We start from the raw sequence: 55,156 nt of genomic DNA, 5'->3' as shown, positions 1-55,156 counted from the left end.
GGGTGGCGGAGGGCCCCGGTGCCGCATCAAAAATGCCCCACCGGCACTTTTCAAACGGACTCTGAGGATTGATCCGTGCCGGGACTACCCGTTGCGGAACGGATAGCCTATCTGGCGGGCATGGCGCGAACACCTGCCGGAACTCCCGAACACCCCAAGGGCACCGCACGCTTCAACGAGGAGCAGGCGACCTCGGCCCTGCGCGGTTCAGACCAGCCCGACCTGATGAAAGGCGTGGAGGCGATCCGCGAGGTCGTGCGCACGCTGCCCGCCAAACCCGGCGTCTACCGCATGCAGGACGCGCGCGGCGACGTGCTCTATGTCGGTAAGGCCCGTGTGCTGCGCAACCGCGTGACCAATTACACGCAGTGGGAACGCCTGCCGATCCGCCTGCAGCGCATGGTCAGCCAGACGCGCAGCATGACCATCGTCACCACCAATTCCGAGGCCGAGGCGCTGCTGCTGGAAGCGCAGCTGATCAAGCGCTTCCGCCCCGCCTACAACGTGCTGCTGCGCGACGATAAATCGTTCCCCTTCATCCTGCTGCGCGCCGAGCATGCGTTTCCGCGCATCATGAAGCACCGCGGCGCGCGCAAGATGAAGGGCAATTACTATGGCCCCTTCGCCAGCGCCGGATCGGTCAACACCACGATCAACGCGCTGCAAAAATTGTTCCTGCTGCGCTCCTGCACCGACAGCTTCTTTGCGCGGCGCGACCGGCCCTGCCTGCTGTACCAGATCAAGCGCTGCTCGGCGCCCTGTGTCGGCCGCATCGACGAGGCGGGCTACGGCGAACTCGTCAAGGAGGCCAAGGACTTCCTCGGCGGCAAGTCGAGCGCGGTGCAGAAGAAGATCGAGAGCCAGATGGCCGAAGCCGCCGAAGCGCTGGACTTCGAGCGCGCGGCGATGCTGCGCGACCGCCTGCGCGCGGCGACTTTCATCCAGGGCAGCCAGGCAATCAATGCCGAGGGCATGGACAGCGCCGACATCTTCGCGATGGCGGCGAAGAACGGCCAGATCGGCGTGCAGGCTTTCTTCATTCGCGGCGGCCAGAACTGGGGGCACCGCGCGTTCTTCCCGAGCCATACCGAGGGACTGTCGGAAGAAGAGGTGTTCCAGAGCTTTCTCGCCCAGTTCTACGAGGAAGTGCCGCCCGCGCGCACGATCCTGGTCGACCGCGAACTGCCCGAGGCCGAACTCATGGCCGAGGCGTTCCGCGAACTGGCGGGCGGCAAGGTCGAGATCTCGGTCCCTCAGCGCGGCAACCGCCGCCGGCTGATGGATCAGGCCCTGCGCAATGCGGTCGAGGCGCTCGACCGGCGCATGGCAGAACGCGGATCGCAGGCGAAGATCTGGCGCGAGATGGCCGAATTCCTCGAACTGCCGGACCTGCCGCAGCGCGTGGAAGTCTACGACAACTCGCACATTCAGGGCAGCAAGGCGGTCGGCGCCATGGTGGTGGCGGGGCCGGAGGGCTTCCTCACCAGCCAGTACCGCAAGTTCAACATCCGCGAGGCGCAGTCGAACGACGACTTTGCGATGATGCGCGAAGTCATGACCCGCCGCTTCGGCCGGGTGCAGGAGGAAGACCCGGAGCGTGAAAGCGGCACCTGGCCCGACCTCGTGCTGATCGACGGCGGCAAGGGGCAGATGAGCGCGGTGAAGGACGCGCTGGAGGAACTCGGCATCGAGGACGTCAACCTCATCGCCATCGCCAAGGGCCCCAACCACGGGCGCGAGGGGCGCGAGGTGTTCCACTTCCCCGACGGGCGCGAGAAGATGCTGCCGGTCAATTCGCCGCTCTTGTTCCATCTCCAGCGCCTGCGCGACGAGGTTCACCGCTTCGTCATCGGCGCCCACCGGGCCAAGCGCAGCCGCGCGATCACGGCCAGTCCGCTGGACGAGATCCCCGGCATCGGCCCGGCGCGCAAGCGCGCGCTGCTGCTGCACTTCGGCACGGCGGGCAAGGTGAGGGCGGCCAGTCTGGAAGACCTCCAGCGCGCGCCCGGCGTCAGCGCGGCGGTGGCGCAGACGATCTACGATTTCTACCATCCGGGCGGGTGATCGGGCGCCTGCCGCGGCCATGGACGGGGCGGTGCAATGACGAACCGCCGATTCCAATCGACGAACGACATGGGGCGTGGTTGGCTCGCTCCGTGCCTTCGCGCTACCACGCGCGCATGACTGGCGCGGCGTCCTGCCTGCGCAAACAGTACCCGATTTCTCGGAGCATCCCTCTTCATGCGTTCTTCCCTGCGTAGTCTTGCCACGGCCGGTGCCGTGATTGCCTTTGCCGTTTCCGCCCACGCTTTTGCCGCCAATGCGCCCGCCGCGGCAACGCTTGCCCCGCTGCCCGAAACCGTGCCGAGCGACCTGCCGCGCAATGCCCGTCCGACGCATTACCGCATCGAAGTGACGCCCGACGCGCAGGCGCTGACCTTCACCGGCAAGGTCTCGATCGACGTCACTGTCTTTTCCGCCACCGACGCGCTGACGCTGCACGGCAACGGCCTTGCGGTGTCGGGCGCTGCGCTCGTCGGCGCCGACGGCAAGCCGGTCGCCCTGACCACCACGGCAGACGAGGCCGCGCAGACCCTGCGCTTTGCCGCCCCCAAAGCCATCGCGCCGGGACAGTACCGCCTTGACGTTGCCTATGCGGGCAAGATCGGCACGCAGCCCTCGGGGCTCTTCGCGCTCGACTATCCCGACAAGCGCACCGGCAAGGAAGTGCGCGGCCTGTTCACCCAGTTCGAGGCACCCGACGCCCGCCGCTTCGTGCCGAGCTTCGACGAGCCCAGCTACAAGGCGACCTTCGACCTTTCGGCCATCGTTCCGGCTGACCGCATGGCGCTCGGCAACATGCCGGTGAAGGGGCAGGAAATGCTCGCCGGCGGCCTCAAGCGCGTGACCTTCGCGACGACGCCGAAGATGAGTTCCTACCTGCTGTTCTTCGGCATGGGCGATTTCGAACGCTCGTCGCAAAAGGCGGCGGACGGCGTCGACGTCGGCATCGTCGCGCCTGCGGGCAGCGGCGCGCAGGCCGATTATGCGCGCGAGGGTCTCGCCCAGATCCTGCCGTGGTTCGATGACTACTTCGGCGTCAAGTTCCCGCTGCCCAAGCTGGACAACATCGCCGCCCCCGGCACCTCGCAATTCTTCGGTGCGATGGAGAACTGGGGCGCGATCATGACCTTCGAGCGCATCCTGCTGCTCGATCCCAAGACCACCAGCCCCGCGGGCAAGCAGAGCATCTACAGCGTGCAGGCCCACGAAACCGCGCACCAGTGGTTCGGCGATCTGGTGACGATGGCCTGGTGGGACGACATCTGGCTGAACGAGGGTTTCGCCAGCTGGTTTGCCGCCAAGGCGACCGATCACTTCAATCCGGACTGGAACTGGAAGCTGGGCGCCGTCGACGGCCGCGAAGGCGCGATGGCGCTCGACGCGCTGCCGACCACGCACCCGGTGGTGCAGAAGGTCCGCACCGTTTCGGAAATGGAGCAGGCCTTCGATTCGATCACCTACCAGAAGGGGCAGGCGGTCATCTCGATGCTGGAGGACTACGTCGGGCCCGACACCTGGCGTGACGGCATGCGCCTCTACATGAAGCGCCACGCCTACTCGAACACCTCCAGCCGCGATCTCTGGGCGGCGATGGAAGATGCCGGTGGCAAGGACGTGGACCGCATTGCCGAGGCCTTCACCCACACGCCGGGCGTGCCGCTGCTGCGCGTCAACGCGGTGTCGTGCCAGAACGGCCAGACCCGCCTCGACCTCACGCAGGATGCCTTCTCGCTCGACCCCGCCGCGCGCGGCACGACCGCGCCGGTCTGGCCGATGCCGCTGCTGGTGCGCGTGGGTGAGGCAACCCCGGCCCGCCACCTGATGGCGGAACGCAGCGAAAGCATGACGCTGGCCGGTTGCGGCCCGGTTCTCGTCAACGCAGGCCAGCTCGGCTACTATCGCACGCTCTATCCGGCCCCGGCGATCAAGGCGCTGGTCGCCTCGTTCGGCAAGCTGGCCCCGATCGACCAGTACGGCCTTGCCCGCGACAACCTCTCGCTGGCGCTGGCGGGGTATCAGGACATGGCGGTCGGTCTCGACTTCCTCTCGGCGTTCTCGCCCGGTGCCGACGCGGTGCTGTCCGCCAACGTCGCGGAGCGCTGGCAGGCGGTCTACGGTCTGCTCGACGGCGATTCTGCGAAGCCGGCCCGCACGGCGCTGGGCGCACGCATCTCGAAGATCTGGGCGCCGCGTCTCGGCAAGCTGGGCTTCGACGGCACCGCCGGCGAGCCGCTGGTCGACACCGAACTGCGCGCGCAGCTGATCGAGACGCTGGGCGCGGTGGGCGAGGCCAAGGTCGTGGCCGAAGCGCGTCGCCGCCTTCAGGGCCTGACGACGAACCCGCAGTCGCTCGACGGTCCGCTCAAGGGCACCTGGCTCTCGGTCGCCGCCGCCAACGCCAACCGCGCCGACTGGGAACTGCTGCGCAAGCAGGCCGCCGGCGCCACCAGCTTTGTCGAGCGCCAGATGTACTACTCGAACCTCGGCCTCGCCAAGGACGACGCGCTGGCCAGGGAATCGCTGGCCTTCGCGATCTCCGGCACGCCGGACGCCACCAGCGCCTCGCAGATCATCACCTCGGTCGCCCGCGGGCACCCGGAAATGGCCTTCGACTTCGTGCGCGCCAATCAGGCCAAGGTCGACGCGCTGATCGAACACTCGGGCCGTGCGCGCTTCTTCGCACGCATCGTGGCGTCGAGCACCGATGCGGCGATGGTCGGCAAGATCGAAGCCTATGCCGCCACGCTTCCGGCCGACGAGGCCAAGCCGGTGGTGCAGGCGCTGACCGCGCTCAAGGAGCGTCTCGCCAACCGTCCGCGTCAGCGGGAGCAGGTGGCTCAGTGGGTCAAGTCTGCGAAGTAAGTAAGGGGGAAGGTTAGAGCGTTTTTCGAACGGAGTGGAACACGCAGTGACTCGGAAAAACGCGGAAACCAAAGAATCTGGAGAGCCCGATCTGATTCAATCAGATCGGAAAGCGCTCTAGAAGCAGGGGGAGCATAGCCCCCCTGCACCCCCAATACCGTCTTCGTCGTGCCCAGCCTATCCGTCTTGCGCTGACGGAGAGCCGGGAGACAAAATGGCCTGCGGCAGCAACGAGCGCGCAACCGATAGGCGAGACGCAGCGAAGACATTGCGCGGGTCTGGGGGATCATTCCCCCGGACTTTCTCTTATTTCTTGAACTTGCGAAGCACCCGCCAAGCCAGTGCCTTGGCGCGATTGCGCGCCGGCCAGCGCCCCGGGGCCTTCGGCTTGAGCCCCAACTTGCGCAGCACACCGTTGAACGCCCGCGCGTCCGCCTCGGCAAAGCTCCATTCCGAGCGCCACGTGATCGAGAGCGAAACCGAAGGTTCGGTGCCGTTCCTCACGAAATGCGGCGCCATCACCGGCACGAACACGGCCTCGCCCGAACTCAGGGCGAATTCGCGGCCGCCCTCCAGCAGGTCGTCCCGCCATTTCAGCTCGCGGCCGCCGCCGGTGTGGTAGGTCTCGTGCACTTCGTCCGGTGCGAAGCGGGCGTTTCCGGCGGGAAACTGGGTCATGACCTTATGGCCGCGCACTTGCAGCAGGATGTTGTGCTCGGGGTCGAAGTGGTAGGGCGTGACGCCGCCGGCCGAGGTGATGAAGAGGAAGCCTTGCAGCTTCATCATGGCGCCGGTCTTTTCCTCGATCATCGGGCGCAGTTCGGCGAGCAGGTCCTCGAGCAGGCGGGCATAGTCCGGGTGCTGCTCGATATTCTTGATGACGGCCCAGGAATTGGTCGTCTCGATCTCGCGGATGGTGCGGCCGATGGGGATGCCGGTGGGCGCGGGCTTGCCGTCGATGCCGAGGGGCTGGTTGCCGAAGTTGTACTCGACCGAAGTGGCGGGCACGGTTTCCGCCAGCGCGGCGAGCGCTTCGAGTTCCAGCAAGGGGTGGCTGGTCAACGCATGCGGCAGCTTGTGCGGCACCTCGGGATAGTTCGCGGCCAGCAGCGCGCGTGCGGGCGGGCCGAAGACGGGATGGGCGGGGGCGTTCATGCAGAGTGTCCTGCGGGGTTTCGCGCGAGTTCGGCAGACAGGAACCGGCGGAAGAGGGCGCGGCGCACCGGCCCGCCGATGGCGATGGAGATGCGGCCAAGCGCGCGGCGCTCGCGCCAGATGTGGTCGATCATCGGGTGATCCTCGGCCGCGCAGCTGTCGGTCCAGGCGATCTCGGGGCGGGTGAGCATGTCGAGGTATTCGCGCTGGAGCAGGACGCCGGGCGAGAAACGGGCGAAGTCCTCGTCGAACGCGGTCTTGAAGGAGAAGGCGCCGGGCAGGGTGAGGAAAGTCGCCAGCATGGCGATGGGCTTGCCGTCGAGCCTGAGGGCGAGCCGTTCCAGTCGCCCGCGCGCAGCGGCGCCGGACAGCGCTTCGCGGAAGATGGCGCGGGTTGCGTTCTGGCTGGCCAGCGCCGAACCCGCGCTGCCTTTCCAGCCCGCTGCTTCGAGGGCGAGGAATTCGCCGGTCCAGTCTTCGAGACGGTCACTGCCGCGCAGACGCTCCACCGCAATTTCGCCGCATTCGGCAAGGCGGTTCCATTGGCGGCGGATTTCCTTGCGCTTTTTGCCCGATAGCGAGGCTTCCAGATAGGCGTCCGGCGAAAGGGGGGAGCGGAGCAGAGCGCGTTCCTCGCGGTGGACGATGGCTGACGTGCGATCGCCCAGTGCGGCAGTAAGGCCGCGATGAACCGGGCCGTCGAGCGACACCGCGCGCAAGTGCAGGAACATCTCGGTGCGTGCCGAACCATCCGCCCATTCGAGCAGGGCGCGCCAGAAAGGCCGTTCCGCCCCGCGCTCGATCAGCGGCGTGCCGAGAAAGGCGTTGGCGTGAAGCCAGCCGGCGAGGTTGGGTACCGGCCAGCGGTAATAGCGGCGGCTGCGGACGATCGGAAGCAGGCCGGCGAGACGCCCGTGGCGCTCGAAACGCAGCATCTCCACGCATTCCGCGCTGCCGAGATGGTGCAGGGACGGCAGCAGATACCAGCTTTCGTAGAACGGATTGGGCTCGCTGGCACGCTGGGCGAGGGCGTCCCACGCGCCGACCTCCGCGTCCATCGTTCGCCATGGCAGGCAGGCTATCGCACCTCCGTCATCCGGAACAACGCCGGGCTCGTCCTCGTGAAGCGGGGGGGAGGTCGTGAGCATGAGCGACCTTCTAACGCCTCGGTTTCAAGGAAACGCTAACGCGCTGGCCCGAAAAGCAGAAACCCCGGCGGATCGCTCCGCCGGGGTCTTGATGTGACTGATCGATCAACCCGCCGCCAGTGCAGCCAGTAGCAGCAGCGCGACGATGTTGGTGATCTTGATCATCGGGTTAACGGCCGGGCCGGCGGTGTCCTTGTACGGATCGCCCACGGTATCGCCGGTGACCGCGGCCTTGTGGGCCTCGGAACCCTTGCCGCCGTGATGGCCGTCTTCGATGAACTTCTTGGCATTGTCCCAGGCGCCGCCGCCCGATGTCATCGAAAGCGCCACGAACAACCCGCCGACAATCACCCCCAGCAGCAGTGCACCGAGGGCGGCAAAGCCGTTCTCCACCCCTGCCACGAACGAGATCGCGAAATAGACCGCGATCGGCGTCAGCACCGGCAGCAGCGAGGGCACGATCATCTCCTTGATCGCCGCCTTGGTCACCAGGTCCACGGTGCGGGCGTAATCCGGCTTGGACTCGTACGTCATGATGCCGGGATTGGCCTTGAACTGCTCGCGCACGTCCTTGACCACGTCGCCCGCCGCGCGGCCCACCGCCGTCATGCCCATGGCCCCGAATAGGTAAGGCAGGAGCGCGCCGAGCAGCAGCCCGACGATGACGTAGGGGTTCTCAAGGCTGAAATCGACGTCGAGATCGGGGAAGAACTCGCGCAGGTCCGTGGTGTAGGCCGCGAACAGCACCAGCGCGGCGAGCCCCGCCGAGCCAATGGCATAGCCTTTGGTCACGGCCTTGGTGGTGTTGCCCACGGCGTCCAGCGCGTCGGTCTTCTCGCGCACGCTGTCGTCGAGCCCGGCCATTTCGGCAATGCCGCCGGCATTGTCGGTGACGGGGCCGTAGGCGTCCAGCGCCACCACCATGCCCGCCAGTGCCAGCATGGACGTCGCCGCATAGGCGATGCCGAGCAGGCCGGCCATCTGATAGGCGATGATGATGCCGGCCACGATCACCACGGTGGGCAGCGCGGTCGCCTCGAGGCTGATGGCGAGGCCCTGGATGACATTGGTGCCGTGCCCGGTCTCCGATGCCTTGGCGATCGAGCGCACCGGGCGATAGCCGGTGCCGGTGTAGTATTCGGTGATCCAGATGATCAGCCCGGTGATGATGAGGCCGACCAGCGCGCAGTGGAACAGCGACTTGCCGGAGAACCCGGTGGTGCCGATCTCGGCGCCGATATCGCCCAGCGCGTAATCGATCGCCCACCAGATCGCCGGGATCGACAGGACCGCGGTGACCAGGAAGCCCTTGTACATGGCCCCCATGATGTTCTGCGATCCGCCCAGCCGCACGAAGTAGGTGCCGATGATCGAGGTGACGATGCACACGCCGCCGATCAGCAGCGGCAGCGCCATCAGGCCTTCGAAATTGGCGATGCCCTTCATCAGCAGCGCGGTCAGGATCATCGTGGCGCCCACGGTGACGACGTAAGTCTCGAACAGGTCGGCAGCCATGCCGGCGCAGTCGCCCACATTGTCGCCCACGTTGTCGGCGATGACGGCGGGGTTACGCGGATCGTCCTCGGGAATGCCGGCTTCCACTTTGCCGACAAGGTCGGCGCCCACATCGGCGGCCTTGGTGAAGATGCCGCCGCCAAGGCGCGCGAAGATCGAGATGAGCGAGGCGCCGAAGGCGAGGGCGGTCAGCGCCTGCACCACGGTGCGATCCTCACCGCCGACGGTGTGGCCGCTGGGGCCGGTCAGATACCAGTAGAACACCGCGATCGCGAGCAGCGCGAGGCCGGCGACGAGCATTCCGGTGATGGCGCCCGCGCGGAAGGCCAGCGTCAGGCCCGCTTGCAGCCCGGTCTGGGCGGCGGCGGCAGTGCGCACGTTCGAGCGGACCGAGATGTTCATGCCGATGAACCCGGCCACGCCCGAAAGGATCGCGCCGATGACGAAGCCGATGGCCGAGATGTGCCCCAGCGTCAGCGAAATGATGATGGCGACGACGACGCCGACGATGGCGATGGTCGAATATTGCCGCTTCAGATAAGCCTGCGCGCCTTCCTGAATGGCGGCGGCGATCTCCTGCATCTTGTCGGACCCGGCCGGAGCGCCGAGAACTTGTCTGCTGGTAATGAAGCCATAGAGAATGGCCAGAAGCCCCAGGATAATTGCGATCGTGACTGGATTCACAAAACGCCCCCTTTTCCCACGCGAACATTCGCTATTTTCGACGGTTTTTCCCGTTCTGGACGTAAAGGGCTATAGACAAGGAGGATTACTGGCAAGCGCCTTCATCCGAAGTCGATTTTGTCGGTGAGAGACTTTTTCGGAGGCGGCAAGCGAGGTGCTGAGCGAGCGTCCACTTTTCGGCGTTTCAGGCCTCGATGTTTATGAGCGGAATGTCGGGGAAAGCGGACGTCGCCCCGCCCACTCCGCTCATCCTGAGCTTGTCGAAGGATGGGGACCTTGCGCCCCGGCTTGGGGGCTTCGACAGGCTCAGCCTGAGCGGGTTGGAGAGGTCAGCTTGGTCGGGGAGTGTGGCCATTGCTCCACCCACCCCGCTCATGCTGAGCTTGTCGGAAGCATGGGAAGCCCAGCGCCCCGCCTCGGGGGCTTCGACAGGCTCAGCCTGAGCGGGTGGGGAGGTCTGATTTGGGTGGGAAGATGTCTTTTCGGCCCCCATGAACAACCGGCGGCTATCGGGTCGGTTGCCAGCGGCACGCTACGACTGCAATGTCGGGGGAAGCAGACATCATAATGGCGAGAGCTGTCATAAACTTTGCGAGCCGCTGCGAATGTCGTTCAATCTGTTCTTAATGGCGAGCCACCCCAGCGTCAGTAGGATCGCGAAGAGATAACGAACAGCGGCGGGAAGGCTGCAGCGATCACAAACCAGAAACGCAAGATAGAGGCAAGCAACGTACGAGACCCAAATTCCTACGACTAACAGTACATAAGTTGTCTTCGTCATTCGCTCCAACCCGAAAACATCAAGGCAGCCCGAAGCATTATCAGTCGGCACAACGTCTGCAAAGTTGGCGAGTACCGCCAGGCGGCTACGAGGTATCTCCGGACTTATGGTCAGCGGCAGGGCTCGAACCTACACCTCGGTTTCACGAGGACCGTTGTGACGATACGTCTACCAATTCCGTCACGCGGACCGATCCGATATGCCCATCGCCTTGCGCTTCGGCAATGACTGCTTTGTTGGCGTGACCGAAACGGCAGCTTACTTGTGCAAATCCCGGATAACCGTCATCGTAATCGCCGCCGCGCAAATCCGCAGGGACGCCTAATGCTGATAGCCGAGCCGGTCCGGCAGCGAAATCGGCGCGCCTTTCCATTCCAGAACGATGCCGCTGCCCTCGGAAACCGTGCCGATGGCGTGGATCTGCGTATCGAGCCCCTTGGCGGCCGCGCGCAAGTAGGCGCTGTGTACGGTGGGGGCGGTGAACAGCAGGACGTAGTCGTCGCCTGCCGTCATTGCGGCGATGCGTTGTTCGACGTCTTCCCCCGCCACAGCCCGATAGGCGTCTGAAAGCGGCACTTCGGATGCGTCGAAATGGATGGCGACGCCGCTGGCCTCGGCCATGCGGCGGGCGTCGATCAGCAGGCCGTCCGATACGTCCATCATCGCGCTGGTCAGCGGGGCCAGCGCGGCGCCCAGCGCCGGTTCGGGCATCGGACGGCGATAGCGGTCGATCAGCCTGGCATGGTCGGGGCTGACGTCCCTGACCTGGTCGGACAGCAGGGCGAGCCCAAGACCGGAATCGCCCAGCGTGCCGCTGCACCACACCACGTCGCCCGCCTGCGCGCCGCTGCGGGTGGGCACGGGCACGTCCTCGAGCCCCCGGCCGATGGCGGTGAGCGAGAAGCTGCGCGCCGAGCCGCGCGGCATGCGCACGGTGTCGCCGCCGAGCAAGGGCAGGCCGAAATGGCGGCAGGCTTGCTCCATCCCGCCAAGGAAGGCGCGGTCCCACTCGTCTTCGCCCAGCGCATGGGACTTGAGGCAGCCGAGCGGCTCGGCGCCCTTGGCGGCAAGGTCGGAGGCATTCACTGCCACCAGCTTCCAGGCGATGCTTTCGGGCGGATCGTCGGGCAGGAAGTGGATGCCCTCGACCAGCGTGTCCATCGTCAGGACCAGCTTTTCGCCGCCGATCTCGAGTACGGCGGCATCGTCGGCAAGGCCGCGCGCGGCCGGGCTGACGGCAATCGCGCGCAGGGCTTCGATGAAGGCGAATTCGCGGGTCATGGAAATGACAATGGGCCCGGCAGGGCCCATTGTCGAGATCGGGAGTGGGCGCCGATGCTGCGCAAAAAGCTCAGCGGACGGCCTTGGCGACGGCATCGAGCACGCCGTTGACGAACTTCGCCTCGCGCGCATCGAAGAAGGCGTGGGCAACGTCGAGATATTCGCCGATTGCCGCGCCGGTCGGCACGTCGGGGCGGGCCAGAAGCTCGTAGGCGCCGGCGCGCAGGATCTGCAGCATGGTCTTGTCGAGACGGGCGAGCGACCAGCCTTCGGCCAGCTTGCCGGAGAGCAGTTCGTCGATCTCGTCGCGGCGGGCGATCACGCCCTTCACCACGTCGTCGAAGAAGGCGACTTCGGCCTTGGCGTACTGATCCTCGTCGATTTCCGCGCCAAGCCGGTGGCGGTGGAATTCGTCGAGCAGGATGGCCTGCGCGGTGCCTTCCATCTCGAACTGGTAGAGGGCCTGGACGGCGGCAAGGCGGGCGGCCGAGCGGGCCTGCTTGGAATTGGGCTGGGAATTGCTCATTGGGAAAGTCTCACGGAAATGGAGCGCGCGTGCGCGGGAAGCCCTTCGGCATCGGCAAGGGCAACGGCGGCGGGGCCGATGGCCTCAAGCGCCGCAGAATCGAGCTGGATGAAGCTGGTGCGCTTCATGAAATCGAGGACCGACAGGCCCGAGGCGAACCGCGCGCGGCGCCCGGTGGGCAGCACGTGGTTGGGGCCGGCGACGTAATCGCCCACCGCTTCGGGGGTCATGCGGCCCAGGAACACCGATCCGGCGTGGCGGATCTGGCGGAACAGTGTTTCGGGATCGTCGGTGGCGATCTCGACATGTTCGGCGGCGAGGGCATCGGCCAGCGCCGGCGCCTCGTCGAAGCTGCCGACGACGACGATCACGCCGTAGTCGTTCCACGACTGGCGCGCGGTCGCCTCGGTGGCGAGGGCGGAGAGTTCGATCTCCACCGCCTCGGCCACGGCGTCGGCATAGGCGGCATCGTCGGTGATGAGGATCGACTGCGAGGTCGGATCGTGCTCGGCCTGGCTCAGGAGGTCGGCGGCGATGCGGCGCGGTTCGTTCTTGGCGTCCGCGATGACGAGGATTTCGCTGGGCCCCGCCACCATGTCGATGCCGACGACGCCGTAGAGCTGGCGCTTGGCCTCGGCCACCCAGGCATTGCCAGGGCCGGTGATGACGTCGACGGGCGCGATCCGCTCGGTGCCGTAGGCAAGCGCGCCGACGGCATGGGCACCGCCCACGCGCCAGACTTCGTCGACCCCGGCAAGATGCGCGGCGGCCAGGACAAGCGCATTGACTTCGCCCCCGGGGGTCGGCGTGACGACGACAAGACGCTCGACGCCCGCGACCTTGGCGGGGATCGCGTTCATCAGCATCGAGGAGGGATAGGCGGCGCGGCCGCCCGGCACGTAGAGCCCGGCGGCATCGACCGCGCGCCACACCGCACCAAGGCGTACACCGGCGGCATCGGTATAGTCGCGGTTCTCGGGAAGCTGGGCGGCGTGATAGGCGCGGATACGCGTCGCGGCGAGTTCGAGCGCCTCGCGCAGTTCGGGCTTGAGGGCCTCGAACGCGGCGCGGCAGGTTTCGGCGTCGATGCGCCAGCCGGTCTGATCGAGATCGTGGCCGTCGAACCGCGCGGTGTAATCGGCCAGCGCCGCGTCACCGCGTTCCCGCACGGCGGCGAGGATATCGGCGACGTCACGGGCAACATCGGTCGCGCTCTCGCGGCGGTCGGCAACGACGCGCCGGAAGGCCTCGGCGAACCCGGCATCGCTGGTGAAAAGACGCTGCATCAGGCGGCGGCCTTGTGCTTGGCGACCAGCGCCCGGAAGGCATCTACCAGCGCGGCGACACGCTCGTCGGTCTTCAGGGCCGCGCGGTTGACGATCAGGCGCGCGGAAATGTCGAGGATGCGGCTCGTCTCGACGAGGCCGTTCTCCTTGAGGGTGCGCCCCGTGGAGACGAGATCGACGATGCGGCTCGACAGGCCGAGCGAAGGCGCCAGTTCCATCGCGCCGTTCAGCTTCACCACTTCGGCCTGGACGCCGAGTTTCTCGTAGTGCTTGCGGGTGAGGTTCGGATACTTGCTGGCAACCCGCAAGTGCGAGGGCAGGGCGCCGCCCTGTTCGCCTTCCCGCTCGGCGACCGAGAGGCGGCAGTGGCCGATGTCGAGGTCAACCGGGGCGTAGAGGTCGGGGTAGGCGAACTCTTCCACCACGTCGGAACCGACGATGCCGACTTGCGCCGCACCATGCGCCACGAACGTCGCGACGTCGAACGCGCGCACGCGGATCAGGCGCATGTCGCTGTTCTCGCACGCAAAAGAGAGCGCGCGCGACTTCTTGTCGTGGAACTCGGCCTCGGGCACCACGCCGGCGTGCGCCATCAGCGGCAGCGCTTCGTCGAGGATTCGGCCCTTAGGCACGGCAAAGATCAAGGGTGTCGGCATGGTGCGCGCATGTAGGCTGGGAGCGCGAAAAGGGCAACCGGCGATAAAACCGGTGCGAGTTGGTTTGGAAAATCCGCTTGCGGCGGATTTTCCAAACCGAATGCTTACTCGCCCGGCGCGCGGGCCTTGATGGCGAGGGCGTGGACGCGGTTGCCGGGAATGTCGCCGAGCGCGGCGTTGACGAGGCGCTGGCGCTGGAGACGCGAGACGCCGGCAAAGGCGGGGCTTTCGATCGCAATCGTGAAGTGCGATTCGCCGCTGCCGTCATCGCCCGAATGGCCGCGATGGGTCGCGGAATCGTTGATCACGTCAAGCTGGGTGGGGGCGAAGGCGGCGACCAGCAGTTGCCGCATTTCCTGTTCGAGTGGTCCGTTCATGGCTTCCATTTAGGCGCTTGATCCCCCATCTGGAAGCCGGTGAGACATTCTAGATTTCATGGAAGGGTCGAATCCGGCGGACGCGTGTGCAGTTGGCCGGGGTGCGACGAGGCGGGCGAGTTCCGCGCGCCGGGCGGGCGCACGCCCAGTTTCGACGGGCCGGGCGACTATCGCTGGTTCTGCCTCGACCATGTGCGCGAGTTCAATTCGGGATACGACTATTTCGACGGCATGAGCGCGGAAGAGATCTTCCGGGCCCAGTCGCCGCTGCATGGCTGGGAGACGCAGACCCGCGCGTTCCGGCCCGATGCGGGGGTGGACGGGGCGCCGAAATGGGCTGACTTCGCCGATCCGCTGGATGCGATCAGCGGCAGGGCGAGGGCGCATATGCGCCAGCGTCAGGCCGACATGAAGGCGGACATGCACCCGCAGAACGCCCGTTTCACGCCGGACGAGCGCCGCGCGCTGGGGGTGCTGGGGCTGGATGGCAACATCGATCGCAAGACCCTGCGCCTGCGCTACACGCGGCTGCTGCGCCAGTATCACCCGGACCACAACGGCGGCGATCACGGGCATGCGAGCAGGTTGCAATCGGTGGTCGAGGCCTATCAGCTGCTCAACAAGGCCAGCGCTTTCGCCTGATCAGCCGCTGCGCAGGACTTTCCAGCGCGCCGCCGCATTGGCGCCGTAGATCCGCACCACGTCCTTGCCGGAATAGAACACTTCGTACTGTTCGGCCCGTTCGGGCAGCGCGACCCATGGTTGCTTGCTGCTTGTGAAGATATGCACGTTGGGCGGGAAGGCATCGGGATTGTCCAGCGTGCCGACGCGGAGGTAATCGGCCTTGTCGCCTGCGCCGCTGTAGTGGCTCCAGAGCGCGACCTTGCAGGTCGGGCAGCGCAGGATCGCCTGCCCCTTGCCGCTGAGCGAGGGCGTCTCGATGCGTTCCGGTACGGTTTCGCCGATCAGTTCCACCCGGTCCGCCTCGATCACGGCATTGAGCGCGAAGGCACTGCCGGTTTCACGCTGGCACCAGCGGCAATGGCAGCAGTGGACGACGATGGGGGCGTCCAGCAGCCGGTAGCGGACCTGGCCACAAGTGCAGCCGCCTTCGCTGCCCTCGCTCACGGGGCTTTGCCTTCGCAGATTTCGGCCAGCTGATCGGCGCAGGCGGACCAGCCCTGTTCGAAGCCCATGTCCGCGTGCTGCTGCATGGTTTCGGCGTTCCAGTGGCGGGCGCGGGCGGTGTAGCGGGTGCCGCTGCCTTCGGGTTCGACTTCCCAGATGCCGATCATGAAGGGGCCGGATGGCTGGAAATCGCCGGTCACGGCGTCGGTCGTGATGAAACGGCGGCCTTCGTCGTAGGCGAGATAGATACCGTTCTGCGGCGCGACTTCGCCTTCCGGGCCGTACATCGTCATGCGGCAGACGCCGCCGGGGCGCTTGTCCTGCTCGTCCACTTCGACGCGCCAGGGGCGGGGGCACCACCATTCCTCCTGCCGGTTGGCGAGAACGTCCCACACGTCGCTGACAGGCGCGTCGATATGGCGGGTGATCGACAGTTCGTGGCTGGTCGCGCTCACGGGCATCTCTCCGAAAGTGGTGTCAGTCGCGGTCGGGCGCTCCGAGCGGGAAGTAGGAGCGGTACGGGCGGGCCTCGTCCACGCAGCGCGCAACTGGCGGCAAGGCCAGCAGACGGGCGCGCCATTGCCGCAGGCGGGGCAGTTCTTCGGGGATCGGGTGAACCCAGTCGGCATAGAACAGCGAAGGCGCTGCCGCGCATTCGATCAGCGTGACCTGGTCCATCGCCGGATAGAACTGCAGCCAGCCTTCCAGCCAGGCGTAGCTGCGTTCGAGCCGGCCACGCGCTTCGGCGCAGCGGGCCAGGTCCGGCGCAGCGGGCGAGCGGATATGTTCGTCCACCACCACCTGCATCACGTTCATCACGTAATTGTCGAAGACCCGGTCCAGCATGCGGATCGCGGTGGCGGCATCGGGGTCTTCCGGGATCAGCGTGCCCGCGCCGATATGATGGCGGTCAAGGTATTCGAGGATCGAGGTGGTCTCGAACAGCAGGTTCTCGCCGTCCCGCAGCACCGGGAACTTGCCCTGCGGCCCGGCGGTCTGGACCACTTCGACGTTTTCCGGATGGTCGGCGCCGACCATGCGGAACGTGAATGGCACCTCGTAGGCGTAGAGCGCGATCAGCACCTTCCACGTGTAGGACGAGAAGGGATGACCAAAGAGTTCGAGGCTGGGGCCGGGATTCATGCCGCCGTCCCTGCCAGTGCGGCCTCGATGGCGGCTATGTCGATCTTGCGCATCGTCATCATCGCTTCCATCGCCCGCCGGGAGGCGGCGCGATCAGGATTGGTGAGGGCGTCCGACAGGGCCCTGGGGGTGATCTGCCACGACAGGCCCCACTTGTCCTTGCACCAGCCGCACATGCTCTCCGCGCCGCCGTTGCCGACGATGGCGTTCCAGTAGCGGTCGGTCTCTTCCTGCGTTTCGGTCTCCACCTGAAACGAGAAAGCCTCGGTTTGCGGGAAGTGCGGGCCACCGTTGAGGCCGAGGCACTCGATCCCCATCACCGAGAACTCGACGGTGAGCACATCACCCGCCTTGCCGTCGGGATAGTCGGCGGGCGAGCGGGTCACCGCGGTGACGACAGTATCGGGAAAGACGCCGGCGTAGAAGTTTGCCGCTTCCTCCGCCGCGCCGTCATACCAGAGACAGATGCGGTTCTTGGCGCGGCGCGGCCGGGCGGTCATTTCTTCATCTCGGCAATCAGCGTGTTGTCCACCGCCTTCGCGGCCTTGTAGGCATCGCGGGCCTGAAGCCGTTCGGCATAGGCGACGAAAGCGGGGCGCGGCGGCATCGTGCCGAATGTCAGGCCCCAGTCCACCGCGCTGTCGACATAGACGTCCGCCATCGTGAACCGTGCGCCGCAGACCCAGTCCCGCTTTTCGAGGTGCTTTTCCAGCGTGCTCATCGTGCGCTCGAAGCTGCCCCAGCCGGCCATCATTTCCTGTTCGGGGGCGGGTTCGCTGTTGAAGTGGCGCGACATGACCGCCTGTTCGACCGGCCCCGAGGCGAAGAACGTCCAGCGCAGATAGTCCGCCATTTCCGTTTCGCTGGGCAGGAGGCCGGCTTCGGGGTTCATCTCCGCAAGGTAGAGGCAGATCGCGGCGGCTTCGGTCACGACCCGGTCGCCGCTATCGGCATGATGGACAAGCGTGGGCACTTTGCCCATCGGGTTGATGTCGAGGAAGCCTGCGGGCTTCTCCTTCCACTCGACAATCACCTGGTCGTAGTCCGCACCGGCCTCGTGGAGGGCCCAGCGGGCGATCTGGCCGCGCGACATGGGGTTGGTGTAGAAGGTGTAGTCGGCCATTCCCGGTGCTCCTCGCAGTCACGTCCTGGCTGGAACAATTATGGAACAAAAGCCCGCCGTCAAGCCATGATCGACGGGCTGCCCGCATCAGGCGCCCTTGGGGCCGACGACACCGAAACCTGCCCCTTGCGGGTCCATGGCAACAATGATCCAGTCGCCGCCGGGGACTTCGTGCGGCCCCATCAGCACCGTTCCGCCATGGGCCTCGATCGCCGACTTCGCCGCCGTTATGGAGGGGACGCCGAAGTAGAACAGCCACATCGCCGGTTGCTGCTCGCTCTGCCGCTGCATGATCGCGCCGAGCGTCTGTCCGTGGTGGCCGATGAAGCAGTAGTCGCCCATGTCGCCCATCGACATCTTCTCGTTGAACGTGAAGCCGAAGTGCCTGGCATAGAAGGCCATGGAGGCGGCCTGGTCGGGGCTGGCGAGTTCGTTCCAGCGCACGTGCTGGTTCTCGGTAGCCGAAAAGACATCGCTGACGGCGCCGGCATCGTCCGGATCCTGACCATCGCTGGACAGTGATTGTCCGGCGGGGGACACCGGCTTCATCAGGTAGATCGGCACGCCTTGCGGATCGGCGACCATGGCGATGCGGCCGACCGGCAGGTCGAAGGCGGGAAGCCGCTCGCGGCCGCCGGCGGCGACGATCGCATGGACTTCGGCATCGACGTCGTCGACCGCGAGATAGGGCAGCCAGCAAGGGCGGGCGCCGCCCATGGCCATGTCCTGCGTGATCTCCATGGCGCCGCCGGCCATGCCGCCATCGTCCCGGCCGATCATGCGGTAGTCCATGCCCTCGGCGTCGGGATCGGGCTGCGGCGAGATGGTCCAGCCGACCACCGCCTTGTAGAAGGCGGCGGCGCCGTCGATGTCGCTGGTGAGAAGCTCGTACCAGATGAAGCTGCCAACCGGGTTACCCATCGTCATTCTCCCACCGCGACGACGCGCTGGAACCCGCCGAAGATCATCCGGGCGCCGTCGAACGGCGGCGGGTTGGTCTGCGGGTCGAAGCGCGGATCGTTCTTCATCAGTTCGCCGAGCAGGCCCATCTGGCGGTCGCGGGTCTCCTTGTCGGGCCATTCGATCCAACTGAAGCAGACCGTTTCGTCCTCCCTGGCGGCGACGGCGCGGTGGAAGTCGGTCTGCTGACCGTGGGGAACGTCGTCGCCCCAGCATTCCCAGACGCGGATGGCGCCATATTCGATGAAATAGTCGTCGAATTCACGCGCGTGGGCGATGAACCGGTCCTTGCTTGCAACAGGTACGGGGATCACGAAACCGTCGACATAGGCCATGGCTGTATCTCCTGTGGGACTCACTCTCCTGTGGGGGCGACGTAGGCTTCAAGCTGTTCGGCAAGCGCGCGGGCAAAGGCGGGGCGGTCCTCGCCGCGTGCCTTGTAGGCGGCAAGGGCCGGGAACTCGGCGAGGATATCCGTGTGGTCGAGCAGGCGCAGCACGGTGACCATCAGCACGTCGGCGATGGAGAAGGGGCCCGCCAGCCAGGCGCGCTCGCCCAGTGCCTTCTGGAGCGAGGCCAGTTTGCGCCGGGCCTGCTTGACGGCGCCGGGGCGGGCCTGTTCCGCCCAGGGTTCCTGCGCGAAAAACAGGTCCAGCCCGTTCAGGTGCGCAAGCGCCGGTTCGACCGAGTTGCCGGCGGCAAACAGCCAGGTGATCGCCTGCCAGCGCGCCTGCGGGGCCGTGGGCAGCAGGTGCGGGTCCTGTTCGCCGAGATAGAGCAGGATCGCGCCGCTTTCGAACATGCGGATCTCGCCATCGTCGAAGGCGGGGACCTGCCCGAAGGGCTGCCATTGCCGGTACTCGCCGCTGCGCGGGGCCATCGCGTCGATCAGGTCGAGCCGGTAGTCGCGCCCGATCTCCTCCAGCGCCCAGCGGATGCGCAAGTCGCGCACGTGTCCGCGCACTTGCGGCGGCACGTTGCTGAAACCGCTGATCACCGTTGCCGCGTCGTCGCACAGGGGCATCTGTCGTCTCCCATCGAGCATCGTACCACAAGTTTGCTCAGGAACGGATCATTCAAGCGTTCCCGAACGGCGCACTTGCGGCGAATCGTTATTGCCATGGGCTGCGCTTCAAGGTTACGAAAAGCAACCATGAAGTTACTAAATGAAACTGATGTGACGCCGAAGCGCGCCGGGGCTGCGTCAGTCTCCGCGCCTGCCCGCCATGGGCGCTGGTATGACGATGCCTGCGGTGCATCGCTGGCGCTGGAACTCGTCGGCGAACGCTGGTCGCTGCTGATCGTGCGCGAGATGCTGCTGGGCCCGCGCCGCTTCAACGAACTGCGCGGCGCGCTGCCCACGCTGAGCGCCAAGGTCCTGACCGAGCGTCTGGTGGCCTTGGAGGCTTCGGGCATCGTCCGGCGCATCCGCATGGCGCCGCCCGCCTCGGTGCAGGTCTATGGACTCACCGAATGGGGGCAGGGGCTGGAGCCGGTGCTGCTGGAACTGGTGCGCTGGGGGCTGCGCGCGCCGGGGCACGATCCGGCGCTGGCGTTCACGCCGGTGGCGCTGATGCTGTCGCTGCGCGCGCTGATCGATCCGGCCCGCGCCGGCGATCTCTCGCTCTGGGTGGAATTCGACATAGGCGCGCAGAAGTTCGCCGCCCGGCTGCGCGGGGGCGAGCTTGCCATCCACCCGGCCGGAGAGGGCATGAGCGCGCCGGACCTGCGCTTCATCGCGGCCAGCGCATCCGATTTCCTGCCGGTGTTCTACGGCAAGCGCAGCCTTGGCGAAGCGGTGGGCAAACTCAAGGTCGGCGGCGATCCGGCGCTGGCCGGGCGGTTCATCGACCTCTTCGCGCTGCCGCCGAAGTTTCGCGGCTGACGGGCGGGGCGGTGTTCAAACCCTGTTGCGGTGCAGCGCCCGCTTGTCTACGCGGTTAGGCACGATGACTGAGACCATGAAAGCCGAGAGTCGCGACGCCACCGTGCTGGCCGCCCCCGATATCGAACTCGACGTGCGCGAGACCTTCGGGATCGATATCGACATGAAGGTGCCCGCCTTCTCCGTGGCGGACGAACGCGTGCCCGATCTGGACGAGACTTATGTCTTCGACCCGGACACCACCCTCGCGATCCTGGCGGGCTTTGCCTACAACCGCCGCGTGATGGTGCAGGGGTACCATGGCACCGGCAAGTCGACGCATATCGAGCAGGTGGCCGCGCGCCTCAAGTGGCCGTGCATCCGCATCAACCTCGACGCGCATATCAGCCGTATCGACCTGATCGGCCGTGATGCGATTGTCCTGCGTGACGGGCTTCAGGTCACCGAATTCCGCGAAGGCCTGCTGCCCTGGGCGCTCCAGCACCCGGTGGCGCTGGTGTTCGACGAATACGACGCGGGCCGTCCGGACGTGATGTTCGTGATCCAGCGCATCCTCGAAACCGAGGGCAAGCTGACGCTGCTCGACCAGAACCGCGTGATCCGCCCGGACCGGAACTTCCGCCTGTTCGCCACGGCCAATACCGTCGGCCTTGGCGATACCTCGGGCCTCTACCATGGCACCCAGCAGATCAACCAGGGCCAGATGGACCGCTGGAACCTGGTGGTCGGCCTCAATTACCTGCCGCAGCCGGTCGAGACGGAAATCGTCACGAAAAAGGTGCCGCAGGTGGATGCGGGGATCATCGCCAACATGGTCAAGGTTGCCGACTTCTCGCGCCAGGGCTTCATGAACGGCGACATCTCGACCGTGATGAGCCCGCGCACCGTCATCACCTGGGCGCAGAACACCGCGATCTTCAACGACGTGGGCTTTGCCTTCCGCCTCTCGTTCCTCAACAAGTGCGACGAGACCGAGCGGGTGATGGTTGCCGAATACTACCAGCGCGTGTTCGGCACCGACTTGCCCGAAAGCGTTGTCGCCAAGGCCTGACGGCCTGAGCCCCCGCTAACAGGCAAAAGGGAGGCCGCGGCCTCCCTTTTTTCATGTCAGTCGTAGGAGAACGCCGTCACCGTGCCGTGGCGGGTGTCGCACTTGAAGGTCATCTTCTTCATTTTCAGCTTGCCGTCCTTGTCGGGGATCGCGACGTCGACTTCGGCGCGCACCGAGGCGCGGCCGTCGCTCTTCTTGTCGGTATCCTCGACCTTGCGCATGCTCACATCGCGCGCGCCGAGCTTTTCGCCGCGCGCCTTGGCCTCGGCCATGCAGACCTGGACCACCTGATCGCGCTCATCGCCCGAAGCCGGGGGCGGCGAGGGGTCCTGGCTCCAGGCCTTGGTCACGAATGCGACGCTGAGCACGAGCACGTTCGCGCACGCAAAGTACTTCAACATGAGATCCCGCATTGCCACCTCCTGCCCAATCCCGGCAGGACATGACCGGCCGGGCCGATGTCATCCATTCGGCAGGATCGAAGGTATCGGGGAAGCGCAAGCGCTTCCATGGGGACAAACCCTCGTCAGCGCAGGGGAAATCCCCAAGAGGCGCCGGGCGGGAGGAGGCGTCGGGTGGGGGCGTGGCCGGCGCCGGTCAGTCCCCGGGATACGTCGCCTTGACGAAGTAGAGCCCGTCCGGCGGTGAATTGAGGCCGAGGGCCTGCCGGTTGCGCGCCTCCAGCGCCGCGGTGACCCGGGCCTCCTCCCAGCGGCCCATGCCCACGAGCGCGAGGCAGCCGACCATCGAGCGCACCTGGTGGTGCAGGAAGCTGCGCGCCTCGGCCTCGATCAGCACCATCTCGCCCTCGCGCCGGACCTCGAGCCGGTCGAGCGTCTTGAGCGGGCTCTGCGACTGGCAATGGGTGGAGCGGAAGGTGGTGAAGTCGTGCAGCCCCACCAGCCTTTGCGCGGCGCGGTGCATGGCCGTTTCGTCGAGCGGCTTGGGCACCTGCCAGGCCTTGCCGCGCTCCACCGTGAGCGGGGCGCGGCGGTTGGCGATGCGGTAGATGTACGAACGGCCGATGCACGAGAAGCGGGCGTGCCAGTCGTCGGGCACCACCTCGCAGCCGACCACCGCGATCGGATGCGGGCGCAGCCGTGCGTTCATGCCTTCCGAGAACTGGAAGGGCGTGAACGGCTTGTCGATGTCCATGTGGACTTTCATGCCCAGCGCATGGACGCCCGCATCGGTGCGCCCGGCGGCATGCATGCCGGTGACTTCCCCGGTCAGCGCAAAGGCCGCTTCCTCGACGCTCTGCTGCACCGAGGGCCCGTGCACCTGCCGCTGCAAGCCCATGTAGGGCGCGCCGTCGAATTCGAGAGTGAGGGCAAAACGGGTCACGCGAGCCTCGTTCCGGCAGCGACCGGACGGCCGCGCAGCAGGTCCGCCGCTTCCATGGCGGGCTTGCCCGCGCGCTGGATACGCTTCACGCGGATCGCGCCTTCACCGCAGGCCACGGTGAGACCGTCGTCGAGCGTTTCGCCGGGCGTGCCCGAACCCTCCGCGAGATCGGCGGCGAGAACCTTGTAGCGCTCGCCATCGAGTTCGAAGAAGGCGCCGGGGGCAGGCATGAAGGCGCGAACCTGGCGCTCCACTTGCTCGGCGGAAGCCGTGAAGTCGAGCCGGGCCTCGGCCTTGTCGATCTTCTTCGCATACGTCACGCCGTCTTCCGGCTGGGTCACGGCGCGGTGCACGGCAAGGTCGCGCAGGGTGCCGACCATGAGCTGGGCGCCCTTTTCGGCCAGTTCGGCGGTGAGTTCACCGGCGGTCTTGCGGTCGATCGTCGTGCGCAGGGTGGCCAGCATCGGCCCGGTGTCGAGCCCGATCTCCATCTGCATGATCGTCACCCCGGTGGTGGGATCGCCCGCCAGGATCGCCCGCTGGATCGGCGCCGCCCCGCGCCAGCGCGGCAGGATCGAGGCGTGGATGTTGAGGCAGCCAAACCGCGGCGCATCGAGCACCGCCTGCGGCAGAAGCAGTCCGTAAGCGGCGACGACGGCGATGTCGGCGCCCAGCGCGACGAACTTTTCCTGTTCCTCGGCGCTCTTGAGCGAAACCGGATGGTGCACCGCGATTCCGCGCGCTTCGGCTTCCTTGTGGACGGGCGAGGGGGTCAGTTCCTTGCCACGGCGACCGCCGGGGCGCGGCGGCTGGCTGTAGACGGCGACGACCTCGTGCCCGGCCTCGACCAGCGCGACGAGTGCAGGCACCGCAAAATCGGGCGTTCCCATGAAAACGATGCGCATGGTGTGGGGAATTCTCCGAAGGACTATCTCTTGGGCTGCGCAGGCCCTATCTCCGCCGTCATGGCATCGCAAGAGATCGAGACGCTTACCGCCGCGCTGTCGCGCCTTCCCGGCCTTGGCCCCCGTTCCGCGCGGCGGGCGGTGCTGTGGCTCATCAAGCGCCGGGAAAGCGCGCTGGTGCAACTAGTCGATGCGCTTGCCGCCGTGCGCGAGGCGCTGGTCGAGTGCCGGACCTGCGGCAACATCGATACCACCAACCCTTGCGGCATCTGCGCCGATCCGCGCCGCGATGCGGGTTCGCTCTGCGTGGTGGAGGAAGTGGCGGACCTCTGGGCGCTGGATCGTGCCCGGCTGTTCAACGGCCGTTATCATGTGCTTGGCGGCCGGTTGTCGGCGCTCGACGGGGTGCGGCCGGAAGACCTGACCATCGACCAGCTCTTGCGCCGGGTCGAGGAAGGCGGCATCGACGAAGTCGTGCTGGCCATGAATGCGACGCTCGAAGGGCAGACCACGGCGCACTATATTGCCGAGCGTCTTGAAGGACTTGCCGTGCGCATCACGCAGCTTGCCCATGGCCTGCCGGTGGGCGGCGAACTGGACTATCTCGACGAGGGAACACTCGCCCAGGCCATTCGCGCAAGACGGCCGGTGGCCTGACGATCACTCTGATCGGACCGACGACCTTGCGAGAATCGGCCATCGCGCTTATTTGGCGGGCATGGCTATCCGTGAAATCCTCGAAGTTCCCGATCCGCGTCTCAAGCAGGTTTCGGTCCCCGTCGAAAAGTTCGACGACGAGCTCAAGACGCTTGTCGAAGACATGTTCGAGACCATGTACGATGCCCCGGGCATCGGTCTTGCCGCCATCCAGGTGGGCGTGCCGCTGCGCGTGCTGGTGATCGATCTCCAGCCCGACGACGAGGATGCGGAACCGGAAGTCTGCACCGCCCACGGCGGCCATCACCACACGCACCAGCCGACCAGGAAGGAACCCCGGATCTTCATCAATCCGGAAATCCTCGATCCTTCCGAAGACCACACGGTCTATCAGGAAGGCTGCCTGTCGGTGCCGGAAATCTTTGCCGACGTCGAACGCCCCTCGCGCATCCGCGCGCGCTGGCAGGATCTCGACGGCACCGTCCACGAGGAAGAGATGGACGGTCTCATGGCCACCTGTCTCCAGCACGAGATGGACCATCTCGAAGGCATTCTCTTCATCGACCACCTGTCGCGCCTGAAGCGCCAGATGGCACTCAAGAAGCTCGACAAGCTGCGCCGCGCGGCCTGATTTGCGCGCATTGGGGAAAAGCCGGCCGGAAGGCTGGCGTTCCCTGAATGTTCCGGCTATGCTGTCGGAATGGAAATCGCAGTCGTCGCCATTGTCGCGCTCGTTGTCGGTCTTGGCGCCGGCTGGTTCTTCGGATCCCGGCCGGCGGCCGACTGGCGAAACCGCCACGAAACCCGCGATCGCGAAGCGCGTGAACTCGACGAGAAGTTCCGCGCCGCGATTCGCGACCTTGCTGCCGCCGGTGAACGCGCCAGCCGGGCGGATGACCTTGCCGAAACGCTAGAACGCACCCGCGCCGAGCATGGGCAGGCGATGGAACTTGTCCGCCGCAGCCATGATGAAGCGCAGCAGCGCCTGCGCGGCGAACTGACGCAGGCACTCGACACCACCCGATCCGAACATGCGACGCTGGTCGATGCCTTGCGCCGCGAACAGCGCGAACTGGCTTCGGAACTGGCGACGCTGCGGGAAAAATCGGCCAATTTCGACGAACAGAAGCGCCTCCTGATCGAAGCGCAGGAAGCGCTGCGCAAGGAATTCGAGAATGCCGGCGCCAAAGTGCTGGCAGGGGCCCAGGAGGCCTTCCTCAACCGCGCGGGCGCGCGCTTCGAGGAGAGCGAAAAGGCCAGTGCCGAGCGTATCCGCACGCTGCTGGCCCCTGTCGGTGAGCGGCTGAAGAGCTACGAGGAGCAGGTCGCGACGCTCGAAAAGCAGCGCACCGATGCCTTCGCGACGCTGACCGGGCAGCTTGTCGAATTGAGCGCCGGGCAGGAGCGCGTGCGCAGCGAGGCGGCGCGTCTCAGCAATTCGCTGCGCAATGCGCCGAAGGCGCGCGGCCGCTGGGGCGAGCAGCAGCTCAAGAACGTGCTCGAACAGTGCGGCCTTGCCGAACACACCGATTTCGTGACCGAGCATTCGGTCGAGACCGAGGACGGCCGCCTGCGGCCCGATGCGATCGTGCGTATCCCCGGCAACAAGCAGCTGGTGATCGACGCCAAGGTCTCGCTCAACGCCTATCAGGATGCCTTCGAGGCCGAGGACGAGACGCTGCGCGCCGCCTTCCTCGACCAGCACGCCGCCTCGATGCGAAGCCATATCCAGACGCTGGGCAACAAGAGCTACCAGAGCCAGTTCGAGAACGCGCCCGACTACGTACTGATGTTCGTGCCGGGCGAGCATTTCATTGCCGCCGCACTCGACCACGATTCCAGCCTGTGGGACTATGCCTTCGAGCGGCGCGTGCTGCTGGCGAGCCCGACCAACCTTGTCGCGATCTGCCGCACCATCGCGCAGGTCTGGCAGCAGGAAGGCCTCGCCAAGGAAGCGCGCGAGATCGGCAAGCTGGGCAGCGATCTCTACGACAGCCTGGCCAAGACGCAGGACGATCTCGGCAAGGTCGGTGTGCATCTGGGCCGCGCCGTGAACAGCTTCAACGATTTCGCGCGTACCTACGAAGGCAATGTGATGAGCCGCGCGCGCCGTCTTACCGAAAAGCACATCAAGATCGGCAAGCGCGAGATTTCGGATGAAGTGGCGGGCGTCGAAGCGATGCCGCGTTACGCCGAAACCGGGGGGCAGATCGCCGACCTTTCCGGCGATGCAGCCAGCGATGTGGGCAGCGATGCAGCCAGCGAGGACGCCGCAGCGGCCGAATGAGCCCCGGGGCCTATTTGCCGGCGACGGCGGCCTCTCGTTGCAGTTCGGCGGTATGGCCGCTCGATTGCAAGGTCATGCGGCCATGGTCGACGACCATGCGCGGCGTGGCGACGAGCAGCGCGCCGATTGCCTTTTCCTGATCCCAGGCGGGCGTCGGGCAGCTCATCTCGGTAAGCGAGAGTGGGCCTGCGATCAGCCGGTCGTCGTCGACATGCCAGGGGCCGTCCAGGCGGTTGCAGCCCACCTTGATGCCGATCTTGCCGCCGTCGAAGGCGATGCTGGCGCCGTCGGCCTGCGGCCGCTGCCCGTCGATCAGGGTGATCCGCCAGGAGGTTCGGGCAAGCTGCGCCTCACCATCGCCGCCCGGGCTCGAACAGGCAGCAAGCATGGCGGCGCAGGAGGCCGGAAAAATCGCGTGACGAAGCATGGCGCATGCCTTGTCACAGGTGACCTGAGGCTGTGATGAACGTGCGCCGGAGAAAGCGAGGCGTTGATAGCCTTCAGGCCGGGAATGACGGCGATCAGTCCCGGCGCAGGTGGGCGAGCGCTTCGTAAGCCAGAACTGCCCCGGCAACCGCCGCGTTCAGGCTGTCCGCACGGCCCAGCATGGGGATGGTGACACGCAGGTCGCAAGCTTCTTCGTAGGCCTGCGGCAGGCCTTGCGATTCGTTGCCCACCATCAGGAAACACGGCGCGGCGTAAGGCGCCTCGCGGTAATCGGTCGGGTCCCGCAGCGAGGCGGCGACCAGTTGGCCGCCGTGCTGCGCACCGGCGCCTTCACGCAGCCAGGGCAGGAACTCGTCCCAGCGGGCCGTGACGATCTTCTGCGTGAAGATCGCCCCCATGCTGGCGCGCACGGCCTCGACCGAGAAGGGATCGGCGCAGTCGTCCAGCAGGATCAGGCCGCCCGCGCCAACGGCGTCGCCGGTGCGCAGCATGGTGCCGAGATTGCCGGGATCGCGCAGCGCCTGCGCCACCAGCCAGATCGGCGCGGCGGCGCGGTCCAGGGTGGCGAGGCGGGTGTCGAATTCGGCAAAGACGCCGGCGACGGCCTGCGGATTGTCCTTGCCGGTGACCTTGGCGAGGATCTCCACGTCCATCTCGACGATGTCGCCGCCGGCGGCGGCCACGGCATCTTCCAGCGCATCGAGAAGGGGATGGGGATCACGGCCGATCGCCATGACCAGGATCTCGGGCACGATGCCGCATTCGCGTGCGTCGGTGAGCAGGCGCAGCCCTTCGGCGAGGAAGCGCCGTTCCTGCTTGCGATGCTTCTTCTCGCGCAGCGAGCGCAGGAACTTGACCAGCGGGTTGGAAAATCCGGTAATGGTACGGCGCACGGCCAAAACTCTTGCCTTTTATTCTTCGCCGAAGCCGTCGCGCACCAGCGTGGCGAGCGTGGCCAGCGCTTCGGGGGCACCTTCGCCCGCGCAGGAAATCTCGATGCTGTCGCCCTTGGCGGCGCCCAGCATCATCAGGCCGAGGATCGAATTCCCGGCGGCCTCGGTACCGTCCTTGCCGACCTTGACCAGCACGGTGGCGGGCAGTTCGGCGACGTGGTTCACGAACTTGGCGCTGGCGCGGGCGTGGAGGCCGCGCTTGTTGACGATCAGCACCGTTTCACGAAAATCGCTCATGCCGCGTCCTGCCCGAGATATTCGCTGGCGATAGTGATGTAGTTGCGCCCGGCATCGCGCGCGGCGGCGGCGGCTTCGCGCACCGACATGCATTCGCGGGCCTTGGCGAGACGGATCAGCATCGGCAGGTTGATGCCGGCGATCACTTCCACGCGGCCCGCTTCCATCAGCGAGATGGCGAGGTTGGACGGCGTGCCGCCGAACAGGTCGGTGAGGATGATGACGCCCGAGCCGCTGTCGACTGCGGTGATCGCATCGGCGATCTCGCTGCGGCGGCGTTCCATGTCGTCGTTGGGGCCGATGCAAACGGTTGCAACCGCCGACTGATCGCCGACGACGTGTTCCATCGCGTGTACGAACTCCTCGGCGAGATTGCCGTGAGTGACGAGGATCATGCCGATCATGCTGGAAGCAGGCTCCGAACTTTTTCTTGCGTGGGCGACCAGGTTACTTGTTCATTTTTCACGCCGCTGACCCCCTTCCAGAAGATCGGCTGCTCGCGAGCCCAGGTTGCGGTGCAGCAATGTGGGCGAAAATCCCGCATCGCGCAAGGCCGCAGCCATGAGTTCGGCGGTGAATACCGACCTGTGACGCCCACCCGTACACCCGAAAGCGACGTGAACATAGGCTTTGCCCTGTGTGCGATAGCGCGGAAGCAAGAGCAGGAGAAGGTCGCGAATCCGCGTGAAAGCTTCGTTAAAGGCGGGGTCCTGACGGACATAGTCGCCCACCGGCGCGTCAAGCCCGGTCATCGGCCTCAGCACCGGATCCCAATGCGGGTTTTCCACGAAGCGCATGTCGAAGACGAGGTCGGCGAGCGGGGGCATCCCGCGCGAGAAACCGAAGCTCGATACCGTCAGCGTGAGGTCCTCCGGCGCTTCGGTTGCGAATCGTTCGCGAATCACGCGCTGGAGGTCGTTCGAGGTGAACTCGGTGGTCTCGACCAGGAGATCGGCCCAGCGGCGCAGCGGTGCCAGCAGTTCCCGCTCGGCGCGGATGCCGGTGTCGACCGGGGCGTCGGCGGCCAGCGCGTGGCGGCGGCGGGTCTCGTTGAAGCGGCGTTCCAGTTCCTTGCTCGAACAGTCGAGGAACAGGGTGTTGAGTTCGACATCCTCGCGCTCGTCGAGGGCCTTGACCTGCGCGATCACGCGCGCCGGGTCGAAGCCGCGGGTGCGGCAGTCGAACCCGATCGCCAGCGGCGGGCGCGGCGAGCCTTCTGCGGCAGGAGACCGTTCGATCAGGCGATCGAGCAGGCGCACCGGGAAATTGTCGATGATCTCCCAGCCGAGGTCTTCGAGCACCCGCAGGGCAGTGGTCTTGCCGGCACCGAGCATGCCGGTGACAAGCAGGACACGCTGACGATCGGCCGCCGGGGTGGGGGGAGGAACGGCGGCGCTGGGGGATGTTCCGCTTTCCGGGGATTCGCGATTCATCGCGCCTGTTTGCGCCGGGCGGCGGCGAAAGGGAAGGGGGTGCCGGTGCGCTCAGCCCAGCCTGTTGCCAAAGTGGGACAGTGCCAGTTCGGCCTTGAGCGCGAGCGGCCCCGATCCCGGCCAGAGGCGCAAGTGCGGCAGGGAGATACCGCCAATTTCAATGGTTTGGGGGATCTCGATGAAGCGCGGCGCCTCGGGATCGAGAGTGATGAGCAGGGCGAGCGGCACTTCTTCCACGCAGGGAAACGGCAGCAGCCCGAGATTGCGCACTTCGATCAGGCCGCGGGTATTGGGATGCGGGCGGGCGAGGAGCACGCCGTTTCCAGCCGTCAGCAGCACGCTGTCGTCGCCCACCAGCGCCGCACCCCGGTCGATCAGTTCCAGCGCGAGGCTGGACTTGCCGGTGCCGGATGCGCCCTCGATCAGCACGCCGCGCCCGCCGATGGCGACGCAGGTCGACTGGCGCGGAAAGGCGGAGGGCTGTGCCGGTGCCGGTGCCGGTGCGGATGGGGTGCTCATGCTCATTCGCCCTGCCATGCGGGCAGGGAGACCACCAGCCGCGCGCCGTGTTCGCCGTCGATCCGGTCGGTCGCGCGCAGCTTGCCGAAATGGGCCTCGACGATGGTGCGGGCGATGGCGAGGCCGAGGCCGCTGTGCTTGCCGAATTCCTCGCCGGAAGGGCGCAGCGAGTGGAACCGGTCGAAGATGCGTTCGCGCGCGCCCTCGGGGATGCCCGGGCCGTGGTCCGATACCGCGATGATCACCCGCGTCCCCTCGCGCGCCAGCATGACCTCGATCGGCGCGCCGGCCGGGGAGAACGACACGGCGTTGTCGAGCAGGTTCTGGAGCACGCGCTCAAGGCGCGGCGCGTCGCCCGGCACCATCAGGCGGGCGGTCTCGTCCATGCCCGGTTCGGTGGTTTCCAGGACTTCGACCGGGCACAGGCCATTGACGCCGCGCTGCGCCCTTTCGCCGGCCAGCGCGTGCACCAGGCGGCCCATGTCGACCGGCTCGAAAGTCGTGCGGCTGAGTTCGGCGTCGATGCGGCTGGCATCGGCGATCTCGGTCACGAGGAAGTCGATCCGCCGCACGTCGTCCTTGGCGATGCCGATCAGCTGGCGGCGCAGGTCGGGCTCGTCCACCCGGTCGAGGCTTTCGAGCGCGCTGCGCAGCGAGGTCAGCGGGTTCTTGAGTTCGTGGGCGACATCGGCGGCGAAGCTCTCCACCGCATCGATGCGCTGGCGCAGGGCGCCGCTCATGTCGGAGACGGCGCGGGCCAGCAGGCCGATCTCGTCGCGGCGGTCGGGCAGGCGGGGGACCACGACGCTGCGGTCGCGCCCGAGGCGCACGCGCACCGTGGCGCGCACCAGCTTGCGCAGCGGCTCGACGATGGTGCGCGCCAGGAACAGCGAGAGCAGGATCGAGACGGCAAAGGCGCCGCCGACGATGATCGCCAGGGTCTGGCGGGCCATGCGCACATTCTCGGTGATGTCGCGGGCGTTGCGGGTGACCAGCAGGGCCTCGCCGTGAAGGCCGACCGGGGTGGCGGCGATGATGATCGGGGTCTGGTCGGGGGCTGCCTCGTGGTTGACCTCGGTGCGGCCGTTCTGGAGGGCCTGGGTGATCTCGGGCCAGGCCCGCGCATCGGCGCCGGGATTGTCCTCGTAAGGCGGGACCGGCGGGGCGCCGAGCACGAAGTCCATGCCCTGGTCGATGGCGCGGGCGGCATCCTGCAGCCAGGGCTCGCGGGCGGGATCGACCAGCCGGTAGGAGGGCGGGGCGAGGTCGAAGCTGTCGGCGACGAGCTTGCCGCGCGTGTCGTAGAGGCGCAGGCGCAGGGCCTGCCCGGCGCCGATGCGGGCGATCAGTGCGCGGCGATCGGCAGAGTCCATCCCGGTCAGCGCATGGGCGACGATCTCGGCCTGCGAGGCGGCCAGGCGATAGCGCTCGGCCAGCAGTTCGCGCCGGTAGCTGTCGATGTAGAACAGGCTGCCGGCCAGCAGGGCGAGCGCGATGACGTTGACCGCCAGGATGCGCGCGGTGAGCGAGACGCGCCAGGGCAGGCCGAGGCGCATGCCGAGGGGCTTTTTCCGGCGCTTGCCCTTGCCGCGCCTCGAGCGCTTCTTGCCCTGCCCATGCGGCAGCCTGTCGCGCGCTTCAGGCATCGGAGAAGGAGTAGCCGGCGCCGTAGAGCGTGTCGATCGCGCCGAATTCGGGGTCGACCGCGCGGAACTTGCGGCGCAGGCGCTTGATGTGGCTGTCGATCGTGCGGTCGTCGACGTAGACGTCCTCGCTGTAGGCGGCATCCATCAGCTGGTTGCGGCTCTTGACCACGCCGGGGCGGGTGGCGAGGGCTTCGAGGATCAGGAATTCGGTCACCGTCAGCGACACCGGCTCACCCTCCCAGGTGACCTGATGGCGCGCGGGGTCGAGTTGCAGGCGGCCGCGCACGACCAGCTCCGGCAGGCCTTCGGCAGCGGCCGCATCGCTGGGCGTGCGGGTCAGTTCGCTGCGGCGCAGGATGGCACGGATGCGCGCCACCAGCAGGCGCTGGCTGAACGGCTTGGTGATATAGTCGTCGGCGCCCATCGCGAGGCCGAGGGCCTCGTCGGGCTCCTCGTCCTTGGACGTGAGGAAGATCACCGGCAGGCTCGATTGCGCGCGCAGCGCCTGCAGCAGCGAGAGGCCGTCCATGCGCGGCATCTTGATGTCGAAGATGGCAAGGTCGGGCGGATTGTCGAGCAGGGCCTTCAGCGCGGTTTCGCCATCGGTATAGACCCGCGTGGCGAAACCTTCGGCCTGAAGGCTGATCGAGAGGGTGGTGAGGATGTTGCGGTCGTCATCGACCAGCGCGATGGTCTGCGCGCGTGCTGCGGGACTGTCTCCGGGGGCGGTCGCAGGATCTGCCATGGGGCGGTGCACTATCCTCTTGTCGCAGCATTTTTCGATTGGATGGTACGCCTAGCCGCACTGCTTCGGACTGACAATCTCCGTTCCCGACGCAAAAGAGATGGCGTTCGTCGCGAGGCGCTTGGTTTATTTCCGCGGCGATTTGATCGAAAAGGGAGCGGCGCGTAAGCGCGGCCCCGAGTCTTGCGTAAAAATGTCCGGGCGCCCGACGACCCCGTTGTCTGGCGTCTGAAAATGGAGGAGATGACATTGACCGCTACCCTGAACTACTCGCTTGCCAAACAAGGCATTGAAACCACGGCGGAAATATTCGCCAATCTGGGCACGGCACCGCTCGTCGAGCATGCAGTACGCAATGGAGAAGGCGTACTGAGCGTGGACGGTCCGTTCGTCGTTGCCACCGGCAAGCACACCGGCCGTTCGGCCAAGGACAAGTTCATCGTCAAGGACGCCGAGACGCAGGATACCGTCTGGTGGGGCAAGACCAACGTTGCCATGACGCCGGAGCACTTCGCGGCGCTGAAGGAGGACTTCCTCAAGGCCGTCGCCGAGAAGGATACGCTCTACGTGGCGGACCTGTTCGGCGGCTCGCAGCCCGAACACCGCGTCAAGGTGCGGGTCATCAATGAATTCGCCTGGCACAACCTGTTTATCCGCACCCTGCTGGTGCGTCCGACCGAGGACGAACTCGAAGGGTTCGCGCCCGAGTACACGATCATCGACCTGCCCAGCTTCCGCGCCGATCCCGCGCGCCACGGCTGCCGCAGCGAAACCGTGATCGCGGTCAACTTCACCGAGAAGCTGATCCTGATCGGCGGCACCGCCTATGCGGGCGAGATGAAGAAGTCGGTGTTCGGCATCCTCAACTACCTGCTGCCGGTCAAGGGCGTGATGCCGATGCACTGCTCGGCCAATATCGGCCCCGACGGCGATACCGCGGTGTTCTTCGGCCTTTCGGGCACCGGCAAGACCACGCTCTCGGCAGACGCCTCGCGCACGCTCATCGGCGATGACGAGCATGGCTGGTCGGACACCGCCGTGTTCAACTTCGAGGGTGGCTGCTACGCCAAGATGATCCGCCTCTCGGCCGAAGCCGAGCCGGAGATCTTCGCCACCACCAAGCGTTTCGGCACCGTGCTCGAGAACGTGGTGATCGATCCGGTGACCCGCCAGATCGACCTCGAGGACAATTCGCTGGCCGAGAACAGCCGCGGTTCCTACCCGATCGACTTCATCCCGAACACGTCGGAGAAGAACCTCGGCCCGGTTCCCAAGAACATCATCTTCCTCACCGCCGACGCCTACGGCGTGCTGCCGCCGATCGCGCGTCTTACCCCCGACCAGGCGATGTACCACTTCCTCTCGGGCTATACCGCGCGCGTCGCCGGTACCGAGATCGGCGTGACCGAGCCGGAAGCCACCTTCAGCACCTGCTTCGGCGCGCCGTTCATGCCGCGCCACCCCTCGGTCTATGGCAACCTCCTCAAGGAGCGCATCGCCAAGGGCGGCGTGAAGTGCTGGCTGGTCAACACCGGCTGGTCGGGCGGCAAGGCGACGATGGAAGGCATCAAGCGCATGCCGATCAAGGCCACCCGCGCACTGCTCAACGCCGCGCTCGACGGCAGTCTGAACACCGCCGAGTTCAAGGAAGATCCGAACTTCGGCTTCGAGGTTCCGGTGGCGGTGCCCGGCGTCGATGCCAGGCTGCTCGATCCGCGCGGGGCCTGGGCCGACGGCGCCGAGTACGACAAGACCGCACAGACGCTGGTCAAGCAGTTCATCGACAACTTCGCCCAGTTCGAAGCCCATGTCGACGAAGGCGTGCGCAAGGCGGCTCCCGTTTCGGCGTGATCGGACGCTGTTCGGCGTGAAATGAGGGCAGGGCCCCGGAACTGGTGTTCCGGGGCCCTTGTCTTGTCACGAATAGAGTGCATCCTGCGGTTCCCCCTCTCTTTCATGGAGATACGAACATGGGTCTTTTCGACGGCATTCTCGGTCAGGTCAGCGAACACCCCGATGTCGCCAACCTCGCAGGCCAGCTGGGCATCGAGCCGGCAACGGCCGAGAAGGCGATCGCCGCGCTCGGCTTCGCGCACCAGCAGGAAGGGGACACGGCGGAACTGGCCGCGGCCAAGACCGGCCTCGGTGTCGACACGATCCAGCAGATCATCGCCTCGATCGGCGGCGAGGGCTCGCTGGGCCAGTTCGCCAGCATGCTGGCAAGCGATCCCGGCTCGTTCTCCGCGTTCCTTGACAAGGACGGTGACGGCAGCGTGATCGACGACATCACCGATGCGGCCAAGGGCCTGTTCGGCCAGCGCTGATCGCCAACGCGGCGCAGCAAAAAGGGCGCTCCGGTCAGGCCGGGGCGCCCTTTTCCTGTCTGCGCGCAAATCAGCGCTTGCGCGTGGTCGCGATGTAGTCGTCGATGTTGGTGGCCAGCACGTCGAGCGGGACGTTGCCGCCGTCGACTACGGCCTGGTCGAAATCGCGCAGGTCATAGGCGGAGCCCAGCGCCTGCTGCGCGCGGCTGCGCTGGAGGTTGATCTCCGAATGGCCCATCTTGTAGCCGCAGGCCTGGCCCGGCCAGGAGCAGTAGCGGTCCACTTCGCTGGCGATTTCCTCGCGCTTGTTGCCGTTCTTCTGCATGAAGAACTGCACCGCCTGTTCGCGGCCCCAGCCCTTGGTGTGGATGCCGGTGTCGACCACCATGCGGCAGGCGCGGAAGGCGAGCGACTGGAGGTAGCCGAGACGGCCGACCGGATCGCTGTCGTAGGCGCCCAGTTCATCGGCCAGCTGCTCGCCGTACAGCGCCCAGCCTTCCGAATAGGCGTTGAACGCCAGCATCGAGCGGATCAGCGGCAGACGGTTGGCATATTCGCCCTGCCAGACGTGGCCGGGGATCGCTTCGTGATGGACAAGCGTGGGCAGGTCGTACTTGCGGTGCAGGTCGGTGGAACGCAGGTTGATCCACATCTTGCCCGGCACCGTGCCGTCCTTCGAGCCGCCGCCGCCGTAAGCGGTGGGGGCGCCGGGTTCCTCGGCAAGCGGCAGGCGGTGCACTTCCACCTTGCCCGACACCGGATCGCGGAAGGCGCGCGGCATCTGCGCGCGGATCCAGTCCACCCGCTTCTGGATGAAGGCCATGATCTCGGCGCGGCCGGGATCGCCCTCGGGGAACATGAAGCGCTTGTCGCTGCCGAGCGCGGTCATGCGCTCGCCCACGGTGCCCTGCGTATAGCCGAGCGACTTCAGGATCGGCTCCATGCGGGCGTGGAGCGCGGCCAGTTCCTCGAGGCCGCGCTCATGGATTTCCGCGGCGGGGACGGTCGTGGTCGTGCTGGCGCGCAGGGCCCAGGCGTAGAACTCGTCGCCGTGCGGGCGCGCGCCCATGCCGGGGTCGCTCTTGGCAAGGCCGCGCTGGCGCTTGAGTTCGGCCAGCTGGCGTTCGAGCGCGGGCACCACTTCGCCCGCCACGATCGTCTTCGTGCGGCCTTCCCAGTCGCCGGGGATCGCTTTGGTGCGGCTGACCAGCGAGGAGACCATGCCGCCGCCGCCATCGCGGGCATCCGCAAGGGTGCTTTCCATCTGGGCGATGGCGCGGTCCAGCAGGAAGTCGGGCGGGACAAGGCCCTGGTCGGTCGCCGCGCGCATGCGCTCCAGTTCGCCGTCGAGCTGGCTGTCGAACTGCGAGAGGCGCGCGACATAGGCCTCGGCGTCCTCGGCGCTCTTCACCTGGTGATCGGCGTCGAGGAACTTGGGCGTGTCGAGATAGGCGCCGACGTTCTGGATCACCACGTAAGGGGTGTTGCGCCAGCCGCCGACGGCAACGTCGCCGTAAGGCAGGGCAAGACCGTCGAGCGAGGTCTTGTAGGCGCTGCGGATCACCGCCAGGCTGGTGCGCTCGGCATGGCTGAGGTGGCTGGGGTTGAAGGCCTGCACTTTGACGAGATCGCTGCGCAGCGTGTCGGCAAGCGCCGCGCGTCCGGCGAAGGAGCGGTCTTCCAGCTGCGATCGCAGCGCGGCATGGGCGCCGGTGTCGACGCCAAGCGTGGTGGCGTTTTCGGGGGCGTGTCCGATCAGGTTCCAGGCGACGCTGTCCAGCAGCGGCGCGGCGCTCGTCGGCGCGGCGGGCGAGGCTGCCAGCGCGCGGGCGCCGGGCAGCGCGAGCGCGGCCGTGCCGGTGGCGAGAAGCTGGAGCGTGGTGCGGCGCGAGAGGGGCGCGCTTCCCATGACGTGGTTGTTCATGGCCGGCGAAACTGGCGAGCGCGGAGCCCGCTGTCAAACCCGCTCGATTGCGCGGCCTAGTGGTTTGATTCTGACATTTGGTACCCTATCGGACAGGGCGCGCTCACATGTCAGAATCTTTTCGAACCACTAGCATTTATTTGATTTCAATGGATTTTGCGATTTTGACATTTGCAAACCCATCCCATCCGCCAGGGGATGCAAATGTCAAAATCAATCCATTAGAGCGTTTTTCCGATCTGATTGAATCAGATCGGGCTCTCCAGATTCTTCGTTTTCCGCGATTTTCCGAGTCACTGCGTGTTCCACTCCGTTCGAAAAACGCTCTAGGGGATAAGCCATGGATATTGCGCTTTCCCTTCTCGTTCTTGCCATTGCCGCGCTTGTGCTGGGGGCGACCGCGCTGTTCCGGCGCGGCGGCTATCGCAAGCAGGCGGTGCTGATGCTGGTGCTGGCGGCGGTGATGGCGGTGAACGTGGCGATCCTGGTGGTGCCGACGGGCAGCGGCGAGACGGTGGCGGCGGCAGCAAAGGAAAAGGCGCCGGAGTAGCTCTCCGACGCCTCTTGTTTCCCGGTCTGCGGTCTCGCGCCGATTACTTGATCGGGCAATCCGGCGCGAGGCGCATGTCGAGGTAGTTGTCGACCGAGCGCATCAGGTCGTCCATCTCGTTCTCGAAGAAGTGGTTCGCACGCGGGATCTCGTCGTGGTGGATGGTGATGTGCTTCTGCGTGCGCAGCTTGTCGACCAGCTTCTGTACGGCATTGGGCGTCACCACCGTGTCCGCCGCGCCCTGGATGATGATGCCCGAGGCCGGGCAGGGGGCGAGGAACGAGAAGTCGTACATGTTGGCCGGCGGCGCCACCGAGATGAAGCCGCGGATTTCCGGGCGGCGCATCAGCAGCTGCATGCCGATCAGCGCGCCGAACGAATAGCCGGCGATCCAGGTGGACGAAGCCTCGGGATGGATCGACTGCACCCAGTCGAGCGCCGCTGCCGCGTCGGACAGTTCGCCCACGCCGTTGTCGAAGCTGCCCTGGCTGCGGCCGACGCCGCGGAAGTTGAAGCGCAGGGTAGCGAAGCCGCGCGCCACGAACGTCTTGTAGAGGTGCTGGGTGATGCGGTCGTTCATCGTGCCGCCCGCCTGCGGGTGCGGGTGGAGGATCATCGCCACCGGTGCGCGCGGGCGCGTTGCGGGCTGGAAGCGGCCTTCGAGGCGGCCTTCGGGTCCGGGAAAGATGACTGATGGCATGTGTTTTGCGGGCCTGACCTGTTGAAACTCCCGCGAAATACCGCCGGCTGTTGGCCGCATCGATATTCACGGGAGTGGTAAAGGAATGGATCGCTATATAGAAACACTGGGCCCAAAAACAACTTTTGCAGAACATGGCCTCTCAAACGATCTATCTCGATCACGCCGCGACCACTCCGATCATGCCCGAAGCGCGCGATGCCTGGCTTCAAGGCGCGGCAATCTGGGCGAATCCGTCCAGTCCGCACAAGGCCGGACGCGCCGCCCGCGCCGCGTTGGAGCAGGCGCGCGAGCGGGTGAAACAGGCGCTCGGCTGGCAGGGTGAACTGATTTTCACCTCGGGCGCCAGCGAGGCGCTGGCGATCGGGCTCGGCCGCGCCAAGGCGGAGCGGCGGCTGGTCTCGGCGGTGGAGCACGATGCGGTGTTTCGTGCCGCGCCCGGCGCGCTGGAATTGCCGGTGCGGGAAGGCGAGGTCGATCCCGAGGCGCTGGGTGCTGCACTGGCAGGGGGCGGACGGGCGGTGGTGGCGGTCCAGTCGGTCAATTCGGAAACCGGCACGATCTTGCTGCCCTACCCGCGCAATCCGCTGATCGAGCAGGTACGCGCGGCGGGCGGGCTGGTTCTGGCGGACTGCTCCCAAAGCGCCGGCAAGGCGCCGCTTCCCGATGCGGACATGGTGGTTCTTTCGGCCCACAAGCTGGGCGGCCCGATCGGCATCGGCGCGCTGCTGGTGAAGGACTGGGCCATGCTGGAGCCGAGCGGCGGGCAGGAGCGCGGCTACCGTGCGGGCACCGAGAACCTGCCGGGCGCGATGGGCTTTGCAGCGGCGCTCGAGGCGCGTGGGCTGGAGGACTGGGCAACCACCGCCGAGCAGCGGTTCGATTTCAAGAATGCGCTGTTCGCGCATGGCGAGGTGCTTCAGCCCGGCGTGCAGTGCTCGCACATCTTTGCGGTCGCCGCGCCGCGCCTGGCCGCCACCGCGATGCTGATCCGCATGGATGCGCTGGGCTTCGCGATCTCGGCGGGCAGCGCCTGCTCCTCGGGCACGCTCAAGCAGAGCCGGGTGCTGAAAGGCTTCGGTATCGGCGAGGATCTTGCCCGCCGCACGGTGCGCGTCTCCATCGGCTGGAATACGGCGCCTGAGGAACTCGATGCTTTCGCCGAGGCCTGGGCCCGGATCAACGCATGATCTACCTCGACTATCAGGCGACCACGCCGCTCGCGCCCGAAGCGCGCGAGGCGATGCTGCCGTGGCTGGGCGGGCCGGACACCATGGGCTTTGCCAATCCGCATAGCCCTCATCGGCCCGGTCGCGGCGCGGCCGCCATCGTCGAGGTTGCGCGCGCGCAGGTCGCGGCGCTGCTGCCGCCGGGGGGGAGGGTGGTCTTCACCTCGGGCGCTACCGAGGCGATCAACCTCGCGCTGGCCGGTTCCGGGGCAAGGCGGCTCGCCGTCTCGGCGATCGAGCATGCCGCAGTGCTGGATACCGCGCGGGTCATCGATCCCGAGATTTCGGTTCTGCCCGTCAATGGCGATGGGCTGGTCGATCCCGATGGGGCGATCCCGGATGAAGCCGGCCTTGTCGCGGTGATGCAGGTCAACAACGAGATCGGCACGATCCAGCCGGTCGAGGCCCTGGCCGAGGCGGCGCACCGGGCAGGCGCGCTGTTCCTGTGCGATGCGGTACAGGGCGCGGGCAAGCTCGCTGCCCCCCACGGCGCGGACATGATCGCGATCTCGGCGCACAAACTCTACGGCCCCAAGGGAATCGGCGCGCTGTGGATTCGCGGTGGGATCGATCTCAAGCCGCTGATCCACGGCGGCGGGCAGGAGCAGGGCCTGCGTTCCGGCACGCTGAGCCCCGCGCTCTGCGCCGGGTTCGGCGCGGCGGCGGCACTGGCGGCGACACGCATGGACGAGGACGCCGCCCATGTCGCAATGCTCTGGGCCCACGCCCGCGCGATCCTTTCCCGCTGGACGCTGAACGGTTCTGCCGAGCATCGCTGGCGCGGAAACCTCAATCTGCGACTGGATGGGCTCGATGTCGCGCGGCTGATGTCGGACCTTCGGAACATCGCGTTTTCCGCCGGTTCCGCCTGCGCCAGCGGCTCGGGAAGGCCAAGTCACGTGCTCAAGGCACTGGGACTTTCGGACGCGGAGGCCAAAAGCTCTATCCGTCTGGGATTCGGGAGATATAGTGGCCTCAGGGAAATCGAGGATGCCTGCACACGAATAGAAGCCGCGGCAGCGGTGCAGGGAGTCTGAATTGTTGAACGTCAGATTTGTTACCGCCGAAGGAGCCTCCGTCACGGCCGAGGCCGAACCGGGTACGCGCCTGCTTGCGCTTGCGCAGCGCTGCGGCATGCCGCTTGAGGGAACCTGCGAGGGGCAGATGGCCTGTTCCACCTGTCACGTGATCGTCTCGCCCGACTGGTTCGACGTTCTGGAGCCTGCCTCCAACGACGAGGAGGACATGCTCGACCTTGCCGCCGGGGTCACCCGCACCAGCCGCCTTGCCTGCCAGATCGAACTGACGGACGCGCTTGACGGCCTCGAAGTGCGCATCCCCGGCCTCTCGCGGGACATGCAGATCGGCTGATCGCGATAAATCGGAACGAATCGGGAAACCAAGCTCTGGAAAACGCTGGAATCCGACTTGGCACCGGGCGGAGCGCTGCTAGGTTCCGCCCATGGTGACCACGACCGACGAAGACTCCGATCCGTTCGACGCCATTGTCGACGCGCCTTTCGATGCCGCGCTCTCGCAGCGCTACCTCGTCTATGCGCTCTCGACGATCACGGCCCGCTCGCTGCCGGACTTGCGCGACGGGATGAAGCCGGTGCACCGCCGCCTGCTCTGGGCGATGCGGCAGCTCAAGCTCGATCCCGCCAGTGCCTACAAGAAGTCGGCCCGCGTCGTCGGCGACGTCATCGGTAAGTACCACCCGCATGGCGACGCCTCGGTCTACGATGCGATGGTCCGCCTCGCGCAGGACTTCTCGCTGCGCTATCCGCTGGTGCAGGGGCAGGGCAACTTTGGCAATATCGACGGCGATAACGCCGCCGCCTATCGTTACACCGAGGCGCGCCTCACGCGCACGGCGATCCACCTCATGGCGGGGCTGGACGAAGGCACCGTCGATTTCGTTCCCACCTACAACGGTGAAGAGAGCGAGCCGGATATCTTTCCCGGCATGTTCCCGAACCTGCTGGCGAACGGCTCGACCGGCATCGCCGTGGGCATGGCGACCTCGATCCCCAGCCACAACGTCGCCGAGATCATCGATGCGACGATGCTGCTGATCGACAAGCCCCAGGCCGAGCATGACCAGCTCATGCAGGTGTTCCATGGCCCGGACTTCGCGACCGGCGGCCTGGTGGTCGACAGCCCCGAGGCGATCAGCCACGCCTACGAGACCGGCAAGGGCGCGTTCCGCGTGCGCGGCCGTTTCTCGACCGGAAAGGACGCGGCGGGCAACTGGGAAGAGACCGGGATCGAGAAGCTGGGCAGCGGCCAGTGGCAGCTGGTCATTTCCGAAATCCCCTACATGCTGCCCAAGGGCAAGCTGATCGAACAGGTCGCCGCGCTGATCGGCGACAAGAAGCTGCCGATTCTCGAAGACATCCGCGACGAGAGCGACGAGCAGATCCGCATCGTCTTCGTGCCCAAGAGCCGCAACGTCGATCCCGAGATGCTGAAGGAGAGCCTCTACAAGCTCACCGATCTCGAAAGCCGCTTCTCGCTCAACCTCAACGTGCTGGATTCGCACCGCACTCCGGGGGTGATGGGCCTCAAGCTGCTGCTGTCCGAATGGGTCTACAACCAGATCGACATCCTGCTGCGGCGCACCCGGCACCGGCTGGAAAAGATCGCCTCGCGGCTGGAACTGGTTGCCGGCTATATCATCGCCTACCTCAACCTCGACCGGATCATCGAGATCATCCGCACCGAGGATGAGCCCAAGGCAGTGATGATGGCCGAGTTCGAACTGACCGACCGTCAGGCCGAAGCCATTCTCAACATGCGCCTGCGCTCCTTGCGCAAGCTGGAGGAGATGGAGCTTCGCAAGGAGCATGAGGACCTGCTGAAGGAGCAGGACGAACTTAACAAGCTGCTCGAAAGCCCGGCCCGCCAGCGCACGCGCCTCAAGCGCGACCTGACCACGCTGCGCAAGGAATATGCCGAGGATACCGTGCTCGGCCGTCGCCGCACGACGATCGCGCAGGCCAAGCCGACGGTCGAGTTCAGCATGGACGCGATGATCGAGAAGGAGCCGGTGACGGTGATCCTCTCGGCGCGCGGCTGGGTGCGCGCGGCGAAGGGGCATGTGGCGCTTGGCCAGGATGCGAAGGGAAGTGATTTCAAGTTCAAGGAAGGCGATGGCCCCGCCTTCGCCTTCCACGCGCAGACCACCGACAAGATCCTGATCGCGCTCGACAATGGCCGTTTCTACACGGTCGGCGCGGACAAGCTGCCGGGCGCGCGCGGGTTCGGTGAACCGATCCGCACGATGGTCGACATCGATGCCGACGCGCACATCATCGCCGCGCTCGTCTACAAGCCGAAGTCGCAGATCCTGCTGGCCTCCAACATCGGGCGCGGCTTCGCGGTGGAAGCCGAGGAACTGCTCGCCGAAACCCGCAAGGGCCGTGCGGTGATGTCCACCAAGCCGGGCATCCACCTCAAGATCGTGCGCGAGATTCCCGCGGAGCACGATCACGTGGCCGTGGTGGGCGACAACCGCAAGCTGGTGATCTTCAGCCTCGAGGAACTGCCGCTGATGGCCAAGGGGCAGGGCGTCACGCTCCAGCGCTACCGCGACGGCGGGCTGTCGGACCTCATCACGCTCAAGCTGGAGGATGGCCTGTCCTGGACGATGGGCGGCGAGACCGGCCGCACCCGCAACGAGAAGGACATGGGCTTGTGGAAGGTCGCTCGCGGCGCGGCAGGCCGCCTGCCGCCGACCGGATTCCCGCGTGACAACAAGTTTCAGGGCTGACTTGAACCATTGAACCCCGTCGTCCCCGCGAAGCTGGGGCGACGGGGGGCGTGTTTGCCGTCCGCATTGCGCACGCCGGACAGGCCGCGTGCAGCGAAGGCGCCATGGCGGCCTTCGTCACTCGTCCGAAGCGGCTGCCCTCGGCACCAGGATCAGCTGGTTGTTCTCCACCCGCCAGGAACCGAGCTGCGACAGCAGGTTCATGCCGATCACGTTGGTTTCCACCTCGTTGTCCGGTCCGATGGCGACCGGCAGCGCGTTCGCCTCGATCGAGCCGAAGCGCAGCGAGCCGGCGGTTGCCATGCGGGCGACGATGGTGCCGTTGGCGGTATCGAGCATGACCCCCTGGTCGCCCTGATCCGGAAGGATCCCGGCGCGCTGGGCGACGGATTGCGAGATGCCGGTATAGGTCGCGCCGGTATCGATGAGGAAGTTCACCGGCTGGCCGTTGAGCTGCGCTTCCACCCAGAAATGTCCGTCGGTGCGCAGCGGCAGCACGGTCTGCGCGCCTTGCACCGTGGCCGGGCGCAACTGGTCAAGCCAGAGCGCGGCGTCGGAGCGGTGGGCGTTCCCGGCGAGGCTGGCCACGGTCAGCAGCAGCGCGGCGGTGAGGCCGAGATAGGACGTGTTGCGCAGCCCGTGGCTGAGGCGCGGGTAACGCACCGTCAGCATGCCCGCCAGGATCGAGACCAGGATCGCCGCGATGGTCAGCGCCATCAGCGGCTTCTGGTAGAGGAATTCGGAAAGTTCGCCGAGATTCACGAGTTCTGCTCCGCCAGTTCGGCGTCGAGCAGGGCATCGACGCGGGCCGCCGCGGGGAAGCCTTCGGCAATCCAGCGCTCTTCCACGCGGCGCAGCAGGCGCGCGACTTGCGGCCCGGCGCCGACGCCGCGAGCAACGATCTGGCCGCCTTTCAGGGGAAATTCGGGGATCTGCCAGCCGGTGATCGATGCGGCATCGGCCCCGGCGATCAGCAGGCGGTCGAGCGCACCGTCATGGCCGAGGCGATAGGCCAGCGCCCGCGCCTCGCCGGGGGCAGCCTCGCGCCCGGCAGCGAGCGCAAGGCGCTTCTTCTGCGCGCCCGAGAGGCGAAAGCGCGAGGCGATCTGCTCGGCCAGCGGCACGTGCGCCGGTAGCAGCGCGGCAAGACGGCGCAGCGGATCGGCGGCGATCGCTTGCGCCTGTTCGGCCCTGACCAGCGCGGCAAGGGCGGCGGGATCGGCTTCCGGCAGGATGACGGCCAGCACGCCAAGCTCGGCCATGCGCGCCACGGTCGGCGCGGGATCGGGCAGGCCGAGCAGGTTCATCATCTCCATGCCCACGCGCTCGCGCGACAGGCCCTTGAGCGTGGCGGCGAGTTCGGAGCAGGCGCTTTCGGCTTCCTCGTCCGCCGGCCGCGAACCGAACCGGGCCTGGAAACGGAAGTAGCGCAGGATCCGCAAGTGATCCTCGCGGATGCGCTGGCGCGCGTCGCCGATGAAGCGCACGCGGCGCGCGGCAAGGTCGGCAAGGCCGCCGAAATAGTCGGCGATCTCGCCGCTCAGCGGATCGGCGTAGAGCGCATTGATGGTGAAGTCCCGGCGGGCGGCATCGTCGCGCCAGTCCTCGGCGAAGGCCACGGTGGCGCGGCGGCCATCGGTGGAGACGTCGTGGCGCAGCGTGGTGATCTCCACCGGGCCGCCGGGCAGCACGGCGGTGACGGTGCCGTGGTCAATCCCGGTCGGCACGCGGTGAATGTCCGCGCGCTTGAGGCGGATCATCACTTCGTCCGGTTCCAGCGTGGTGGCCATGTCGATGTCCTTCACCGGCAGGCCGAGCAGCGTGTCGCGCACGGCGCCGCCGACGAAGCGGACGTTCTGCGCGCCCAGCGTGTCGATCAGCGCGGCGATGTCCTCCCGGTGCATCCATTCGGGTGCGATGCGGGTGGGCAATTGTTCAGTCATTCCAGTCGAGCCTGCGGGAAAGGTTGTGAAGGATCGCCCCGGTCACGCCCCAGATGCGGTGGTCGTGCCAGTTGATCTCGACAAAGCGGTGGCGGCGGTTTTCCCACTCGACCGAGCATTGCTGCTGGTTGGCGGGATCGAGGAGATAGCCCATCGGCGCCTCGAACCACTGCGCCACTTCGGCCGGGTTGGGGTGGATCGGCAGGTCGGCGGGGATCACCGCGACAACCGGGGTGATCTCGTAGCCGCTGCCAGTGCGGTAGACGTCGCTGGTGCCCAGCACCTGCACGTCACGCGGATGAATGCCCAGTTCCTCGTCCGCTTCGCGCAGCGCCGCCTCGATGGCGGTCTCGCCTTCATCGAGGCGGCCGCCGGGGAAGGCGATCTGGCCGGGATGGGCGCGCATGGTGGAGGGACGGTGGAGCAGCAGGGTGCCGGGTTCTTCCCGCTCGGTCAGCGTGATGAGGACGGCGGCGGGCTTGAACTCCGGGATATTCTCGATGCGCGGATCGAGCCAGAGCTCTGGCGGGGCGTTCCTGTGGGCGGCGTCGAAGCGCGGGCGCAGGCGGTCGAACAGCAGGCTCATGCGGGCACCAGATCGAACGTCGCGCCGCGGCTGGTTACCGACAGATCGCCGCCCGCGAGCGCGATTTCGGCAAGCTGGCCATAGGTGCTGCGGTTGAGGCGGGCTTCGGTGCCGTTGCGCACGGAAAGGTAGATCGCCGGGGTTTCGGGATCGCCATGACTGCGGATCGGGTGATCGGGCCCGGCGATGACGAGATCGTCGGTGTTGAGGCGGAAGACCAGCGCATCGCCCTCGGCGCGCACGTCGGTGGCGATGAAGGCGGCGTCCTCGACTTCGATCGAGAGCTTTTCAGCGGGCGTGACCAGCCAGTGCCGGCCCCGGTCGTCGCGCAGCAGCAGCGAGGCGAAGGCGCGGACCATCGCCGGACGGCGGATCTCACCGCCTTGATGGAACCAGCGGCCATCCGCCGCGATGCGCATTTCGCTGTCGCCGATGACGGCAGGCGACCACTGCGAGACCGGCGGCAACTTGCGCGCGGCCACGAGTTCGGCGGCTTGCGAGAGCGTCAGCGCGTTCAGATCGGGCGGCACGTCATAAGGCATGGCTATCGCGATGCCAGATAGGGACGCTCGCGCCAAGGTCCAGCCCGCGATTTAACGCGGGCCGGTTGCCTCGAGTTGACGGCGCCCCAATCAGCGCAGCCAGGGGCCCAGCATGCCCTCACGCGGGAGGACGGCGGGATTTTCGCTGCGCACCAGCAGGCGGTGCTGCTCGAACGGGCCGGGCAGGCTCCAGCCGCCGGTGGCCTCGCTGGCGAAGCCCCAGCGTTCGTAATACTCGGGGTCGCCGATCAGCACTTGCGGCAGCGGCGCGCGGGCGTCGATCCCGGCGAGGCTGGCCGAGACCAGCGCCTTGCCGAAGCCCTGGCCCTGCAGTTCGGGGAGAACGGCGACCGGGCCGACCATGATCAGCGGATGGGCACGGCCTTCGGCATCGGTCAGCGCCACCGGCCAGCACTGGATCGAGCCGACCAGCATCTCGTCGCTGTCGAGCGCGGCGAAGGACAGGCCGGGCAGCCATTCGGTCCCCTCGCGCACCTTGTAGGCGGTGCGCGTGTGTCGCTCGGGCTCGAACGCACGGTCGAGCAGCGCTTCGACGAGCGCGGGATCGACATTGTCGAGCGGGATGAGCGTGGCGGTGTCGGGGATGGTTTCGGACATGGCGCGCGCCGATAGGATTGGCGCGCGCCTTTGTCGATTCAATTCGGCTAATGCAGGATTAGTGTTTCGGCGTCAGATGGAGCAAATGCCCGGAATCCGGCGCCGGGCCGTCTTCCAGCAGCCAGATCGATCCGTCGAGGCCCTGCTGGATCTCGCGGATGCGGTTGTCCAGCGGATAGCGCGCCTCCTCGGCCGCCTTCTCGCCGTCGATCCGCACGGTGACGAGGCCGGGTTCGGAAAACGAGGCGATCACGAACCTGCCCTTCCACTGCGGGAAGCTGTCGCCGGTGTAGAAGATGAAGTCTCCCGGCGCGATCACCGGGTTCCAGCTGATCGCCGGCGCGGCAAGATCGGGACGGGTCTTGTGGCGCGGGATCGGCTTGCCGTCATAGTGGTCGCCGTCCGAAACCAGTGGCCAGCCATAGTTCTGCCCGGGCTTCACCAGGTTGATCTCGTCGCCGCCCGCAGGTCCGTGTTCGAGATCCCAGAGCCGCCCCTTGTCGTCGAACACGAGGCCAAGGACATTGCGGTGGCCGTAGGACCAGATCTGGCTGGTCGGGGCGGGTTTGTCTGCAAAGGGGTTGCCCGGGGCGGGCGTGCCGTCGGGCAGCAGGCGCACGATCTTGCCGAGATTGGTGCCAAGATCCTGCGCAGGCGTGAACTTCTGCCGCTCGCCCGAACTGACGAAGAGGTACTGGCCATCGGGCGAGAAGGTCAGGCGGTGCGAGTAGTGGCCGTTGCCGGAAACCTTCGGAGTCTGCCGCCAGATCACCTGAAGGCCCTGGAGCGCGCAGCTTGCCGGCTGCGGGCAGGAGAGGGCGGCCTTGCCGACTGCCGCGCCGCGCGTATCGCCGTCGCCTTCCTCGGCCCAGCTGAGGTAGACCACGCGCCCGTCCAGGGTCTTGCCGCCTTGCCCCGGCGCAAAGATCACATCGCCAAGCCCGCCCTGTCCGCCATAGGCGACTGTCGGCGCGCCGGAGACTTTGCCCAGGCTGCCGTCGGCCAGGCGCAGGCGGATCTTGCCCTTCTTCTCGGTGACGATCATGGCTCCGGTGGCCGCATCGATGTCCATGGCCCAGGGCTCGTCGAACGCGGCGACCTGTTCGACCTTGAAGGGCGCCGCCTCGGTTGCGGCGGCCGAGGCCTTATCCCCCGAGCCTGCCGCACCGCAGCTTGCGAGGATGCAGGCGACGGGCGATACCGCAGCCAGGAACGATCTGGAGTTTTTCCGCTTGGTCACGTCGAGTAAATCCCTTGCCGCCAGCGCACCGGGCCGCCTGATCATCGGGGTGGATGAGGCAGGGCGTGGCCCTCTGGCAGGGCCGGTTGTGGCGGGCGCGGTCGTGCTGTGCAAGCCCCGGCCTGCGGGGCTGGACGATTCCAAGAAGCTTTCCGCCAGGCGCCGCGCCGAGCTGGAAGAGGTGATCAAGCGCCGTTGCCGCTGGGCGGTGGGCGTGGTGGACGTGGAAGAGATCGACCGCATCAATATCTTCGGCGCGACGATGCTGGCGATGACCCGCGCGGTCGCGGCGCTCTGCGCGCAACTGGGGGCGGAGCCGGACGAGGTCCTGATCGACGGCAACATGACCCCGCAGGGCCGCACGGCGGAGTGGCGCTGGAAGGCCCGGGCCATCGTCGGCGGCGACGCGGTGGAGCCATGCATTTCGGCCGCCTCGATCATCGCCAAGGAACACCGCGACCGCATCATGCGCGATCTGGCGCTGGTCCATCCGCATTATGGCTGGGAGCGCAACGCCGGCTACGGCACTGCCCAGCACCTCGAGGCGCTGCGCCGCCACGGGCCCACCATCCACCACCGCCGCAGCTTCGCGCCGGTCGCTCAACTGGAGATGATGTTGTGACGGGATTTACCGCGGCCGACGTGACCGGGCAGGCCGGCAAGTGCTTTCTCGTCAGCGGCGCCAATACCGGCCTCGGCTTCGAGGTGACGAGAGTGCTGGCCGCGCGCGGCGCCCGCGTGCTGCTGGCCTGCCGCAGCGAGGACAAGGCCCGGCTCGCCATGGAGCACATCCGCATGGAGGTGCCCGGCGCCAATCTCGCCTTCGTGCCGCTGGATCAGGCGGACCTCGCCAGCGTGCGCGAATGCGCAGGCATCGTGGCGCGCGATGAGCCGCGGCTCGATGTCCTGGTGAACAACGCGGGCGTCATGGTGCCGCCGCTCGAGCGCACCGTGCAGGGGCACGAACTGCAGTTCGGCGTCAACCACCTCGCAGTGTTTGCGCTCACCGGCCTGCTGCTGCCCAAGCTCGCCGAAGTTCAGGATGGCCGCGTTGTCATTACCGCCAGCCTTGCCCATCGGCGCGGCAGGATCGACTGGGACGATCTCGACGCGCATCGCAGCTACAGCCGCTCCAAGCGCTATGGCGACAGCAAGCTGATGAACCTGCTGCACATGTACGAACTCGACCGACGCCTGCGCGCGGCGGGTTCGCCGGTCACCGCTCTGGCCTGCCATCCGGGAGTGGCGTCCACCGAACTGGGACGCCACTCGCTGGCATTCCGCGCGCTCTTCCCGATTGCGGGGTGGGTGCTCAACAGTGCCGAGGACGGCGCCTGGCCGACCTTGCAGGCGGCGACGGGGGCGGTCGAGCCGGGGCAATATTACGGCCCGCAGCGTTTCGGGGAACTCTCCGGCCCCTCGGGCGTGGCCAGGCGCAGGGCTTCCGCCACCGATCCCGATGCGGCGCGGCGGCTCTGGGAGATCAGCGCGGCGATGACCGGGGTCGACTACGCGGGGATTTGAATCTCATCGCGCCCTGCCGGACTCAGGCAGGTTCAACGACGCAGCTGTGCATTTCGCACGGGGCGGTGTTGATAAAAAAATTTGCTGGAATCGCGCGAGTCGCTGCCGAGTCGCAAACCCCAAGATGTTGAGTCAGGTGTTTCCCTCATGACTCGACATCTTGTGTGGGATTCGTTTTGTTCCATAGTGCTGAACAGGTGAATCACCAGGGAATCCGGCGAGTCGCGGCTTGACGGTGAATCCCGAAAGACTCATTGGGGTGTCAATCCACAGTTCAAATTCCCCGGAGCAAACATGGGCCAGCTACTCGTCAAGCAGAAGATCCGCGCTCGCGCACCCGCGCCGACGCCGAAGGAACTGCTGCCCCTCGGCCAGATCATCCCGGGCGACTGCATCGAGGCGATGCGCACCATTCCCGACGCCAGCGTCGACATGGTCTTCGCCGACCCGCCCTACAACCTCCAGCTCGGCGGCGACCTGTCGCGTCCGGACGGCAGCCATGTGGACGCTGTCACCAACGACTGGGACAAGTTCTCCAGCTTCGCCGTCTACGACCAGTTCACCCGTGACTGGCTGACCGAGGCCCGCCGCGTGCTCAAGCCCGAGGGCTCGCTGTGGGTGATCGGCTCGTACCACAACATCTTCCGCCTCGGCGCGATCATGCAGGACATGGGGTTCTGGATCCTCAACGACATCGTGTGGCGCAAGGCCAACCCGATGCCGAACTTCAAGGGCACCCGCTTCACCAATGCCCATGAAACGCTGATCTGGGCCTCGATGGGCGAGAAGTCGAAGTACACCTTCAACTACCGCGCGATGAAGACGCTGAACGACGAACTGCAGATGCGTTCGGACTGGGTCCTGCCGATCTGCAACGGCGCCGAGCGCCTCAAGAAGGGCGGCCGCAAGGTTCACCCGACCCAGAAGCCGGAAGCGCTGCTCTACCGCGTGATGCTGGCCACCACCAACGAGGGCGACGTCGTGCTCGACCCGTTCTTCGGCACCGGCACCACCGGCGCCGTCGCCAAGCGCCTCGGCCGCGAGTGGATCGGCTGCGAGCGTGAAGGCGATTACCGCGAAGCCGCGCTGGAGCGCATCGAGATGGCGCTGCCGCTCGACGAGCGTGCGTTGAAGACCATGCAGTCCAAGCGCACCGCGCCCAAGGTGGCGTTCGGCACGCTGATCGAGACCGGCTGGATCGCCCCCGGCACGGTGCTTTCGGACAAGAAGAACCGCTTCCGCGCCGTCGTGCGCGCCGATGGTTCGCTGGCCGCCGACAAGGTGACCGGCTCGATCCACGGCCTTGGCAAGGAACTCCAGGGTGCGCCTTCGTGCAACGGCTGGACGTTCTGGCACCTCGAGCACGAAGGTCAGGTCAAGCCGATCGACGCGATCCGCCAGCTTTACATTCTCGCTACCGAGCCTTGAGGCTTGCGAACCGCCCTTCGAAAATGTTCGAAGGGCGGTTTCACGTTTTTGGAGTGGCGCATCTTCCGGGTCATCAGGTGATCCCACCTGATTATTAGCCAGAGGTAATGGGCAGGGCGCCGAAACCTGTTCTGCGTGGCCTGCGCGGACGCTAGAGCGTTTTTCGAACGGAGTGGAACACGCAGTGACTCGGAAAAACGCGGAAAACAAAGGTTCTGGAGAGCCCGATCTGATTCAATCAGATCGGAAAACGCTCTAAGGGCCCGCGCATGACTCGCCAGATCTACATTCAGCCCATCGCCTTCGCCCAAAGCCCGCAGAGCGAGGAAGGCGATGCCGTGCGCCTTGCCGGTTCGCTGGTCTGGGCCAGCCGCTTTGCGCTGATCGTGCGGGAAAACGGCAAGGTGATCGCGCGTGAGCGCCTCGGTGCAGCCGAAGTGCCCGCTGCGCTGGCGGCGCTTCCGGACGATCTTGCCGTTGCGGCGCAGGTTCAGTGGGCGAACTTCAGGAAAGTCCATCCGCCGCTCAAGTGCGGCGAGCGCACGATCCGCCTCGAACAGCCGCAAGTTGCGGGCATTCTCAACATGACGCCGGACAGTTTCTCGGACGGCGGATCGTTCCTCGACAAGCCTCAGGTCGCTTTCGACCACGCCGCCGCCATGCTCGAGGCGGGCGCGGCGATGATCGACCTCGGCGGCGAATCCACCCGTCCCGGCGCCGGTGCGGTTTGGGAAGGCGACGAGATCAAGCGCGTGGTGCCGATGGTCGGGCAGCTTGTCGCCATGGGGGCTGCGATCAGCGTCGACACGCGCCGGCCGGCGGTGATGGAAGCCACGCTGGCAGCGGGCGCGCATATCATCAACGACGTTTCCGCCTTGCGCTACGATCCGCGCAGCCTCGAACTCGCGGCGGCTTCGGGCGCGCCGGTGGTGCTGATGCATGCGCCGGGCAAGGCCGACGACCTCCATTCCAACGGCAACTACGCCGACGTGGTGCTGGACGTCTACGACTGGCTCGAACTGCGCCGGGACGCGTGTCTGGCTGCCGGCATCCGGCCCGAGAACATCATGCTCGACCCCGGAGTCGGCTTCGGCAAGACCCTGGCCGAGAACCTTGCGCTGATGAACGGCCTCGCGATCTTCCACGGCCTCGGCCATCCGCTTTACGTCGGCGCCAGCCGCAAGCGCATGATCGGCGCGCTCTCCAACGAAGCGCCCGCGCATGACCGGCTCGGCGGTTCGCTCATGCTGGCGATCAGGGCGATGGATGCGGGCGCGCATATCGTGCGTGTCCACGATGTGCGCGAGACGGTGCAGGCGGTCCACGTCTGGCGCGGCCTGCGCGATGCCGCGCTGACCGATTTCGGCCAGCTTCCGCGCTGATTTCTGCGACATAACTGGCTGGCGGATGAACCCGGGATTGCCCCCGGATGAACGCGCCCGCCTGCTGTGTTGCCTGGTGAACGCATGGCCGCATCCGGTTTCGGATCGTCCGCCCGGCGCCCCGGTTCGTCTCTCGGCCTTGAGCAAAATCGTGTTTCGGCTCGTTTCTCCATCGAACCGACCACACGAAGCCAAGGGAGAAGTCCCCATGAAGAAGACGATTTTCCGCACCGCACTGGTTGCCATGGCCCTCGTTCCAGCCGGTGCCGCGATCGCCGTGCCGACGATGTACGAAAAGGAAGTGGCGCGCGGCGAGGAAGCCCGCATCATCCAGAGCCCGATCGGCGGCATCCAGAACAGCAAGTGGTATGACTACCGCATCAACGTGAACGAGAGCCGCAAGGAACTCGCCAGCGATCTGCGCCGCGCCAGCGACATCGAGGACCAGCGCGATGCCTACAGCGAATATGCCACCGAGCTTTCGCATGAGCGCGGCAAGTACGTGAAGTACATGGCCAAGCGTGGCTACCGCGTGCCGCAGGTCTATCTCGAAGCCCTGTAACGCCCGCAATCCCCTTGGGGGCAGCCCCGCAAGGGGCGGCGGCCTCGGAGCTACGGCTCCGGGGCCGCCTATCGTTATGCCGCGTTGTCGATGCCGAGTTCGCTGAGTTTGCGGTAGAGCGTGGAACGGCCGATCCCGAGCCGCCGCGCGACTTCGGTCATGCGTCCGCGATAGAGGCCGATGGCGAGCCGGATCACGTCCGCCTCGATATCCTCCAGCGGGCGCAAGTGGCCGTCCGGCGTATAGAGCATGACGCCCGAGCTCTCCTGGCGCGGATTGGCGGCCACGCTCGACGAATCGGTGCCGAGGATGCTGAGAAGCTGGGGAAAATCGTCCGAAGTCAGCGCGTCGCCGTCGCAGAACACCGCAGCGCGGAACAGTACGGCCTGTAGCTGGCGGACGTTGCCCGGCCAGTCATAGGCGGCAAGCAGCGAGAGGGCGCCGTCGGTGATGCCCAGTTCCCTGAGGCCCGGCTGCTCGCCGATGCGGGCGAGGAAAAAGCGGGTGAGGGCAGGGATGTCGCCCGTCCGCTCGCGCAGCGGCGGCAGCTCGACTTTGGTGGGCGACAGCAGTTCCAGCAGGTCCGGCAGGAATTCGCCGACATCGACAAGGTCCTGCAAGGGCATGTTGCTGGCGGCAATGACCCGCACGTCGACCCGGAACGAGTGGCGCGCGCCGATCGGGCGTACGTCGTTCCTGCGCAGCGATTCCAGCAGGCGTTCCTGCACGCTGAGAGGAAGGCGGTCCACCTCGTCGAGCGCGATGGTGGCGCCGTCGGAATGCTGCATGGCGCCGATCTGCCGCTCGAACGCGCCGGGAAAGGCGCCCTTTTCGTGGCCGAACAGGTTCGATTCGATCGAGTTGGCGGCAAGGCCGGCGATATTGACGATCCGCAGGGGCGACTTGGCACGGGGGCTGGCGGCGTGGATCGCGCGCATCAGCACTTCCTTGCCGGTGCCGCTTTCGCCTTCGATCAGCACGTGGCCGTGCCCGCGCGCGGCCTTGGCGGCGACCGCCAGCGCCTTGCGGAAATTGGGGGAGGCCCCGATCATCGATTCGAAATCGGGGGTGGAGGGCATCTTCTCGGTCAGCGGCGCCAGTTCGTCGCGCGGGGCTTCGCGCGTGGTGGCCGAGCGCAGCGCGTGCATCAGCCGGTCCGGCGCGATGGGCTTGACCAGATAGTCGGTCGCGCCCGCGCGCATCGCCTCCACCGCCAGCAGCGGCGAGGTATTGGCGGTGAGCATCAGGATCGGCAATGCCGGGCGGCGCACCTTGAGTTCGGCGATCAGCGCGCAGGCATCGTCGCCCGGTACCCATTGGTCGAGAACGATGGCGGAAAGCTGCATGCCCTGACGGGTGCCGAGCGTGGCGATCGCGGTTTCAGGGTCGCGGGCGATCAGCGTGCGCCACCCTTCACGCGCCGCGAGCGCCGAGATGAGGCGGCTCTGCGCGGGTTCGTCGTCGATCAGCATGAGGAGGCGTTGTTCGGAATCCGCCATTTCTTACGCTTGTTCTTGCGCCCCCTTGTTGTGGTGCCAGAGACTTAGGTCAAACCGGTAAAGAGCAACTTAAGCCTGACGCTGCGTTCAGGGCTAGCCGATTGTTGAACCTTAAGGGAGTCTCCAGTCTCAAGTTCGATCCGAAATGGCGCCAATCCGGCGCCATCGCGATGCCAAGCCCCTTGAGCGCAGGCCCGGTCAAGGTTAAACCATCGGCAATAACACAAGAATGACAACGCTTTTGAAAGCGGCGGACCTCACAAAGGCGCGCAACAGGGGATTTGATCTGATGGCTTCCGGCACGGACATCAAGGCAGCTACCGAAACCTACAACAGCTTCATCAAGGCGACGGTCTGGGGCACGGCAGTCGTGCTGGTGATCGTTGTCCTCGTCGTCGGCCTGATCGCTTCCTGAGCCGCCCGGTGGCGGGCACGCGCTTCGCCGTCCTGAAAGAGCGGGCGGCGGGTGAAACGCGGGTCTCGGCTACGCCCGAGACCGTCAGGAAGCTCATCGCGCTTGGCGCCAGCGTCGCGG

Annotated in this window: 58 protein-coding genes and 1 tRNA gene (1 of these 59 cut by a window edge); 22 read left to right on the top strand and 37 right to left on the bottom strand. The window is 66.6% G+C overall.

What is annotated here, in order from left to right; translation table 11 throughout:
* Positions 1 to 120 precede the first annotated feature (120 nt).
* Both uvrC and OKA11_RS03375 read left to right on the top strand, forming a co-directional pair.
* Positions 121 to 2,064, top strand: coding sequence for an excinuclease ABC subunit UvrC (gene uvrC / locus OKA11_RS03380; protein ID WP_267219001.1), 1,944 nt, complete (start codon positions 121 to 123; stop codon positions 2,062 to 2,064).
* A gap of 177 nt (positions 2,065 to 2,241) precedes the next feature.
* Positions 2,242 to 4,926, top strand: a complete 2,685-nt coding sequence (locus OKA11_RS03375) for a M1 family metallopeptidase (protein ID WP_267218810.1) — start codon at positions 2,242 to 2,244, stop codon at positions 4,924 to 4,926.
* A 306-nt stretch (positions 4,927 to 5,232) separates the two neighbouring features.
* On the opposite strand, the gene OKA11_RS03370 is transcribed toward OKA11_RS03375, so the two are convergent.
* The 9 genes from OKA11_RS03370 to OKA11_RS03330 form a co-directional block, all read right to left on the bottom strand.
* Positions 5,233 to 6,081, bottom strand: a complete 849-nt coding sequence (locus OKA11_RS03370) for a cupin domain-containing protein (protein WP_267218809.1) — start codon at positions 6,079 to 6,081, stop codon at positions 5,233 to 5,235.
* A complete protein-coding gene (locus OKA11_RS03365) occupies positions 6,078 to 7,139 on the bottom strand; it encodes a GNAT family N-acetyltransferase (RefSeq protein ID WP_267218807.1) in 1,062 nt (353 codons plus the stop codon). Before OKA11_RS03365 ends, OKA11_RS03370 begins: the two co-directional genes overlap by 4 nt.
* Positions 7,140 to 7,334: 195 nt before the next feature.
* Positions 7,335 to 9,428: a sodium-translocating pyrophosphatase gene (locus tag OKA11_RS03360; protein WP_267218806.1), complete on the bottom strand. Its 2,094-nt coding sequence runs from the start codon at positions 9,426 to 9,428 to the stop codon at positions 7,335 to 7,337.
* Positions 9,429 to 10,316: 888 nt separating this feature from the next.
* Positions 10,317 to 10,400 (bottom strand) — tRNA-OTHER (locus OKA11_RS03355).
* 130 nt (positions 10,401 to 10,530) lie between these two features.
* Positions 10,531 to 11,490, bottom strand: a complete 960-nt coding sequence (thiL, locus tag OKA11_RS03350) for a thiamine-phosphate kinase (protein ID WP_267218805.1) — start codon at positions 11,488 to 11,490, stop codon at positions 10,531 to 10,533.
* A 70-nt stretch (positions 11,491 to 11,560) separates the two neighbouring features.
* Positions 11,561 to 12,016, bottom strand: a complete 456-nt coding sequence (gene nusB, locus OKA11_RS03345; RefSeq protein WP_267218804.1) for a transcription antitermination factor NusB — start codon at positions 12,014 to 12,016, stop codon at positions 11,561 to 11,563.
* A complete protein-coding gene (hisD, locus tag OKA11_RS03340; protein WP_267218803.1) occupies positions 12,013 to 13,302 on the bottom strand; it encodes a histidinol dehydrogenase in 1,290 nt (429 codons plus the stop codon). Before hisD ends, nusB begins: the two co-directional genes overlap by 4 nt.
* On the bottom strand, positions 13,302 to 13,958 hold the full coding sequence (gene hisG, locus OKA11_RS03335) for an ATP phosphoribosyltransferase (RefSeq protein ID WP_267218802.1): 657 nt from the start codon (positions 13,956 to 13,958) through the stop codon (positions 13,302 to 13,304). The genes hisD and hisG overlap by 1 nt, the downstream gene beginning before the upstream one ends.
* Positions 13,959 to 14,062: 104 nt before the next feature.
* Positions 14,063 to 14,335, bottom strand: coding sequence for a BolA family protein (locus tag OKA11_RS03330; RefSeq protein ID WP_267218801.1), 273 nt, complete (start codon positions 14,333 to 14,335; stop codon positions 14,063 to 14,065).
* Positions 14,336 to 14,374: 39 nt separating this feature from the next.
* Here OKA11_RS03330 and OKA11_RS03325 point away from each other — a divergent pair, with 39 nt between their 5' ends.
* The gene (locus tag OKA11_RS03325; protein ID WP_267218800.1) at positions 14,375 to 14,977 is read left to right on the top strand and encodes a DnaJ domain-containing protein; all 603 of its coding nucleotides are present in this window, start codon (positions 14,375 to 14,377) and stop codon (positions 14,975 to 14,977) included.
* Here the strand turns inward: OKA11_RS03325 and OKA11_RS03320 are convergent, their stop codons facing one another.
* The 8 genes from OKA11_RS03320 to OKA11_RS03285 form a co-directional block, all read right to left on the bottom strand.
* Positions 14,978 to 15,463 carry a GFA family protein gene (locus tag OKA11_RS03320; protein ID WP_267218799.1) on the bottom strand — a complete coding sequence of 162 codons (486 nt, stop codon included), beginning with the start codon at positions 15,461 to 15,463 and terminating at the stop codon, positions 14,978 to 14,980.
* Positions 15,460 to 15,918, bottom strand: coding sequence for an SRPBCC family protein (locus OKA11_RS03315; protein WP_379489378.1), 459 nt, complete (start codon positions 15,916 to 15,918; stop codon positions 15,460 to 15,462). Before OKA11_RS03315 ends, OKA11_RS03320 begins: the two co-directional genes overlap by 4 nt.
* A gap of 22 nt (positions 15,919 to 15,940) precedes the next feature.
* The gene (locus OKA11_RS03310; protein ID WP_267218796.1) at positions 15,941 to 16,606 is read right to left on the bottom strand and encodes a glutathione S-transferase family protein; all 666 of its coding nucleotides are present in this window, start codon (positions 16,604 to 16,606) and stop codon (positions 15,941 to 15,943) included.
* Positions 16,603 to 17,106, bottom strand: coding sequence for a VOC family protein (locus OKA11_RS03305; RefSeq protein WP_267218795.1), 504 nt, complete (start codon positions 17,104 to 17,106; stop codon positions 16,603 to 16,605). Before OKA11_RS03305 ends, OKA11_RS03310 begins: the two co-directional genes overlap by 4 nt.
* On the bottom strand, positions 17,103 to 17,729 hold the full coding sequence (locus OKA11_RS03300) for a glutathione S-transferase family protein (protein WP_267218794.1): 627 nt from the start codon (positions 17,727 to 17,729) through the stop codon (positions 17,103 to 17,105). Before OKA11_RS03300 ends, OKA11_RS03305 begins: the two co-directional genes overlap by 4 nt.
* Positions 17,730 to 17,816: 87 nt before the next feature.
* Positions 17,817 to 18,650, bottom strand: coding sequence for a VOC family protein (locus OKA11_RS03295; protein ID WP_267218793.1), 834 nt, complete (start codon positions 18,648 to 18,650; stop codon positions 17,817 to 17,819).
* 2 nt (positions 18,651 to 18,652) lie between these two features.
* Positions 18,653 to 19,024, bottom strand: coding sequence for a DUF1428 domain-containing protein (locus OKA11_RS03290; protein ID WP_267218792.1), 372 nt, complete (start codon positions 19,022 to 19,024; stop codon positions 18,653 to 18,655).
* A gap of 20 nt (positions 19,025 to 19,044) precedes the next feature.
* Positions 19,045 to 19,713, bottom strand: a complete 669-nt coding sequence (locus OKA11_RS03285; RefSeq protein ID WP_267218791.1) for a glutathione S-transferase family protein — start codon at positions 19,711 to 19,713, stop codon at positions 19,045 to 19,047.
* A 153-nt stretch (positions 19,714 to 19,866) separates the two neighbouring features.
* On the opposite strand from OKA11_RS03285, the gene OKA11_RS03280 reads away from it, so the two are divergent.
* Both OKA11_RS03280 and cobS read left to right on the top strand, forming a co-directional pair.
* Positions 19,867 to 20,574, top strand: a complete 708-nt coding sequence (locus OKA11_RS03280) for a winged helix-turn-helix transcriptional regulator (protein ID WP_267218790.1) — start codon at positions 19,867 to 19,869, stop codon at positions 20,572 to 20,574.
* A 76-nt stretch (positions 20,575 to 20,650) separates the two neighbouring features.
* Positions 20,651 to 21,625: a cobaltochelatase subunit CobS gene (gene cobS / locus OKA11_RS03275; protein WP_379489377.1), complete on the top strand. Its 975-nt coding sequence runs from the start codon at positions 20,651 to 20,653 to the stop codon at positions 21,623 to 21,625.
* A gap of 56 nt (positions 21,626 to 21,681) precedes the next feature.
* Here the strand turns inward: cobS and OKA11_RS03270 are convergent, their stop codons facing one another.
* From OKA11_RS03270 to fmt, 3 genes are all read right to left on the bottom strand, one after another.
* Complete coding sequence (locus OKA11_RS03270) at positions 21,682 to 22,038, bottom strand: hypothetical protein (RefSeq protein ID WP_267218788.1); 357 nt, start codon at positions 22,036 to 22,038, stop codon at positions 21,682 to 21,684.
* A 184-nt stretch (positions 22,039 to 22,222) separates the two neighbouring features.
* The gene (truA, locus tag OKA11_RS03265) at positions 22,223 to 22,969 is read right to left on the bottom strand and encodes a tRNA pseudouridine(38-40) synthase TruA (protein WP_142633218.1); all 747 of its coding nucleotides are present in this window, start codon (positions 22,967 to 22,969) and stop codon (positions 22,223 to 22,225) included.
* Complete coding sequence (fmt, locus tag OKA11_RS03260; RefSeq protein WP_267218786.1) at positions 22,966 to 23,874, bottom strand: methionyl-tRNA formyltransferase; 909 nt, start codon at positions 23,872 to 23,874, stop codon at positions 22,966 to 22,968. Before fmt ends, truA begins: the two co-directional genes overlap by 4 nt.
* Positions 23,875 to 23,934: 60 nt before the next feature.
* Between fmt and recR the strand changes: the two genes are divergently transcribed.
* The 3 genes from recR to rmuC all read left to right on the top strand — a co-directional run bounded on the left by recR (position 23,935) and on the right by rmuC (position 26,818).
* Positions 23,935 to 24,531: a recombination mediator RecR gene (gene recR, locus OKA11_RS03255; RefSeq protein ID WP_267218785.1), complete on the top strand. Its 597-nt coding sequence runs from the start codon at positions 23,935 to 23,937 to the stop codon at positions 24,529 to 24,531.
* A 61-nt stretch (positions 24,532 to 24,592) separates the two neighbouring features.
* A complete protein-coding gene (gene def / locus OKA11_RS03250; RefSeq protein WP_142633224.1) occupies positions 24,593 to 25,162 on the top strand; it encodes a peptide deformylase in 570 nt (189 codons plus the stop codon).
* Between the two features lie 69 nt (positions 25,163 to 25,231).
* Positions 25,232 to 26,818 (top strand): DNA recombination protein RmuC, encoded by a 1,587-nt coding sequence (gene rmuC / locus OKA11_RS03245; RefSeq protein ID WP_267218784.1) that lies wholly within the window; start codon positions 25,232 to 25,234, stop codon positions 26,816 to 26,818.
* A 10-nt stretch (positions 26,819 to 26,828) separates the two neighbouring features.
* On the opposite strand, the gene OKA11_RS03240 is transcribed toward rmuC, so the two are convergent.
* The 8 genes from OKA11_RS03240 to OKA11_RS03205 all read right to left on the bottom strand — a co-directional run bounded on the left by OKA11_RS03240 (position 26,829) and on the right by OKA11_RS03205 (position 32,798).
* Entirely contained in the window at positions 26,829 to 27,245 is a 417-nt protein-coding gene (locus OKA11_RS03240; RefSeq protein WP_267218783.1) for an META domain-containing protein, read from the bottom strand.
* 94 nt (positions 27,246 to 27,339) lie between these two features.
* Positions 27,340 to 28,164, bottom strand: a complete 825-nt coding sequence (locus OKA11_RS03235) for a TrmH family RNA methyltransferase (protein ID WP_267218782.1) — start codon at positions 28,162 to 28,164, stop codon at positions 27,340 to 27,342.
* A gap of 12 nt (positions 28,165 to 28,176) precedes the next feature.
* On the bottom strand, positions 28,177 to 28,455 hold the full coding sequence (locus tag OKA11_RS03230) for an HPr family phosphocarrier protein (protein WP_142633230.1): 279 nt from the start codon (positions 28,453 to 28,455) through the stop codon (positions 28,177 to 28,179).
* Positions 28,452 to 28,859, bottom strand: coding sequence for a PTS sugar transporter subunit IIA (locus OKA11_RS03225; protein ID WP_267218781.1), 408 nt, complete (start codon positions 28,857 to 28,859; stop codon positions 28,452 to 28,454). Before OKA11_RS03225 ends, OKA11_RS03230 begins: the two co-directional genes overlap by 4 nt.
* Positions 28,860 to 28,910: 51 nt before the next feature.
* Positions 28,911 to 29,888: an RNase adapter RapZ gene (gene rapZ, locus OKA11_RS03220; protein ID WP_267218780.1), complete on the bottom strand. Its 978-nt coding sequence runs from the start codon at positions 29,886 to 29,888 to the stop codon at positions 28,911 to 28,913.
* A gap of 51 nt (positions 29,889 to 29,939) precedes the next feature.
* The gene (locus OKA11_RS03215) at positions 29,940 to 30,407 is read right to left on the bottom strand and encodes an HPr kinase/phosphorylase (RefSeq protein ID WP_267218779.1); all 468 of its coding nucleotides are present in this window, start codon (positions 30,405 to 30,407) and stop codon (positions 29,940 to 29,942) included.
* A 2-nt stretch (positions 30,408 to 30,409) separates the two neighbouring features.
* Positions 30,410 to 31,963: a sensor histidine kinase gene (locus OKA11_RS03210; RefSeq protein ID WP_267219000.1), complete on the bottom strand. Its 1,554-nt coding sequence runs from the start codon at positions 31,961 to 31,963 to the stop codon at positions 30,410 to 30,412.
* Positions 31,964 to 32,045: 82 nt separating this feature from the next.
* Positions 32,046 to 32,798: a response regulator transcription factor gene (locus OKA11_RS03205; protein ID WP_267218778.1), complete on the bottom strand. Its 753-nt coding sequence runs from the start codon at positions 32,796 to 32,798 to the stop codon at positions 32,046 to 32,048.
* Positions 32,799 to 33,047: 249 nt separating this feature from the next.
* Here OKA11_RS03205 and OKA11_RS03200 point away from each other — a divergent pair, with 249 nt between their 5' ends.
* A complete protein-coding gene (locus OKA11_RS03200) occupies positions 33,048 to 34,649 on the top strand; it encodes a phosphoenolpyruvate carboxykinase (protein WP_267218777.1) in 1,602 nt (533 codons plus the stop codon).
* A 119-nt stretch (positions 34,650 to 34,768) separates the two neighbouring features.
* On the top strand, positions 34,769 to 35,122 hold the full coding sequence (locus OKA11_RS03195) for a hypothetical protein (protein ID WP_267218776.1): 354 nt from the start codon (positions 34,769 to 34,771) through the stop codon (positions 35,120 to 35,122).
* A gap of 70 nt (positions 35,123 to 35,192) precedes the next feature.
* On the opposite strand, the gene OKA11_RS03190 is transcribed toward OKA11_RS03195, so the two are convergent.
* Entirely contained in the window at positions 35,193 to 37,031 is a 1,839-nt protein-coding gene (locus OKA11_RS03190) for a DUF885 domain-containing protein (protein WP_267218775.1), read from the bottom strand.
* A 355-nt stretch (positions 37,032 to 37,386) separates the two neighbouring features.
* On the opposite strand from OKA11_RS03190, the gene OKA11_RS03185 reads away from it, so the two are divergent.
* The gene (locus OKA11_RS03185; protein ID WP_267218774.1) at positions 37,387 to 37,596 is read left to right on the top strand and encodes a hypothetical protein; all 210 of its coding nucleotides are present in this window, start codon (positions 37,387 to 37,389) and stop codon (positions 37,594 to 37,596) included.
* A gap of 43 nt (positions 37,597 to 37,639) precedes the next feature.
* Here OKA11_RS03185 and OKA11_RS03180 read toward each other — a convergent pair whose 3' ends face one another.
* Complete coding sequence (locus OKA11_RS03180; protein WP_142633245.1) at positions 37,640 to 38,296, bottom strand: alpha/beta hydrolase; 657 nt, start codon at positions 38,294 to 38,296, stop codon at positions 37,640 to 37,642.
* Positions 38,297 to 38,430: 134 nt separating this feature from the next.
* Between OKA11_RS03180 and OKA11_RS03175 the strand changes: the two genes are divergently transcribed.
* The 4 genes from OKA11_RS03175 (at position 38,431) to parC (ending at position 43,297) form a co-directional block, all read left to right on the top strand.
* Positions 38,431 to 39,486, top strand: coding sequence for a cysteine desulfurase family protein (locus OKA11_RS03175; protein ID WP_267218773.1), 1,056 nt, complete (start codon positions 38,431 to 38,433; stop codon positions 39,484 to 39,486).
* Complete coding sequence (locus OKA11_RS03170; RefSeq protein WP_267218772.1) at positions 39,483 to 40,562, top strand: cysteine desulfurase family protein; 1,080 nt, start codon at positions 39,483 to 39,485, stop codon at positions 40,560 to 40,562. Before OKA11_RS03175 ends, OKA11_RS03170 begins: the two co-directional genes overlap by 4 nt.
* 1 nt (position 40,563) lies before the next feature.
* Positions 40,564 to 40,896: a 2Fe-2S iron-sulfur cluster-binding protein gene (locus tag OKA11_RS03165; RefSeq protein WP_142633251.1), complete on the top strand. Its 333-nt coding sequence runs from the start codon at positions 40,564 to 40,566 to the stop codon at positions 40,894 to 40,896.
* Between the two features lie 91 nt (positions 40,897 to 40,987).
* Positions 40,988 to 43,297 carry a DNA topoisomerase IV subunit A gene (parC, locus tag OKA11_RS03160; protein WP_267218771.1) on the top strand — a complete coding sequence of 770 codons (2,310 nt, stop codon included), beginning with the start codon at positions 40,988 to 40,990 and terminating at the stop codon, positions 43,295 to 43,297.
* A gap of 117 nt (positions 43,298 to 43,414) precedes the next feature.
* Here the strand turns inward: parC and OKA11_RS03155 are convergent, their stop codons facing one another.
* From OKA11_RS03155 to OKA11_RS03130, 6 genes are all read right to left on the bottom strand, one after another.
* Positions 43,415 to 44,059, bottom strand: a complete 645-nt coding sequence (locus OKA11_RS03155; protein WP_267218770.1) for a retropepsin-like aspartic protease family protein — start codon at positions 44,057 to 44,059, stop codon at positions 43,415 to 43,417.
* Entirely contained in the window at positions 44,056 to 45,240 is a 1,185-nt protein-coding gene (locus OKA11_RS03150) for a CCA tRNA nucleotidyltransferase (RefSeq protein ID WP_267218769.1), read from the bottom strand. Before OKA11_RS03150 ends, OKA11_RS03155 begins: the two co-directional genes overlap by 4 nt.
* Positions 45,233 to 45,826, bottom strand: a complete 594-nt coding sequence (locus tag OKA11_RS03145; protein WP_267218768.1) for a CoA pyrophosphatase — start codon at positions 45,824 to 45,826, stop codon at positions 45,233 to 45,235. The genes OKA11_RS03150 and OKA11_RS03145 overlap by 8 nt, the downstream gene beginning before the upstream one ends.
* On the bottom strand, positions 45,823 to 46,368 hold the full coding sequence (locus tag OKA11_RS03140; RefSeq protein ID WP_267218766.1) for a DUF1285 domain-containing protein: 546 nt from the start codon (positions 46,366 to 46,368) through the stop codon (positions 45,823 to 45,825). The genes OKA11_RS03145 and OKA11_RS03140 overlap by 4 nt, the downstream gene beginning before the upstream one ends.
* 90 nt (positions 46,369 to 46,458) lie before the next feature.
* Complete coding sequence (locus OKA11_RS03135; protein WP_267218765.1) at positions 46,459 to 46,986, bottom strand: GNAT family N-acetyltransferase; 528 nt, start codon at positions 46,984 to 46,986, stop codon at positions 46,459 to 46,461.
* 58 nt (positions 46,987 to 47,044) lie between these two features.
* A complete protein-coding gene (locus OKA11_RS03130) occupies positions 47,045 to 48,226 on the bottom strand; it encodes a PQQ-dependent sugar dehydrogenase (protein ID WP_267218764.1) in 1,182 nt (393 codons plus the stop codon).
* On the opposite strand from OKA11_RS03130, the gene OKA11_RS03125 reads away from it, so the two are divergent.
* From OKA11_RS03125 to OKA11_RS03105, 5 genes are all read left to right on the top strand, one after another.
* Positions 48,219 to 48,848, top strand: coding sequence for a ribonuclease HII (locus OKA11_RS03125; RefSeq protein WP_267218763.1), 630 nt, complete (start codon positions 48,219 to 48,221; stop codon positions 48,846 to 48,848). The two genes, OKA11_RS03130 and OKA11_RS03125, sit on opposite strands and share 8 nt — an antisense overlap.
* Entirely contained in the window at positions 48,845 to 49,750 is a 906-nt protein-coding gene (locus OKA11_RS03120) for an oxidoreductase (protein ID WP_267218762.1), read from the top strand. The genes OKA11_RS03125 and OKA11_RS03120 overlap by 4 nt, the downstream gene beginning before the upstream one ends.
* Positions 49,751 to 50,044: 294 nt before the next feature.
* On the top strand, positions 50,045 to 51,178 hold the full coding sequence (locus OKA11_RS03115) for a site-specific DNA-methyltransferase (RefSeq protein ID WP_142633270.1): 1,134 nt from the start codon (positions 50,045 to 50,047) through the stop codon (positions 51,176 to 51,178).
* A 269-nt stretch (positions 51,179 to 51,447) separates the two neighbouring features.
* Entirely contained in the window at positions 51,448 to 52,560 is a 1,113-nt protein-coding gene (folP, locus tag OKA11_RS03110; RefSeq protein ID WP_267218761.1) for a dihydropteroate synthase, read from the top strand.
* Between the two features lie 208 nt (positions 52,561 to 52,768).
* The gene (locus OKA11_RS03105) at positions 52,769 to 53,122 is read left to right on the top strand and encodes a hypothetical protein (RefSeq protein WP_207078676.1); all 354 of its coding nucleotides are present in this window, start codon (positions 52,769 to 52,771) and stop codon (positions 53,120 to 53,122) included.
* A 74-nt stretch (positions 53,123 to 53,196) separates the two neighbouring features.
* Here the strand turns inward: OKA11_RS03105 and OKA11_RS03100 are convergent, their stop codons facing one another.
* Entirely contained in the window at positions 53,197 to 54,621 is a 1,425-nt protein-coding gene (locus OKA11_RS03100) for a sigma-54-dependent transcriptional regulator (RefSeq protein ID WP_267218759.1), read from the bottom strand.
* Between the two features lie 289 nt (positions 54,622 to 54,910).
* On the opposite strand from OKA11_RS03100, the gene OKA11_RS03095 reads away from it, so the two are divergent.
* Both OKA11_RS03095 and OKA11_RS03090 read left to right on the top strand, forming a co-directional pair.
* Complete coding sequence (locus tag OKA11_RS03095) at positions 54,911 to 55,036, top strand: aa3-type cytochrome c oxidase subunit IV (RefSeq protein ID WP_142633277.1); 126 nt, start codon at positions 54,911 to 54,913, stop codon at positions 55,034 to 55,036.
* A gap of 8 nt (positions 55,037 to 55,044) precedes the next feature.
* Positions 55,045 to 55,156 carry the beginning of an NAD(P) transhydrogenase subunit alpha gene (locus tag OKA11_RS03090; RefSeq protein ID WP_267218758.1) on the top strand. It continues 1,019 nt past the right edge of the window, so the window shows 112 of its 1,131 coding nt (coding positions 1–112); its start codon is at positions 55,045 to 55,047; its stop codon lies off the right edge, out of view.

It is taken from the genome of Novosphingobium clariflavum, assembly GCF_026420865.1.
GTDB classification, from domain to species: Bacteria; Pseudomonadota; Alphaproteobacteria; order Sphingomonadales; family Sphingomonadaceae; genus Novosphingobium; species Novosphingobium clariflavum.
This window is presented reverse-complemented; position numbering and strand designations above follow the sequence as displayed.

Bases quoted from the DNA above. Each gene is read 5' to 3' on its own strand.
- uvrC (WP_267219001.1), top strand. From the start codon at position 121: ATGGCGCGAACACCTGCCGGAACTCCCGAACACCCCAAGGGCACCGCA.
- OKA11_RS03375 (WP_267218810.1), top strand. From the start codon at position 2,242: ATGCGTTCTTCCCTGCGTAGTCTTGCCACGGCCGGTGCCGTGATTGCC.
- OKA11_RS03370 (WP_267218809.1), bottom strand. From the start codon at position 6,081: ATGAACGCCCCCGCCCATCCCGTCTTCGGCCCGCCCGCACGCGCGCTG.
- OKA11_RS03365 (WP_267218807.1), bottom strand. From the start codon at position 7,139: ATGGACGCGGAGGTCGGCGCGTGGGACGCCCTCGCCCAGCGTGCCAGC.
- thiL (WP_267218805.1), bottom strand. From the start codon at position 11,490: ATGACCCGCGAATTCGCCTTCATCGAAGCCCTGCGCGCGATTGCCGTC.
- nusB (WP_267218804.1), bottom strand. From the start codon at position 12,016: ATGAGCAATTCCCAGCCCAATTCCAAGCAGGCCCGCTCGGCCGCCCGC.
- hisD (WP_267218803.1), bottom strand. From the start codon at position 13,302: ATGCAGCGTCTTTTCACCAGCGATGCCGGGTTCGCCGAGGCCTTCCGG.
- hisG (WP_267218802.1), bottom strand. From the start codon at position 13,958: ATGCCGACACCCTTGATCTTTGCCGTGCCTAAGGGCCGAATCCTCGAC.
- OKA11_RS03330 (WP_267218801.1), bottom strand. From the start codon at position 14,335: ATGAACGGACCACTCGAACAGGAAATGCGGCAACTGCTGGTCGCCGCC.
- OKA11_RS03310 (WP_267218796.1), bottom strand. From the start codon at position 16,606: ATGAATCCCGGCCCCAGCCTCGAACTCTTTGGTCATCCCTTCTCGTCC.
- OKA11_RS03305 (WP_267218795.1), bottom strand. From the start codon at position 17,106: ATGACCGCCCGGCCGCGCCGCGCCAAGAACCGCATCTGTCTCTGGTAT.
- OKA11_RS03300 (WP_267218794.1), bottom strand. From the start codon at position 17,729: ATGGCCGACTACACCTTCTACACCAACCCCATGTCGCGCGGCCAGATC.
- OKA11_RS03295 (WP_267218793.1), bottom strand. From the start codon at position 18,650: ATGGGTAACCCGGTTGGCAGCTTCATCTGGTACGAGCTTCTCACCAGC.
- OKA11_RS03290 (WP_267218792.1), bottom strand. From the start codon at position 19,024: ATGGCCTATGTCGACGGTTTCGTGATCCCCGTACCTGTTGCAAGCAAG.
- OKA11_RS03285 (WP_267218791.1), bottom strand. From the start codon at position 19,713: ATGCCCCTGTGCGACGACGCGGCAACGGTGATCAGCGGTTTCAGCAAC.
- cobS (WP_379489377.1), top strand. From the start codon at position 20,651: ATGAAAGCCGAGAGTCGCGACGCCACCGTGCTGGCCGCCCCCGATATC.
- OKA11_RS03270 (WP_267218788.1), bottom strand. From the start codon at position 22,038: ATGCGGGATCTCATGTTGAAGTACTTTGCGTGCGCGAACGTGCTCGTG.
- fmt (WP_267218786.1), bottom strand. From the start codon at position 23,874: ATGCGCATCGTTTTCATGGGAACGCCCGATTTTGCGGTGCCTGCACTC.
- recR (WP_267218785.1), top strand. From the start codon at position 23,935: ATGGCATCGCAAGAGATCGAGACGCTTACCGCCGCGCTGTCGCGCCTT.
- def (WP_142633224.1), top strand. From the start codon at position 24,593: ATGGCTATCCGTGAAATCCTCGAAGTTCCCGATCCGCGTCTCAAGCAG.
- rmuC (WP_267218784.1), top strand. From the start codon at position 25,232: ATGGAAATCGCAGTCGTCGCCATTGTCGCGCTCGTTGTCGGTCTTGGC.
- OKA11_RS03240 (WP_267218783.1), bottom strand. From the start codon at position 27,245: ATGCTTCGTCACGCGATTTTTCCGGCCTCCTGCGCCGCCATGCTTGCT.
- OKA11_RS03230 (WP_142633230.1), bottom strand. From the start codon at position 28,455: ATGAGCGATTTTCGTGAAACGGTGCTGATCGTCAACAAGCGCGGCCTC.
- OKA11_RS03225 (WP_267218781.1), bottom strand. From the start codon at position 28,859: ATGATCGGCATGATCCTCGTCACTCACGGCAATCTCGCCGAGGAGTTC.
- rapZ (WP_267218780.1), bottom strand. From the start codon at position 29,888: ATGAATCGCGAATCCCCGGAAAGCGGAACATCCCCCAGCGCCGCCGTT.
- OKA11_RS03215 (WP_267218779.1), bottom strand. From the start codon at position 30,407: ATGAGCACCCCATCCGCACCGGCACCGGCACCGGCACAGCCCTCCGCC.
- OKA11_RS03210 (WP_267219000.1), bottom strand. From the start codon at position 31,963: ATGCGCCTCGGCCTGCCCTGGCGCGTCTCGCTCACCGCGCGCATCCTG.
- OKA11_RS03205 (WP_267218778.1), bottom strand. From the start codon at position 32,798: ATGGCAGATCCTGCGACCGCCCCCGGAGACAGTCCCGCAGCACGCGCG.
- OKA11_RS03195 (WP_267218776.1), top strand. From the start codon at position 34,769: ATGGGTCTTTTCGACGGCATTCTCGGTCAGGTCAGCGAACACCCCGAT.
- OKA11_RS03190 (WP_267218775.1), bottom strand. From the start codon at position 37,031: ATGGGAAGCGCGCCCCTCTCGCGCCGCACCACGCTCCAGCTTCTCGCC.
- OKA11_RS03185 (WP_267218774.1), top strand. From the start codon at position 37,387: ATGGATATTGCGCTTTCCCTTCTCGTTCTTGCCATTGCCGCGCTTGTG.
- OKA11_RS03180 (WP_142633245.1), bottom strand. From the start codon at position 38,296: ATGCCATCAGTCATCTTTCCCGGACCCGAAGGCCGCCTCGAAGGCCGC.
- OKA11_RS03175 (WP_267218773.1), top strand. From the start codon at position 38,431: ATGGCCTCTCAAACGATCTATCTCGATCACGCCGCGACCACTCCGATC.
- OKA11_RS03170 (WP_267218772.1), top strand. From the start codon at position 39,483: ATGATCTACCTCGACTATCAGGCGACCACGCCGCTCGCGCCCGAAGCG.
- parC (WP_267218771.1), top strand. From the start codon at position 40,988: ATGGTGACCACGACCGACGAAGACTCCGATCCGTTCGACGCCATTGTC.
- OKA11_RS03150 (WP_267218769.1), bottom strand. From the start codon at position 45,240: ATGACTGAACAATTGCCCACCCGCATCGCACCCGAATGGATGCACCGG.
- OKA11_RS03145 (WP_267218768.1), bottom strand. From the start codon at position 45,826: ATGAGCCTGCTGTTCGACCGCCTGCGCCCGCGCTTCGACGCCGCCCAC.
- OKA11_RS03140 (WP_267218766.1), bottom strand. From the start codon at position 46,368: ATGCCTTATGACGTGCCGCCCGATCTGAACGCGCTGACGCTCTCGCAA.
- OKA11_RS03135 (WP_267218765.1), bottom strand. From the start codon at position 46,986: ATGTCCGAAACCATCCCCGACACCGCCACGCTCATCCCGCTCGACAAT.
- OKA11_RS03115 (WP_142633270.1), top strand. From the start codon at position 50,045: ATGGGCCAGCTACTCGTCAAGCAGAAGATCCGCGCTCGCGCACCCGCG.
- folP (WP_267218761.1), top strand. From the start codon at position 51,448: ATGACTCGCCAGATCTACATTCAGCCCATCGCCTTCGCCCAAAGCCCG.
- OKA11_RS03105 (WP_207078676.1), top strand. From the start codon at position 52,769: ATGAAGAAGACGATTTTCCGCACCGCACTGGTTGCCATGGCCCTCGTT.
- OKA11_RS03100 (WP_267218759.1), bottom strand. From the start codon at position 54,621: ATGGCGGATTCCGAACAACGCCTCCTCATGCTGATCGACGACGAACCC.
- OKA11_RS03095 (WP_142633277.1), top strand. From the start codon at position 54,911: ATGGCTTCCGGCACGGACATCAAGGCAGCTACCGAAACCTACAACAGC.